Origin of the sequence: Fulvivirga sp. M361 (assembly GCF_007097395.1) — a bacterium.
Classification (GTDB): domain Bacteria; phylum Bacteroidota; class Bacteroidia; order Cytophagales; family Cyclobacteriaceae; genus Fulvivirga.
Map to the genome: position 1 here is coordinate 57,672 of NZ_VKDC01000022.1, position 48,517 is coordinate 106,188.

Sequence of the window (48,517 nt, forward strand, 5' to 3'; positions counted from 1 at the left end):
TTAGCCATCTCTGTTTTACCCACACCCGTAGGTCCAAGGAAGATGAATGAACCAATCGGCTTTTTAGGGTCTTTAAGCCCAACTCTTGTTCGCTGGATTGCCTTTGTCAATTTTACAATAGCTTCATCCTGCCCTATAACCTTGGTGCTCAGCTCTTCTTTCATACCGAGCAATTTATTACTTTCTTTTTGTGCTATACGCTTGGTAGGTATGCCAGTCATCATAGCGATAACATCTGCTACGTTGTCTTCTTCTACCGCATATCGCTTACTTTTTGTTTCTTCTTCCCAGTTTACTTTGGCTGCTTCAAGTTGTTCAAGTAGCTTCTTTTCCTTGTCTCTTAACTGGGCAGCTTCTTCGTATTTCTGACTTTTTACTACCAGATTTTTTTCTTCCTTAATATCTTCAATAGCAGCCTCTAGCTTCACAATCTCATCCGGGACATGGATATTATTAATATGTACCCGAGCCCCAGCCTCATCCAGTACGTCTATGGCCTTATCTGGTAAGAATCGATCGCTGATATACCTGTCGGAAAGCTTTACACAAGCTTCAATGGCTTCTTTCGTATAATTTACATGGTGATGCTCCTCGTATTTCTCTTTGATGTTATCGAGTATCTGTATGGTTTCTTCAGGTGTGGTAGCATCTACCATTACCATTTGGAACCTTCTGGCGAGTGCTCCGTCCTTTTCGATGTATTGACGGTATTCATCTAAGGTAGTAGCACCGATGCATTGTATTTCACCTCGCGCTAAGGCGGGTTTGAACATATTCGAAGCATCAAGAGAACCTGATGCCCCTCCTGCGCCTACTATAGTATGTAATTCGTCGATAAACAGAATCACTTCCGGTGATTTTTCAAGCTCATTCATGACCGCTTTCATGCGCTCTTCAAACTGGCCGCGGTATTTGGTACCAGCTACAAGAGAAGCCAGATCCAACGTTACTACTCGCTTACCAAAAAGTACACGCGACACTTTTTTCTGAACGATCCGAAGTGCGAGACCTTCAGCTATGGCCGTTTTACCTACACCGGGTTCTCCTATCAAAATAGGATTATTCTTCTTTCTTCTACTCAATATTTGAGCTACGCGCTCTATTTCTTTTTCTCTTCCAACAATAGGGTCAAGACGATTGTCTTCTGCCATTTTAGTCAGATCTCTTCCAAAATTGTCCAGAACAGGCGTCCTTGACTTTTCAGATCCCTTCTTTTCCTTTCCACCTCCGGAGCCTGAACCACCACTACCAAAGATCTTGGAGGAATCTTCATCCGGGTCATCCGTATCTGATGATGACATTGGATGCTCTGTTTGATATTCCAACAATTCCTTTACCACATCATAATTAACGTCAAATTTTTCCAATATCTGAGTGGCTATATTGTCTTCATCTCTCAGTATGGAAAGTAGCAGATGTTCGGTACCTATTAGTTGGCTTTTGAATATTTTGGCTTCTAAGTAAGTTATTTTCAGCACTTTCTCTGATTGCCGGGTGAGTGGTATATTCGCCAGGTTTTTCACATCATGAGAGGCTGTTCCTTTCGAAACTTTCTCTACAGCGCCTCTGAGCTCTTCCAGGGCAATGCCCAGTTTTTTTAATAAACTCACGGCTACTCCTTCCCCCTCTCTGATCATACCGAGTAACAGATGTTCTGTACCTATATAATCATGCCCCAATCTTAGCGCTTCTTCTCTACTCAGGGAAATTACTTCTTTTACTCTATTTGAAAATTTTGCTTCCATATTTAAGCAATTGTACGTGACTATTGTAAATCTAATGATTTCTTAAAAAGAATTACCATGATTGATGACGGTAATTGCCATTCTTTACAAAACGAAAAAACCTCTTCAAATGTTCATAATGCCAACGTCGAATTGCTGACAATAGTGTTAGAATTAGGTCCTTCACACAGTAATAAATCCAAGATGCTTAAAGCCGGTACAAAGTCTTTGCCAAAAAGTTGTGGGTAGGGTGAAGGTTGATAAAAAGTCCTGTTGGCAAAAGCTGTTTTTGGATGGATTAAAGATCGAAAGTCACTCCAGGAGCTGTCTGGGCACTTTTCATATTTTTCTGTGAACACTACTTTTTTTTTCAGACCAAGGAGATCAAGACATAATGTCAGTAGCTTGAAATTAAGATCTACCAGGTACTTTTCTCTTGTATGAAAAGCTTTTTCGAAATAATCTATATAAAATTCATAAAAAGGGGCTTTCCCATAAGCGGATTGAATGGCACGCCAGTGGTTGTTTAACCATTTTTGATCATGATCTATCTGTAAGTCCTTCATAATCACCTTGCGGCGTCCTCCCAGTACAGGTACGTACAGTGGTAAAATACCGTTTGCTCCAAGTATGTAACAACGGTTGCGGAAAGTTTGCTTGACGAAGTACTCATTCACTTCCAGGATGATGCAGTCAAACTGACGTATATTTACGATGTATTCGATTCCTGGCAGATAATGCAGGTCGATCAGAAGCGTATCCGATTCAGATGACTTCATGAATATTGCCGAGTCCTTCCCTGATTAGGTTAAATTCTGTGTCAGTATATTCTACCACCGTGGAAGGTATGTTGCCACCATAACCACCATCTATTACCGCATCCACCAGGTTTTTATATTCATCGTAAATAACTTCAGGATCGGTGGTATATTCAAGTATTTCATCTTCTGCCTTGATGGAAGTGGTCACAATGGGGTGGCCCAGCACTTCCACGATCATTTTTGGAATGTTATTGTCCGGTATCCTGACCCCAACGGTTTTTTTATTGGTATCCAACAATTTTGATACTTTGCTGCTGGACTCGAGAATAAAAGTGAATGGTCCGGGAAATGCTTTTTTCATTACTCTGAAGGTGGCGTTGTCAATACGTCTGACGTATTCGGCTATTTGGCTGATGTCTTCACAGAGAAAGGATAAATTGAAATTCTTGGGTTTGATCCCTTTGATCCTGCATACTTTGTCTATTGCTTTTTTATTAAAAAGATCGCAACCTAAGCCATAGATCGTATCCGTCGGGTAGATGATCACTCCACCGCGGCTTAATAACTGAACAATATGCTCGATTTTGATTTTTTGTGGGTTTTCTTCGTAAAGCTTGATGAATTCTGCAGGCATTGCTGCAAAGCTATTTAAAAAAGCCATTGCCTTAGCCTATTCAGCTTTAATTATGTTATGGACTAAGTCAGATACCCGCTTTTATTGGTTAATGTTTAACTTTGCTATTTATATTGAATGAAGGGATGAGAAATCGAAAACTGCTGATTATTTTTTTGCTGGTTTCTACCATGCTAATGTCTTCTTTTGCTTTCTATGGCTATCAAATGTTGTATTCTCCTAATTTACAGGTGGAAAAAGAAGATCGACTATTGAAAATCGATAAAAATGAAACTTTTAAATCACTCCAGGATAAGCTCTATGACGGATATTACGTCCAGGATTTAGTGGCTTTTAGCTTTCTGGCCAGGTTGATGGAGTATGACAAAGCCGTTAAACCTGGCAAATACGTGATCAAAAAAGACATGACTAATCTGGAAGCGATACGTCTGCTTAGATTAGGACAGCAACGCACTGTCAATGTCACATTTACACATGTCAGGCTAAAACAAGACCTGGCGGAGAAGGTGACGGCTAACCTCGATATGACCAAAGCTGAATTTGACAGTGCCTTAGTAGAATTCATTGTTAACAATGACTATGGATTTAATGATTACAATATCATCAGCATGTTCATACCTAATACCTATGAGGTTTATGCAGATATATCCGCTCCGGGGTTACTTGACAGATTATATTCAGAGTATAAGAAGTTTTGGAATGATGACCGCCAAGCCAAAGCAGAGAGCATCGGACTTTCTCTGTTAGAGGTTTCCGTTTTGGCCTCCATTGTCCAGGCAGAGAGTGTCAAAGCAGATGAGAGTAAACGTATAGCCGGGTTGTATATGAACCGTTTGAAGAAAGGTATCGCACTACAGGCTGATCCTACGTTAGTATTTGCCTCCGGGGATTTCGCTTTGAAACGTGTGTTGAATAAACATAAAGAGATCAGGTCACCTTATAACACTTATATGAACAGAGGGCTGCCTCCCGGGCCAATTAATATGCCTGCCATTCGATCTATTGATGCCGTTTTGAACTACGAGGACCATAAGTATTTATACATGTGTGCAAAAGAAGATTTTTCCGGCTACCATAACTTCGCTGAAAATCTCAGGGACCATACCAATAATGCCAGACGATATCAACGGCAACTGTCCATTGAACAACGAAAGGCAAGAGCGAATAGCAAATAATGTATCAGCACGAAGTTAAAATACGAGTAAGGTATGCCGATACAGACCAGATGGGATATGTCTATTATGGGAATTATGCTACCTACTATGAGGTGGCCCGTGTGGAGAGCCTGAGGTCCTTAGGACTTACTTATAAGCAACTGGAAGAAGGTGGGGTGATGATGCCCGTATTGGAGAATACATCCAAATTCATAGCCCCGGGGCGATATGATGAACTGTTAACTGTCAGGGTCACTATCAAAGAAATGCCAGGAGTCCGTATTACTTTTCACTATGAAATATATGATGAATCCGATAAGCTGATACACGAAGGGCATACGTTATTGGTGTTTGTAAAAATGGATACCGGACGCCCCTGCAGAATGCCGGAAAAGATGACCCAGCTTTTAGAACCCTTTTTTGAGAAATGAAGAAGCGGATACAGAACTATATTCTCAAAACAGAGGTGTACAAGAGCCTTGTGGTAGTGTTGAAAAGCATAAAGTTTACCAGGTACGAAGGACTGAGCCTTTATGAGATCATAGGTGTATTTATAGAGAAGATCACCCGTGACTCCATTATTGAAAGAGCGGAGGCAGTAGCCTACAATTTCACCCTGGCTATATTCCCGGCTATTATTTTCCTTTTTACCCTTACGCCGTACATCCATGAATTTATTCCCGATGTAAGCCGAACCACCATCCTGGAATTTATAGGAGAGTTTATGCCGGAAAACATGTACGAGGTAACGAGTACTACTATTGAAGATATTGTAGGTAATCAACGCGGAGGACTCCTGACATTTGGCGCTGTTTTTTCCCTTTTTTTAGCCACTAACGGCATGCTCTCACTTATGAAAGCTTTCAATGCCTGTTACAAGACCATGGACAAACGGGGCTTTATAAAAACCAGGCTGGTGGCCACGGGGCTGACTTTTATGTTAGCGCTGGTCTTGATCCTGGCTATTATCCTGCTGGTGATCGGTAACTTTCTTATCGACTTCATTAACCAGATCGAATGGTTGGATATAGAGGATTTTCTTATTTACCTTTTTTTGGTACTACGTTTTCTGGTCATTTTTATCGTTTTCTTTCTGGCCATATCCTTTATCTATTATTTCGGTCCGGCGGTACATTATAACTGGCGCTTTTTCTCCATAGGTTCGTTGATCTCTACGATCCTATGCCTGGCGGTTTCCTATGGTTTTTCTTACTATGTGGCCAATTTTGCCACCTACAATAAGCTTTATGGATCTATCGGGGTATTGATCGCACTCATGATCTGGCAATTCATCCTTACCATTGTACTTTTGGTAGGCTATGAAATTAATGCCAGTATTCACCAGGCCTACCGTATCAAAGCCTGAGATGACAGCAAAAAAATCAACATTGCACTTGCTGAAATTAAATTATACTTTAGATTTGCAGACCAATTAGTGATCTGACCCAGAGGAGTGGCAGAGTGGTCGAATGCACTGGTCTTGAAAACCAGCGTACCGCGAGGTACCGGGGGTTCGAATCCCTCCTCCTCTGCTTGATTAAATTAAAGAGCCTGTAAACAATGATTTGCAGGCTTTTTTTACTTTTGGGAGTTTCCAAAGTGGCACACATTCAAAGAATATAGGGAATCCGATCAACCTTATGACTATTTCGTAGAGGCATGGGTGCTTCAATAAGAAAATTGATCTTTTCAATAAGCTCTATCTCTTCTTTTATCAGGCTGATTTTAAACCAGGTTGGCTACTTTTTGATCATAATAAATATTCGGAAAAAATTCAGGACCTGAAGTAATGGTCAGGTCTGTGCGAATTAAATAAAGCAATATGATTTAGGTTCCTATCCGAGTAAGTAAAGGCAGGGAGGCATAGTGCAAAATTGTTAAGGCAAACCACCCGGTGAAAATCCCTTATTGGGAAGTACATGGTAGATTGACTCATTAGTCCAGCATCACAAGCTTTTAATGACGGTCTTTAAGTGTTACAGTGCATATTTCCAAAGCTGGGAGTAGAGTATCATAAAACGGTAGTCTCAAAAGACTAATGAAACAAGCCAATAACATTAACTATTCCTTCAGCAACCTCACTTCTCTGAATCGCTCATCCCGCATCCGGTAGGCATTCATGGCCGTTTTTCCGAGTTTATTGGTGAGCTTGTGATTCACAAATGCTCCGGCTATGGCACCTACTCCGGGTAACAGCTGTAGAAGTTTGGCAAGATCGATATAGTCACGATATTCCAACTGAAACGTACGCCAGTCGAAGGCATTGAGATCATCAGGCAATTGTTCTTTTTTTACCTCCCAGTTTTCCATTATTTTGAAGACCTCATTTCGGTGTTCCTGACTTGAGAAGGTCAACTGAAAGATATAGAGAATGTACACCCGCTCTTTGTAATCTTTCGTGTCATAACCATAACGAGAGGCTATCTCGAACAGCATTTTCATTTTCAAAGTCAGCCATAGCGGGAAGTCGGCAAGACTTAGTAAGAAACCGCCAAAACCGGTAGCGGCACCTTCCACCGCAGCAGAAGAGGAGTAAAAATTGATACGTTCTTTCACCTTGATCTCGGTTTCTTCGAGTGTCTTTATCTCCTTCCGATTGCGAGTGGTGAACTTTGATCCGAAAATCACCACACGAGTGATCTCTTTGATTGCTTTAGTAATTGCTTTGTGGATCTTCTCCGGAATGACACTATTGACTTTCCTCTGAACCTTTTTGGTGGTTCTGTTCCAGAAGTTAGGAGGCCTGCGCATGGCCGATTGCCATTGTTTCAGTTCCAGGGTGATGAGATCGTGATAGATCGAATTAGTATTTCTAGTGTGCATTCACAACCTTATACGGCTTTTCTCCTTTCAGGATTTCTTAGCCTGACTTCCTTTTAGTTACCTCACAAAAAGTTGGAAAAACGGTTGGTGCTTTTTACAGAACAATTGATACTGAAACCGGATCTGTCTCTGTTCCAAAGCTTTTGGTTGGAGGAAGGTACATTACAAATCAGAATTTTACGGTTGCTCCAAACAGCAAGAATATTGTTTTGATGACGACTAATCGATTAATGCTGGTTTCAAAGTATATTCTTAGATCTGTAATTCTTAACTAGAGTCAGGTAAACAATCCCGTCAACTGACCTGTTTCGAAAGCGTACATCATACACACCTATGCAATCCCGGTGAATTTATTTCCATTGAAGCGTTTGCATGGCATGTGCAGGTATTTTGACAGTGGTTTGATGACCTTCGATGAATAGATTGTAGCTGATGTTTTCAGCGCTCTGGTTCATCACCACCACTATCAGGCTGTTATCCATGTTTAAGAAGGAGGTGGTAAGCAAGTGGCTTCTGCTACTGACCGCACTTATCCTTTTCGCTCCTGGCCGGATAAACCGGGAGAAATGACCAATATAGTAATAGGCGGGAGTGTATATCAATTCTCCTTTCTCTGTATCAGCGTGAACAGGTGCGAAGCAAAAATTACCAACGTGATTAGGACCACCATTATGATCTAGTAATATGTTCCAGTCTGTCCATCCGACGGTTCCTTTGTTAAAGTCATTGATCATAGATCGCCCATACCTTTCTGCATTTGGCCAGTACTGGTATTTCTCAGGATCAAACTTTTCATTGCAACCTTCTGTGAACAGCAGTTTCTTGTCAGGATAGGCTTCTTGTACGTGCCCGAGGTTATCAAACATGGGTTCTCCTCCGGCCCAGGTCTCATACCAGTGAAAACCGGTCCCCCAGGCATATTTAGCCGCCTCTGGGTCGTCAAAAATAGTGTTGGCCCTGTTGTTGATCAGGTCCCGGTTGTGATCCCAGACTACAATCTTTTTATCTCCAAGCCCCTCCTGCTCCATGATGGGGCCAAGGTGGTTTTTCAGGAAGTCACGTTCCTCCTCAGCCGTAAAAATGCAGGATTCCCACCGTTGTGTGGCCATAGGCTCGTTTTGGATGCTTATCCCCCAAATAGGCATACCTTGATTTTCGTACGCTTTGATAAATTTAGTATAATACCTGGCCCATGAGTCGTAGTACTCAGGAAGTAACTTTCCGCCTCGCAGCATATTGTTATTGTCCTTCATAAAGGCAGGCGGGCTCCACGGGCTGGCGTATAGCAATAATTCTCCACCCGCTGCAGCAATGGCCCTTTGGATCATGGGGATTCTATATTCCAGGTCATGGCTTATATCAAAAGAGTTTAATGCCTTATCCTTGTCGCTCACATAAGTATAACTTTTGGTACTGAAATCGCAGCTATGGATGGTCGTTCGGGTTAGCGAGTAACCGATCCCTTCTTTCTCACTGTAATAGGCATTGAGCAATTCTTCTTGTTTGTCATCCGGAAGCCGGGCAAAAACCTCAGCTGAAGCATCAGTAATGGCGCCTCCTATTCCAATAAACTCCTGGAACGTTTTGTTTGGATTAACGAAAATAGACACTTCGGATTCGAGAGGCTGTCTGGCAGGTTTAAATTCCAGGTTCCCGGTGTTTTGTAGCCTGAGATCAGTTTGATTCGCTGTGGTGAATATAGTCAATTCCTTTTCACGGGCAGAAAATGAGACTTCCGTCGATGGTGGGGGAGTCTCATTTTCGTTGGTACATTGAAAGAAACTAATCGTGATGATCAAAAATATTTTGAGATAGTTCATTGTTCAAATTACTGTTTTACAAAACTGTAAGTCCCGGTCATAAAATCGGTGGATAATGTGATATTCACTTTGTAGGTACCATCTTCGTTGACATTCATGAAGTTGCTACCACCACCGGTAACCATAGTGCCTGTCAACTCTGTCGGGTTTTCTGAACCAAAATCATAATCCCAGGGAGATATGAACTTCGAATTATAACTGGCGGTCAGGGGTTCTGTTATCTCCCAGGTATAATTTCCCTGATAGGTCATTCTTAACTCACTTCTTGTATCCCAATCATTCCAATGAAAGAGTTTGAAGTTATAATAGTCCCAGGTTAGCGTGGCTGTGCTAAAGTCGAAGGAAAGTCGGTATGCCTGGTTTTCGTCAATGCCGATGGGTAAGCCTGATGTACTTATGCCTGCGGTTCCGATTACCCTGTCATTTTCTGAATCCGGCTGGCCGAGAGAACCAAGGATGGAAAATGTGTTTCCTGAGCCATCTTGTGCTTCGTTGAGCGTATAATTTACCTCGGGTTTCATATCCAGGAAACCATAAGAAAAAATATCCCCATCTTTCTGTAGTTCAGTGACAAGAGTGCCGTCGGCAAAGAGATATAGCGCTGAAGGTGTTTCTGTTGGCGCCGAATTATCTTCACTAATAATATAGGTAGGAGTGGGGGCTGAAAGGTCTAATGTTATATGCCACCTTCCCAGTTCAGCTACGGGGACATCTTCAAGACCATAGCCATTGTCATTACCAAACGACTCCGATATCAATTCATTCGTACTGCCCTGAATACGTTTGAGCACTACATCCCAATCGCCATTTGCGCGGAAAATAAAACGTTTGTCAGCCTCTCCCGGCTCTGCATCTACCAGGGTCACTGAAGAACTCCATACACTATTTCCCTGGTACTGCAATGGAACGTCACCACCCCAGCCTCCATCGATCACATTTCCTACTATACTCCACTTGTCAATTTTAAGGAATTCATACGTTGAGTTGTTAAAATCTGCTCTGATACGATATTCCCCCGTTTCAGGGGCAGCAATTGGATTGCCGGCGTTTAACAACTCTCCACTATTTCCTCCAAAGAAACGTGCTCCCGCATCCTGTTCGGTATAAAAGTTAAAACTCTCTCCTGACTCCAGTGAGGTATGTATTTCAAAAATGTTTGTTCTTGCTCCATCTGCCCCGCGTAATTCAATCATGGGGATGGCACTTGAAGGGGCATCACCGACTTCTGTAGCAGAACCTGAAATGAATAAGGCATCAGGTACTGTTTCGGTTTCGAAACGGGTAACTGTAAGAGATTGACTTGCTATTTCGGATTTGCTGAGTGCGTTGGCCTTTACAGCCCACTTCAAATGGATGGACTCACTTACCTGCAGTCCCAGGTCTGCCAAAAGCTGGTCCATGGTCAGGTGAGTGATACCGGCCTGAAGTCCGGTTCCTTCACTGTCAGATGCCTGGGACAGTAATGGGGCACTAAAATCACCTTCTGTCCGGTCCAGTATCAACTTATACGTTATTAAATAATCCTGGTCATTGCTGGCGGCATCCCAGCGGAAATTAATGAGTTCAGAGGGATTTTCGTCGTCCAGCACTACCGAGAAATTGTCAGCAGGTGCTGTAATGCTGGCGCCCTGGAGTTCCCAGTTTCCAGTAGCAGTCACATTCTCTTCTTCTTCACAAGAAAATGTTAGAAGTATCAAGAGAATTGAAAAGAGTTTATCAAAATTCTTCATGTTCTTAATTATCTATTAGCTTATTATCTTTTTTCATAGGGTGGTATCCCACCTCAAGGTGACCAGTGAATTTGCCGGTAGAGTATATCCAAAACTTCCGGAACCTATGTTTACCTGTATCTGCTTATCGTCCGCATTAGAAGTGTTGAGTAATACCAGGACCTTGGAGCCGTCTGAGTTTTCAAAAGCAATATTTTCGAATTGCCCTTTGAAATCGGCTGTTTTTAATCGCATTGCACCTGGCTTTACGAATCGCGAAAAATGGCCTAACAGATAGTATTCCGGGTTTTTAACAATGTTTTTGGTACTGGTTATTGTAATAACCCCTCTGCAGGTTTGGCAGCCATTATTTTTCGGGCCGTTATTTTCATCCAGGGCCAGATTCCATAGAAGGATTGATTTAGCTCCTCGCCGTAGCATCGGAGCAAATACATTTTCCATAAACCAGACGATTTCACCTTTAAAAGAGGTTTGTTCCCCGATAATGCCGGATTGTTCAGTAAAATGGATTTCCGCATCGGGAAATTGAGTAAGGAGCAGATCAATATCGGAAGCCGCTCCCCCGTACGCATGATATGCTACACCCTTGGCATATATACCTGCCTTAGTATCCTGAAGTACAGTTATGGGATAGTCGGGATCTTCTTCCACATAGAAATTATGATCGTAAGCTATAATATCAGTGGATAAGTTGGCGGCCTCAAGCTTTGGCCCCAGATGGTTCCCGATGAAATCAGCCTGCTCTAAAGCGCTCATTTTCATCCCGGGATAGGTCTTTGGCTCATGAAGGGGTTCATTTTGTACGGTGATAGCTCCCACCGGTATTCCTTCTGCTGCATAAGCTTGAAGGTATTTGATAAAGTAATCGGCATAAACGCCGTAGTAGGCTTTGAGCAGGCTACCCCCAATGTATGATTTGCTGGACTTCATCCACGGCGGGGGAGTCCATGGGGAAGCCATTATAGAAACCTCGCTATTTGCAGCCAAAATGGCCTGAGCCACGGGAATCATCGGATTATCACTTGCCTTATCCTCTGCTATAGAGAATTGAGACAAGCTCAGGTCTTCTGCCTCATTAATATCATTATACGAATAGCTTCCGTTTTTATTAAAGTCAGAGGCCCCCATTGTTAGCCTTAGGTAACTTAAACTAATACCCTCTTCACTGAACAGGTCTTTGATGGCTGCTTCATTGTTATGCATCAGGTAAGCAGAAGAACCTGTCAATGCAGCGCCAAAGCCGTCAATGGCAGGGCCTTGTTCTGTTTCGGATATTTCTACCAGTGTACCTGACAAAGCCTCTTTGGAAAAGTTGAGTTTTGTAGGCAGTTGCCTGAGAAGTGAAGAGCCATCTAGTGAAGTAATATGTACTTCCACCTCTCCATCGGTAGCTTTTTTGGTTCCTGCCTCTTCGTTATCCTCACAGCCCGACATAGAAGTGAGTGATAGTATTAGCCCTATTATGTATTCCATTTTCATATTTCTAAATGCGCTAGTTATCTAAATTGCTGTTCCTGTCTATTTCTTCCTGTGGAATTGAAAATTCCATTTGGTTTTCCGTGATGGTGATCCCCTTTGCCGCCAGAATAGCGTCTCTGGTAAACTGAAAACCTTTTCGCTTCAAATCAAACCAGCGATGGCCTTCATACATGAGTTCTACTCTTCGTTCCTGTAAAATGGCAGTATCCACTGCTTCTTTGGATTGATCTCCTGTATACGGAGTTAAGCCCGCACGATGGCGTATTTGATCCAATAGAATAATGGCTTCCGTTGTCCGGTCCTCTTGATTGAGCGCTTCTGCCCGCATGAGTAGCACATCAGCATAGCGCATAATGATATTATGATCTGCTGAGGCAAAGGCGTCCCCGTTTCTCCATTTGAAAAGGTAAGGAGTGCCACTTCGTTCCACAAAAGCGGTGGAAGCCCTTACATCTCCTGCTTCGAATTGAGCAAGGCTATTCGGCGTAGGTGTATGGAACTTTATAAATTCGAAGGAAGCCTCAGGAGTAGGTAATACCAATTCCGGGAACGGATTACCCTCAGCCGCTCCGATATATTGTACACTCAGTATCACTTCTGCATTGTTCTTATGTTCCTGGTCGAATAAATGGTCGTAGGTGGTCAGCAGTTCATAGCCTCTTCCCATTACGGCTTCTGTCCAGGTAATTACATCTGTGTAATTTGATTGTGTTAATGCCACTTTGGCTAAAAAGGCTTCAGCGGCACCTTTTGATAGTCGGCCACCGGCCGGTGCCTGGGTGGGGAGTAGTTCCCGGGCCAGTTCAAAATCATTGATTATTTGGGTATAAACTTCTGCTGCATCCGCTTTACTTACTTTTATGTTATCCGGGTCGAGTGATGTGGTTTCCGTAAGTACCAGCGGAACATTACCCCAAAGTCTGACGAGATTAAAATAGTGAAAGGCCCTCAAAAAGTAAGCTTCCCCCATAATTTGTTCTTTTTTAGCCTCTTCAAATAGATCGTCCTCCATTCCGTTTACGCGATTGAGCACGGTGTTGGTCCGTCCTATGGCAAAGTATAGCTGCCTCCAGCTTCGGGTAATATTGGCATTGGTAGGGTTTTCAGTGAAGTTGTCAATAGCGAAATTATTTGGGTTGTCACCGCCTGCAAAACAGTTGTCAGAACGTACCTCGCCGTAGGTGTAAAGATCAAATCCAAAGTAAGAGTCCGGTTGTAGGGCATCATAACACCCAATAATACCAGCCTCGGCATCTTCTTGTGTCTGCCAGTAGTTGGCTGAAGATATTTCTGTGACAGGTGAAAGGTCCAAAAAATCATTGCATGAAACCAAAAGGCCCCCTACGATGATATAATAAATCTTGCTGGATATATTTTTCATGAGAAATCGTTTAAAAACTAATGTTTAATCCTACTAAAAAAGACTGCACTTGCGGGTAGGTGCCATAGTCTATGTTGGGCGAGATGGTACTGCCACCATCTCTACTTACTTCAGGGTCATATCCACTGTAATCGGTGAGTGTGTAGAAATTCCTTCCCTGTACATAAACCTTGGCATTTTGCATTCCAAATTTTTCAGATAAGGACGAAGGCAGGTTATAGGCTAGCGTGAGTTCTCTTATTTTCAAGAAGGACCCATCCTCCACCCAACGTGTTGATATTCGGTCATTATCGCCGGGGTCTCCAAATACAGCTTGTGGCAGGCTTCCTTCCGTGTTTTCAGGGGTCCATCGGTCCAGCACTGCTGTGGATTGGTTTTTAAAAGAGGACATGGATTCCATTTCAAACCGTGTGGCATTATAGATGTCCTGGCCTTGTACTCCCTGCAAGAAAATGGTTAGCTCAATGCCACCATAAGCGAGTCTGTTGGTAATACCCCATGTAAAGTCTGGCAGTGCATTACCTATGATCTGACGATCTTCATCATTAATAATACCGTTTTCTATACGATCAAGGAATACGATATTGCCGGTCTCGTTGTCCACGCCCTGGGCCACCCAGCCATAGAAATTACCTATAGGTTGGCCTTCCTGGAGTATACTAACATTTCCCTGGTCAGGAATGCCACCACCAAAGATAGGGTCAGGCCCTATCTCCAATACTTTGGATCGGTTAAAGCTGATATTGGCATCTACATTCCAGGTGAAAAGACCGCTGGAGACAGGTTGCGCATTTAAACCAATTTCCAGCCCCTTATTCTCCAGGGAGCCTATGTTTTGTAGTGAACCGGGATATCCTGTAGTGTTTGGTAGTTGGTTAAACAACAGCATATCAGATGTTCTTTTGTGGTATACATCTATCTTGGCACTAATCCGTCCGCCGAAAAGATCCGCATCTACCCCAATATTATGCTGCGTGGTACTTTCCCACCTTAAATCCTCATTGTTTACCTGGTCTGGAAAAATGCCTGGCGATATTTCTCCGTCAAACGGGTAGTTAGCGCCTGAACCGTAGGTGCCGAAAGAGCTGTAATTACCAATGTTCTGATTTCCTGTAATACCGAAGCTATACCTTAGTTTTAGGTTGTTCAGCCATGAAATGTCGTCTAAAAAGTCTTCTTCCGAAATATTCCATCCTACGGAAGCAGATGGAAAATATCCGTATCTGTTACCATCACCAAATCGGGAAGAACCATCGGCCCTCATGGATGCTGACAACAGGTATTTGTTCTTATAGTTATAGGTACCTCTGATAAAATGTGAAACCAGTGACCATTCGGCTATCCGCGCATCGACGTCAATCGGCTCTGATGCTGCCGCAGCCGTTGGTATAGACCCATTGGCAAAACCCCGGGCAAGCAGATAGGTGCTTTCCCACTTAGACTGCTGAAAGGAGGTTCCCAGTAGTAAATCTATGTTGTGTCCCTCTCCGAAATCTCTGTGGTAGTTTAACGTGTTTTCCCAAACCCAAATCAGTTCATTGAAGGTTTCATTTGAAGCCTCCCCTTCCTGTGCACGTCCATTTCCCGTGGTGAATGGGTCTACAAAACGATCTGCTTTTGAATTGTTATAATCTACAGCAACAGAAGACTTAAAAAGGACATCCATGGGGAGTGTATATTCGGCATAAACATTGGCGAGTACTTTATTGGTAAAAGAAGTTTGCTGCTGGCCTCTGACCAAGGCAATTGGATTTTCCCAGGCTTGATAGGGATTTAAAGGATAGGTGCCGTCTGCATTTCGGACCGGGATAATAGGTGGGGTAGTCAATGCGCTAAGTACTACGCCTCCGTTGTTGACCCTTTGATTGTCGCTTATAGCATCAAACGTGGTATGACTTAAAGCTATACTATTACCTACCTTCAGGTTGGATAGTAGTTTCCTGTCCTGGTTGAACCTAACGGAAAATCGTTCGAAATCAGAAGGAGCGATGACACCTTCCTGATTCTGATATCCCGCAGATACGAAAAAAGTACCGTCTTCACTGCCACCGGAAAATGCTAACTGATAGTTTTGGATAGAGGCCGGGTCATATAATTCCTGCTGCCAGTCGGTATTAAATTCGAAGTCAAAAGGATTGTCCAATACGGATAGGCCCGCATTCAGACGCGCTGTATTAAGAAGGTCCATATACTGTTCGGAGTTCAGCACCGGAATGGTATTAGTTACGCTTTCGAATCCGACATAGCTGGAAAAATTCAAAGTTGGTTTGGTAGCATTACCCCTTTTGGTGGTGATGAGTACTACTCCATTGGCTGCCCGTGCTCCATAGATAGATGCGGAAGCCGCATCTTTCAATATATCAATGGATTCTACATCTGACGGGTTAATACCTTCGGTGTTTAAAACCGGTACTCCATCTACTACATAAAGAGGTTCATTCCCACCGGTAACGGATGTTGCTCCCCGGATTCTGATCGATATTCCTGCTCCGGGACGACCGGATGGTTGAATGACCTGAACGCCAGGCGCCTTGCCGTTAATGGATTGTTCAATATTCACAAAAGGTTTGTTTTCAATGATCTGTGCATCCAGCGAAGTGACCGCCGTGGTAAGCTTTTTTTCAGATGTTTCTCCGTAACCAATGACAACGACTTCCGACAGGGATACGATGTCCGGATCGAGGTTTACACTGAGTGAGGTTTGGTTGCCAACCTTTATTTCTACGGGGTTATAACCTACAAAAGAGAAAACCAGGATATCATCAGGGTTTGCCGGGATGCTGAAATTCCCGTCAAAATCAGATACCGTGCCTTGACTTGAATCCTTTATTAGAATATTTACTCCGGGCAAAGGACCGTCGTCATCAGAAGAATAAACCCTACCACTGATTATATTGGCTTGCCCAAAAGCCCAGATTGTGGTAGAAAAAAAAAGTAAAAACAGTAATTGTGTTTTCATAGGTGCTTAGTTTGCATTAAATAAAAAGGTGTGATGGTTCAGCTTTGCGGGGCTGTAAAATCAGTGACTGAATTCATCGCACAGTGAAGTTTTGATAAAGGGCAGACAAGATCAAAAAAACGATCGGAGAATCTCGCAATCGATTGCAAATAGTGGAGGATATGAGCCGGTTATATACGCATTACTATCAGTGAAATTCCATCGTATTGGCCTAAAAAGTGGTTTATCCCAAAATATGAATACGCATTATTATCAATAATCGAAAAAAACGATAATATCTTGGTTTTTGAGGGTTTCCTTGTGGTCATTTCCGCTCAACGCTTTTCTAAGTTTTTCACGAAAAGCCGAACAGGTGGCAACTCTAAGTTTCAATATTCTTGACAATTCTACTGTGGTAATTTTCGTTCCCGTAAGTTCAAGGTGGGAGATATAGAAAGCTTTCTGTAGAGGGAATTTAACATTATGAAATACGGTGTGCGAAGTGGCGGATTCAATGTATCCGCAGCGGGAGCACCTCCTGGAATGATGTTTTTGCTGATTCCCATTTGTATGACCACACTTTTTACATTCGAAACCCTGGCTCCATTTAACATCAGCCAGGTACTGATAGCATATCATATCATCCGGAAAGATCTTTATGAATTCAGCGTAATTAACCCCTCGTGAAAGCAATTTCTTTCGGATCTCTTGCTTCGATTCTTTTTTGATCTTCCAATTGTCAATGTCCAGCATGGCATTCATCTTATTGATCTCAGCGGCTTGTTCTGCCATTTGGTCATGGGTTTTTTTCAGCTCTTCGTTTTTAATGTTTAGCTCTAACGTACGTTCCCTGACTCTTTGCTCCAACTCCCTGTTTACTTTGGTCTGAAGCCTGCTATTGATTTCGTGTTGCTTAACTATTCGCCTCATAGCCCTGTCTTTTTTGTTTTTCAGGATCCTGACTTTGTCGCCAAGGGCAAAGGAAAGTGCAATTAATTGCAGGAGAAAAGCCATGTTTAGCGCATAGTAATTAATTACACCCGAGCCAATGTTACCGATCCCAGTCGCTAACAACAGCTTCGTAATGGAACCTATCAGTAAAAAGAAGAAAGCCAATGTAGCCAGTCGTGCAGGCTTATACCCTCGCCAAAGAAAGTAGGTACTAATCGCCAATACAAAAACAAGTGGTACGATATCTATGTATAAATGATCAAACCAGGTCTTATCGAAAAATAAGCAGCTGAAAAAATAAACGCTTCTCAGTGCCAGTACCCCATTTAACATTGTGTTCAGTTTGGGCGCTTTATACTTTAAGTGTAAAAAGTGTTTGGTAAAGAATATACCAAATACGGAAATGAAAAACATGAATACCCCGTAGGCTATCTCATTCCAAAACGGCCAGTGCGACCATAAATACTGGTAAGAAAACCCGTCTGAGCTACTGAAAAAAAGTGCTACGCTGTAGGCATACAATACAAAGTGGAGATAGGGCGTCTCCCTGATGGTGAAATAAAGCAACAGGTTATATAGTCCTATCAATATGATCAATCCATAGAAAATACCGAATAAGAAGTACTCATTAAGTGAGTAGAAGGAAAAGAAATCATAGGATCTCACTACTAAAATGATATCGATAGGATGGGATGCCTTCACTTTGAAATAGTAGGTGAGCTCCTTGTTATGATCATTTTCTATGGGGATTATAAAGTTTTTATGTTTGATACGCCTCATAGAAAATGGTGCAGCATCTCCTAATAAAATAGTATCATACCTGTTATTGGGTTTTGGAATAAAGGCAAAGATGCTATCGATGGTTTGATCAAAGAACTCTAAGAGCCATTGCTTTTGAGAATTACTGTGATGGTTGATCTTTATCCTGACCCAGTAAGCAGAATGAATGTTGTAGTTCTTAGGGGCAAAATCCGTATTTGGCTTAAAAGTATGATCATGATGACCATCCAGAATGTTTTTCAGGGTGATACTGTCTTTTGGGTCTTCCAGGTATTCGATAAAATCATAGACAAAAATGTGTTGGTCTGTAGAATCGGCGATATCGTAAGTGTGTTGACCATAGAGGCTGGTGGTAGCCACTAGCAACAAAGGAAGGGAATATTTTATCAGTTTTGTAATCAATTGAATATCAACAAGTTATTATAAATTATTGAATTGGACCTCGATTTTTTTATTGAAAAATCCATCAGCCGGCCGGGGGTTGAGAATAGAAGAGTTATTGTTTATTATAATTCAGGCTCACCAAATGGGTAATGAAGTTACTATAAAATCAGTTTATGACCATATGACCTTTGATCTGGTTTTTCAAAGCTTTTGAGAGAAGTCAGGCTCGGTAATGTTCTGAGAAAGCGGCGCCATCGTTGTGGCTAAAGTGTTATCTTAGCCTTGATGAACATAAGGATCTCGATTGTCCTGTTATTTTTTTCGGCTCAGCTGTAAGCTATAGTTTTTATACTTTCCTTACATTCAAATGGTTTCTCAAAAATAGATCTGTAACGTGGTGTCAAAAACGCTTAAACTTGAAAAAAAGAACTTTTGCCATGAAAAAAGGATTTAGATGGAGTTTTTTATTGGTGCTATTGCTCTGGAGTTGTGGAGATGATGACGAAGGTCAGTTGTTGGATGTACATAACCCACTGGAAAACCCGGCAGATGGCCCTGCTGCAGGTAATCCGGAGGGTAACAGTCCCATTCCTGCTGAAGCTGCTACAGAAGATGTGTCCTCTCCGGACCAGGTAGTTGGCACCGGAACTGCTGAAAGTTGTACCTGTGATGCTTTTGTGGATGCCGTAGCCAAAGGGGGTACGATCACCTTTGATTGTGGACCGGACCCAGTAGTGATCCGTATGGATAAGCCTGCTAAAGTATTCAATGATGCGGATCCGGATGTTGTCATAGATGGAGGAGGTCTCGTTACCTTAAGTGGTGACGGAAAAACACGTATTTTATATATGAATACCTGTGACCAGGATCAGAACTGGACTACCTCACACTGTCAGAACCAGGACCACCCGAGATTGACCGTTCAGAATATAACATTTGCCGATGGGAACTCTACTGCTGAATCGGAATATGATGGAGGCGGAGCAATTTGGGTGCGTGGAGGAAGGTTTAAGATGGTTAATTGCCGGTTTTTTAATAATGTATGTGCTGCTTTAGGCCCTGACGTGGGAGGTGGCGCTGTACGTGTATTCAGCCAATACAATAACCAGCCTGTCTATGTGGTCAACACCACTTTTGGAGGAGCTGAAGGGTATGGGAACACAGGTTCAAATGGTGGGGCAATTAGTAGTATAGGTGTGTCATGGACCATTATCAACAGTTTTTTTTCTCACAACAAAGCCATTGGGAATGGTGGTAATCCTGCTTCTGACAATACTCGGGGAGGGGGAAGTGGAGGAGCCATTTATAATGATGGGAATACCATGACGCTTACTGTGCTCGGTTCAAAAATTGAAGAGAATGAAGTCAATTCTTTTGGTTCGGCTATATTTTTTGTCTCTAATGACCATTCAGGAAATATCAGGATCGATAACTCTACCATACAAAACAATATAGGCGGTTCCTGGTATCCTGTTTATCCGTCTATTTCCATGCATAGTGATACTCCAATAGAAGTCAGTAATTCAATAATTCAATAGCTCTTTTCCTTATTGACTATTTTTTTTATAGAGTGGATAAGCTGAAGGTCAGTTCAGGTTTTGTAAGAAATAACTGAAATATAAAAACGAAGGCGTCTCAAATAGGACGCCTTTTGCACGGTTGCTGTTCCAGTTTATCTATCAGGCCTCTTCATTCAAACCGGTGAATGGATGGGGTGATGTAGTTTTTGTCAGTTATTAAAAAGGAATTCATGACAAATGTCTCTTAAAAGGTAATTTGGGGATTATTCTAATGTCAGGCGGAATGTTCATCGAAAAGTGTTAAGTAATTGATAAACAGATGTTTAATTTGTTTCAATACACCTATTTGACACTGGTAAAATACTTTTAGCAGTCAACGAAATGAAAAATCCTTTGCTTATGGCTAATGAAGAGCCATGGAAAGCAAGCAGATTTTGCCGAAAATTCAATAATTTAACAACTGATCGCTAGAATTTTAAGATATCAGAAATTCTAGCTCTTGTTTTTCCATGTATCCAATAGGTTTTGAGTCCATGTTTTGTCCGAAGTGTGGGGTTTCTGAACCTCCATATCGTCACCTAAAATGAAAGAAAAAGGAATTTCACGAAGAAACTTTTTATCGGCAGGAATGCTGTTAACAGGGGGAGTTGTGCTCTCTGACCCGGTAAGTATATTGAAATCATCTTATAACGATTCGCCCCTTGGGATCGGAATTATAGGCACGGGTAGTCGTGGAAAGGGATTGGCATCACTGCTGAAGGACGTACCTTCTATCAAGTTGGTAGCCTGCAGTGATATCTTACCGTTTCACTTGAAAGAAGCTATGCAGTATGGGGATGCCGATACCAGGGCATATGAGGATTATCATGCATTACTTGATGACAAGAAGGTAGACGCCGTAATTATTGCCACGCCATTTGGCACACATGCAGAAATAGCGTTAAAAGCCCTGGAGGCGGATAAGCATGTCTTTTGCGAAAAAACAATGAGCTATGGTTTTGGTCCTACCAAAGAACTTGTTCAAAAGTCCAGGTCATCCGGTAAAATTTTTCAAACAGGTCATCAATATCATAGTTCAAAATTGTACCATCATGTTCATAACCTCATTAAAAGTGGATACATTGGTGAAGTAGCCCATATTGAAAGTCAATGGAATAGAAACGGTGATTGGCGAAGGAAAGTGCCGGACCCTAAATGGGAAAAACTGGTCAACTGGCGCATGTATCGTGACATGTCCGGAGGGCTGACGGCAGAACTCTGTTCTCATCAGATTGATTTTGTGAATTGGATTACAGACGCTCACCCTGTAAAAGTAGCCGGTTTTGGTGGCATTGATTATTGGAAAGATGGCAGGGAAACTTACGATAACGTACATCTGGTCACTGAATATCCCAATGGTTTGAAGGCTACTTTTACTTCTCTAACTACGAACGCCAAAGATGATTATCTCATCACCGTCAGAGGTAATAAGGGTACCATCGTCCTGGATTATACGAAAGCCTGGCTCTATGCCGAACACAAACGACTATCGGAACTGGGGATAGTAGATGGAGTGAGCGGTGCCACACGGAAAGCATGGCAAAGCGGAGAAGGATCACCTATCAACGTGACCCACGCAGATCCCAGTTTACAGGCATTGCTGGATTTTGAAGAAAATATCCGCAAGAATAAAACACCCCTTTCCAATGCAGAAACAGGAGCAAAAGTATCTGTGGTAGTGCAAATGGCGCTGAATGCAATGGATAATAACACGGTTGAATACTGGAAAGAGGAATACAATTTTTAAAACGAACATCGTGAGAATTAACTGGATAATCATTCTACTTTTACTACCCGGCCTATCTGTTTTAGCACAGGAAAGGGAAAACTGGGAAATGCTCTTCAATGGTAAAAACCTCGACGGATGGGAGAGACTTAATGGCAAAGCTCCTTATACGATTGAAGGAGATATTGTCGTGGGCACTACGGTAAAGAATACGCCAAATACTTTCCTGGCAACTAAGAAAACGTATTCGGATTTTATATTGGAGTATGAGGTGCTGGCAGATAATCGATTAAATTCCGGTGTTCAGATCAGAAGTAATAGTTTTAAAGCATATAAAGACGGGCGTGCACATGGCTATCAGGTAGAAATTGATCCAAGCTCCCGGTCATACAGCGGAGGTATCTATGATGAGGCTAGAAGAGGTTGGTTATACCCACTGGCTGCCAACCCGAAGGGAAGACAGGCCTTTCGCAGAGGAGAATGGAACCGGTTTAGGGTCGAAGCGATTGGCAACCGGATAAGGACCTGGATCAATGGTACGATGTGTAGTAACCTGGTGGATGCGATGACGGCAGAAGGTTTTGTTGCTCTTCAGGTACACAGCATATACAAAGATGATCAGGCCAATACCCAGGTGAAATGGAGAAACATTAGGATCACTACGGAGAACCTGGAGGCTGTAAGCTGGCCGGCAGATCCTGAAGTGCAGGAAATTAGTTATCTGACCAATGAACTGACCGAAACGGAGAAACGTAAAGGGTACCGGCTGCTTTGGGATGGCAGATCTTCCAAGGGATGGAAAGGGGCTAAAATGGATGGGTTTCCAACATCAGGGTGGGAAATGAAAGACGGCATATTAACGGTGTTCGCAACTGACGGCGGAGAATCTACCGGGCCGGGAGATATTATTACTACAGAACAGTTTGGAGACTTTGAGTTAGAACTGGAATTTCAAATTACTGCAGGGGCCAATAGTGGCATCAAATATTTTGTGGACCCCGGACTGAATACAGGAGCAGGATCAGCCATAGGCTGTGAATTCCAGCTACTGGATGATGCAAAACACCCTGATGCTAAAAAAGGAGTGGCAGGCAATAGAACACTAGGTTCATTATATGACCTTATGACCGCCGAAAACCTCTCCATTCCGGACAGACGGAAGACCTTTAACGGTATAGGTACCTGGAATAAAGCCAGAATCATTTCTAAAGGTGGTAAAGTGGAGCATTGGCTTAATAATGAAAAGGTCATTGAATACGATCGATTTTCTCAAATGTTCCTGGCGCTGGTCAATTATAGCAAGTACAAGGACTGGCCCAATTTCGGTCGTTGGCCGGAAGGCCACATTCTGTTACAGGATCACGGTGATACGGTCCATTTCCGAAGCATTAAGATCAGAGAGTTTTAAAAAGATCCTCTCAGAAATTATATGCCAAAGGGAGATCATCTATCGGATCGACGGATTTATCATTCATAGGCATTCTCTGATCATCTTCTTGAAGCTTATCATCAAGGCTGGGTTATGGATACTGTGGTGCGAAGCCGGTACTATTAGCATGTTTGTGAGTTACTTTGCTCTGTGATTTATTAATCTCCATCTATTATTTACGCCTGTTAGCCGCAATTTTAAAAAACCATGAACGACAGAATTAACATAGTTAAAACAGAATTATTGTCTGATAACTGGTATACGCTGAATAAAGTGACCTACGAATACATAAATAAGACCGATCATAGGACGACGCAGTCAAGAGAGGTGTATGACAGAGGAAACGGAGCGACCATACTCCTCTATAATGCTAAGAGCAAAAAAGTAATACTGACCCGGCAATTCAGATTGCCGACTTTTATGAATGGAAATGAAAATGGTATGTTGATTGAAGCTTGTGCCGGACTATTGGATCAGGACGATCCTGAAAACTGCATAAGAAAAGAAACCGAGGAAGAAACAGGTTATAAAATTTCAAGAGTTAAAAAGATCTTTGAATCCTATATGTCGCCCGGCGCTGTTACTGAAATACTTCATTTTTTTGTAGCTGAATATGACAAGGCAATGAAGGTTGGTGAAGGAGGAGGGTTGGAAGAAGAACAGGAAAATATAGAAGTTTTGGAGTTGGACTTTGAGAAGGCCCTGAATATGATATATACAGGGGAAATTAAGGATGCAAAAACCATCATGTTGCTTCAGTACGCTAAGATCCATGATCTGGTATGAAAATGAGGCTGCATAGAGATTTTGAGGTCGAGCATTGAATAGCAAATGTTTAAAGTGTATGAAGACTATTTTACTGTTGTTATCAATTTTGATTACCTCTTGCAATACTATTGATTCCATTGACAAATGTGAAGATGTCAAAGAGGGTGAATTTGTTTACTTGAATGAGCCATATAAAAATTGGAGAATAACCAGGACAAGCGAATATCAAATTGAAAAGAGTGAAGTTATAGAATTTAAAGGAGCTATCAGATGGTTAGACAGCTGCAAATATGAATTAGAGTATATTGAATCTTCAGAAGAGGAAGGAGAATCCATGGTTGGTAAGAAGCTAACTACTGAAATCAATAAAATCAGCGGAGACACGATTTGGGTTGTTTCAAAAATGGATACTCTAATTTTAGATTTGGTAATGTTAAAGGCTGATTAAGAAAGCTTGTTTTAATTAGATTAAACCAAGAAAAAGAATTGCACTACCTCTCCTCATCAAAATAGATCTTATAAAATTTTCTTCCGGTTTGTTCATCCACCCCCTTTTCAATAAGTTCCCTGTTGCCATGAATGTAGACGTGGAAATTTTTGTCCAGCTTCAGCACACTTTTGAATACTCTGGCCTTTGATTTTACCGCATTTGCTGATATTTGAAATGAATCAGGGATCTCCATTTCTTCCTCTTCGAAATGTTGATTTGCATGTCTTTGGAAAGAATCTATCAGATCTTCATCTCCTAAAACTTCGTTTTCAAAATCAGTTTTTTGAAATTCTTCGTTGTTCTTAAAGAAATCCAGTGACCGGTTCAATAAGTCGGCCTGGTCAGGCCTTTCCACGTTAAATTCTTTTGGGAATTCATCCTGGATAAAGTCTTTCGTAAGCCCCAGAAATTTATTGGTCAAAGAGAAATCTGTGGAATTGACACCGATTTGAAGAAATTCCTTTATCCAGAATTTGGTGTCACTGCCATGGCGTGCATCCGATAGAAAGATCTTAAACCCTGTTTCCATTTCAGTATTAAGAATAAAACAGCTTTTGTCGATCTTATCATTGAGGTTCACTCCGTTAAGGAACTCTAACGTTACCAACTGTCCATTTTCTTCAAATGTCAGGAAATTAGCATTGTCTTCTAATTTGAAAATACCTAACCCCGATAGTTCATTACCTTCTTCGATGATACCCTCTACATAAAAAACCATGAGGTGTCCCTTTTTGATCTTAGGGTCAGTCTGTACACTGTAGAGCTGTTTGGCAATGTCTTGAGAATGCTTAAGAAAACCTTGCGGGTCGTTGAAAATGTTAGCTGTGAATTGAAATACTTCATTGAACCTCAGATCCGTTTCATGAAAGAAAGAATACACCTCTTTGGACTGACATATCGATTGAAGAAGAAAGGGGCGTAGCCTGTTGTCCATCAGAGAAGGATCGATAAAAAGCCCCTTTTCGGCAAGGATCAAAGGTTCTTCTTTTGTGGTGTTCCCAACAGTATGAAGTACTAGTTGGGATATTTTTGATTCACTAAAATTCATGGCCTGTTATTTTGAGTCTTTTGTTGCAAATTAAAAGGAACAGTTTAATCGTTGCTGTTCAAAAAGGGTTGGAGATGGGTTGAGTTCTTAAAATTTTGGATCGGTAAATTACGCTGAAATTATTATAACAGAATAGTAAAGTAATAGACGTTTGCATTTATTCGTTTTAGGGTCAGGACTTTAAAAAATGCACATTTAGTTCGTTGAAGAATCTTTATTTTATAATTTGAGCATTTTAGATAAACCTCATGGAGTACAGGGAATAAATGAAGGATACGGAAACTAAAAAAGTAGACAAAAGAACTTCTGAGATCTGGGCGATGAATCTTTTGGAAAGTAATCCCATTCTCTTCAAGAAGTTAAAGGATCTTCCGTTGGGGCAGGATGTTGATCCTCATGAATTATTGACGGAGGTAGTGAAGTTTATGTATTTGGTTTCAGCTTTTCATGTTAAGTTGACCCCATCCTTAATGGTTGACCTGGCCTGGCATGAGTTCATTCTTTTTACTAAAGCGTATGAAAGGTTTTGTCGAATTGAACTGGGAAGTTTTATTCACCACACTCCCGATGATAATAATGCCGCCAACAATAAAAACTATTTAAAAACAATTCAGCGTTATATTAGCCTGTTTGGAGAACCCCCGGTGAATATCTGGGGTGAATTATCTCGTAAAGAATGGAGAGATTCCCAATGCGGTTCGTGCAACTCAAACTAAAACAACCTTATGTATTTTGAAGGAATAATTACCATAGACCCCTCTGAGATAACAAAGATCGAAAGAATAAAACCAACGAAAGCTTTTAAAAGAATGCTCTACCACATGACGCTGGGCGGAGTGACTGACAAGCAGGAACAAGAAACTTTTACGGCGGTATCCATTCTTCAGCAACTTAACAAGGCATTAATTCAAAAAGGCATTACCAATATCATCCGATTGTCTCATGATGATATTGATTTTTACCTTGATGAAAAAGGCGCAAAGGATGACTTAAAAGAGGCCTTTGATCTTTACGATTTGAATGCAGGCACGGCCATGTCTTCCCATTTCAATACGTTGCTACTTGTTTTGGAACATGAAGACGATTCGTTCAAATATCTATTGGAAGTTGAAATATGTAGAAGTCATAGTGTAGGGGAGCACCCTATTGAAATTAAACTAACCGGGTTACTGAAAGAGTTTTCTGCTGTAAAAGGTGATGTGGATAATAAACTTGATAATGTATTTTCATCTCAGGAGAGCTATGACGAATACAAAAGAGAGAAGCTTCATGATTTTACCGCTTTTATAGATGATTTTGTTTTATGCATTAAGAAATCCATACGAGTGGATGATGTCCATTCCGAGGTGAAAACCAAAATTATTGTTCCAAAAAGGAAGCCAGAAAATGAAAGGGACCTCGTAAGAAACAGAGAGGAAGGGTATCATGGGTTACACTATGGGTACCACGGGTTTGACAGTTACTTATACTATAGTATGATCTGGTCCTCTGTTGGGCATGATCATTCGGTGATACATAATGATACATATTACGAGTCTGAGACGGGGGGTGATTTAGGTTATTTGCAAGAAGCGGATAGTTCTTCTGAGTACTTCGATGATACGACAGATTTTGATAACAGACAGGATATTTTTGGAGAGCCGGATACAGTGAGTTCTGATACCTCATCGTCTGACGGTGGGTGGTTTGATTTTGGGTCATCAGATAGTTCTGACTCATCATTCGGGAGTTCTTGCTCCAGTTGTAGTTCTTGTTCCTCTTGCGGAGGAGATTAAATAGTAAGCATCAATAATGTGACAATTCAGTTAATGGCCTGGAGGTTAGACAAGAAAAATAGTATCTCTCTTTCAACTCACATGTGGTGAGAAAAGAAGGAGGTGGGATGTCGTAACCATTACCGTACCAATCTAAAGTACGTTCAAACCCGGATATCGCCGACGTCTGACGGAAACCAGACAGTCGCCATAGTTCCGATGATTGGACAATTCAGCCCGGAATTAGTTACTTTTATATAACGCTCAACTTACGGTTCAATAAGCATGAACGATTTTGTCGAAATTCTAAAGAAATGGAATAAAACCGGTGCCCCCATTGCGCTGGCCAGGGTAATAAAGACATGGGGTTCTTCACCCAGGCCGGTGGGCTCGGTAATGATGATCAATGGAGATGGAAGCATGGTCGGGTCCGTAAGTGGAGGGTGTGTGGAAGGGGCCGTGGCAAAAAGCTCAAAAGAGGTTTTGACTGGAAATGCATCAAAGTTACTCAGTTACGGTATTTCGGATGAAGATGCCTGGTCGGTAGGGCTGTCTTGTGGAGGTAGTATTGAGGTATTTGTACAGCCTGTTAATTTTTCCGCCGGGGAGGTATGGCTGAAGCTATTGGAAAACACAGAGGCTAATAAGTCTTCAATCTTAATTTCAAGTGTTGAAAAAGGCACCGGTGTCAATGCATTGATCAATGAAAATGGTGATATGTTGGGGGACAGTATTCCGGAAAAAATAATGAATGCTGCACAAAAGGCATACGAAGAGCGTGCGAATAAGATCGTTGAGCATGAAGGGACGACTTACTTTATTCACATATTCCCAAGAAAAAACTTACTTCTGATCATCGGTGCGGCACATATTACAGTTGACCTGGTGGCCCTGGGTAATAAGTATGATTTTGAGACAGTGGTCATTGATCCCAGAGGGTACTTTGCACAAAATACGGTTTTTACTTCACCCCCCTCTCAATTACTGCAGTCTTACCCATCAGAAGTGCTGGACAAGTTTCCCCTTGATGCCTATACCTTTTGTGCCATTCTTTCGCATGATCCCAAAATAGATGATAATGCATTGGAAGTATTACTGCTGTCTGACGCAGGATATATCGGTGCGCTGGGAAGCAGAAAGACACATGCTAAACGGGTAGCAAGACTTCGGGAGAGGGGAGTGCCAGAAGCACTAATAGACCGGATACATGCTCCTATAGGTATGCCTATATATGCCAAATCAGCGAAGGAGATTGCATTGTCTGTAATGGGAGAGATCATACAAGCCAAAAATCAATTTTTATAGGTCCGGGAGTTTGAAGTCTTCAATGATAAAAAAATAGTGATGCATCAAGGATTAAATGGTGTGTCCGATGTAGATTATTCATTGTGTTTACTGAGCCATTGTGATTGGATGAGTTAGCAGTCTGGCAACCCGCAGTAAGTGATATTAAGTCATAGGCCACTCATGATAATTCATATAAAACTGTGCGGCTGGTGGTCCACGGGTAGTGCCATAGCCGTCAGCTTAGTAAGTCATAAAACGTTGATAATTATTAGGTTTTCTGTTTTTAGGTTCTAAAACAAGTTGTTCAATGGGTTTATCCAGTAATATGCTCAGGAATTCATTTATTTTTTTGTTATCTAGAGTAGTTCTTCTGAATACTTCTGATAGTTGAAAAGCAATGGTAAAATATTTCCATACACTCAGGATACGTGTTTTATTTTTACTTCTGTGTCTATTATCTAACCACCTAAAGAGTTTCCAGTGTAAAACCAAATAGATCATTTTCCCGAGCAACTGACATTCAAAGCGCTGTATTTGTACTTCTTTAATAGCAGTAATAGTAGCTTGAGATTTCCAAATTTTGAAAATGAGTTCAATTTGCCACCTAAGGCTATAAATAGATTGAACATCCCGAGAAGGTAAATCTTCTTCTGAGGCATTGGTTATAAATAGATTAAGTCTACACCTGATTCTAAAATCTTCTTTTATATTTTCGGTGCTTCTTGCTGCTTTGGCCGTGCTTTTGAGTCTTTTTTCATAGCTCCGCTGGTCAACTTGTGAGATAATGAGCCGTGAAGGAATTTTATCTTCACTACCTATTAATACCTCTAATGAGAGATAGGCAAGTTGGTACTTTTTAAGTTTTTGAAGGCAGGCTTTTAAATCGACTTCTTTATCTGGCTTTGCTTTATAATACACTTTCTTTTGGGGATGAAGCCTATTAAGAAAGAAAGCCCCTTTTGAAATGATCTTCGAAAAGTAGTTTAGAGTAGCATAACCTAAGTCTCTAATCAACAAATCGCCTTGTTCAATATCATTTGTGTATACGCTTGCGTCTCTCTGGTCATTATCAGTTCCTCTAGTGAGCCTTAAATCAAGGGTCTGGCCTGAAAGCAGATCATACTCATACTGAATGCTCATCATCGCCTTTGACAAGTTAGCTACACCGCCTATTCCTGTGTATTTTTCTTTAAATGAGGCGGGAAGATTAAATCGGGTGGAATCTTTTATACGAACACGATTGAATGCCCTTAATTTACCCATGGGTTGTCCAGTAGGTAGAATATGCTTATGGAGTAGCCAACTCAAGGCTTCTCCCATAAAACGAACTGCATATTTATTAAAACGCTTCTGTAAAGATTGTTTAGTGATTTTAATATCAAAACTGTTGTGGCAATCAACTGCATAACCGCGTAAACTCTGTTTGTTATCCGGCAGATGCATAAATACTAATATGTTCAGAAAATGATGGCCTAGCAGTTTGGCACTTTTACGTTTAATAAACCCTGTTTGTTTGGCAAGCTGATTTAAAGCTTTCTCATTAAAAAAGTCTGCAATTAAACGTTTTACGCAATTTGTACTCCTATTGGAATAAGGTTCTTTTGCCTATTTAGTCGTATTATTAAACTAATGAAAGGGCATTCAAAAAGTAGCCCTTTCTTTTATTCACTTACAAAATATAAAATGGGAAAAAAGAACAATATCCCTAATAGGGATACTATCCCGTATTTCAAAACACTCATAATCAATTCATTAAAAAGTTAAACTGATGGCTATGACGGGTAGTGCGGTCCGTTTGAGGGTGGTGTGTAGGCAGGCCTAAGGAGCTGGTTTTGTGCGTTTTGCGGGGAAAACGGACTTTAGCCGTGGCGCCCTTTTCTTTTGTTTCGTTTTCTTTTGGGCGTGCAAAAAAAATGAAAACCGAACTTAGAACTCCAAAAAGTCGCTAAATCACCGGATTTCGAGGTAAAAGATCATCTCCTGGTTTTGAAAAATGCTAATCAAAGGCAATAAGGATCACTTTTACACAGAAATTATTTTTCATGAGCAGCCGTCATAAAACTTTGCTGGCTGCTTGTTGCCGACCTTATTATCGGTTACCGTTATGTTCCTTGTAAAAGAGGCTCGAAAAATAATGACAATAAAAACGTGATATAAGACTAGTGTCGTGTCAAGCCTCAATTGACGTTTAGAGTTAGATTATAAACGCTATTTGCAGTGTTGGAAAGTTCTCGGCCAGTCAGCAATCTGCAAAGGGCAGTAGGCAAAAAAGTGGAAGTTGTCCCGTATTTTTTTGCCTACTGCCCTTTGCCTACTGCCGACTTTAAGAATGAGACCTAAAAAATAGTGTAACCGCCATTTGAGGTGTGACATGACACTAGTACCCCAGGTTGATTTTCAGACCTGCATAATAATTTCTATCCGCCGCCGGTTGGAAATAACGTTCGCCAAAGGCATTGAGATCATTGCCAAGGCTATACCGTTCATTAGTCAGGTTATTGACCCCACCAAATATATCCAATGTAATACCTGCCGGAAGGTCTATACGATAGCCGGCTTTAAGCAATAGCAAATGGAAATTATCGGCAAATACGGTATTATTATCATTTAGCGGGATACGAGCATTGTGATTGTACATAACACGAGTATACCAGCCTGATTTTCCTGATAAGGTTAGCGTTGTGGACAAAGTATGCGGAGCTACTCCGGTAAGGTCATTGCCTGAGAAATCCTCGCCATCGTTTATGTAATTGTCAAAACGGAAATCGTGATAAGTATACGCTATCTGCCATACCAGATTGCTTATCCGGGAATTAGCGTTTGAATAAACATACCATGTAGATTGTAATTCTACTCCCAGCTGATCTGTATTACCGGCATTATTAAACACTACAGTTCCTCGTTCGGTTTCTTCCTGTATGATGGTTTCATCCAGACGGAAATAAAACCCGGTAACGTCAATGTTGAGTTTGCCTTTCCAAATATTGCCTCTTATGCCTAATTCATAGTTAGCTCCTGTTTCCGGTTGGAGGTCCGTGTTCAGACTACCCTCGTTAGTCCGTATTTCCTCTACCACCGGAGGGGAGAACCCTTTGCTAAAACTGGCATGAATGGATAAGTTGCGGTCAATTTCCTTGACAATACCCAGTCTTGGGATCCATTGAGGTTCAAAAGAACGCAACAAACGGAAGGAGCTATCCAGCGCTACGTCTGTCAACCGGAATACATCATACTCCAGTTTATTCCTGCTTAGTCCCAGGGTGACATGAATATCTCCTGGCAGGTCTATTGCTGACTTGGCAAAAAAGAAATACTGAGTTGTCCTTATCTCGTCATCAAAGTTCAGTGCCCCCGGTTGCCCCTGGTTATTTTCGAAGTTACGGGCTATGTCTGTACCTCTTTGAAATTCACCCCCCAGGATAAACATCCATTTCGTACGTCCCCATTTAGTCGTATATAAAAAACGTGTACGTCCGCCTCCGTTTTGCCGGCTTTCTCTTCGAAAATCAATGAATGTATTTTCAAAGGACTCCAGGTTCCCATACACAGTAGTAGTGTTCCTGAACTTCTCATTCCATTGGTAGGCATTAGTGAATCCTATTAATAGGTTTTGAGAGGCAAGACCAGTAGCCCTTCCAGCCAGATTTGGCCGTAGTTGTCTTGGATTTTCTTTGAATTGTTCTTCGGTGAGTCCACCGGGTATTCCATAGTTAATGTCTGAATAAAGTAAACTGGCAGAAAAGGAATGGTGCTCGTCCAATTCAAATTTACCCTGAAGCTGAAGGTTGTCACGTTTGAGATCGCTGTTTTCCCGGTAGCCATCTGCCTGCTGACGTACATAACTGGCAGATAAAACTCCTTTTTCCAGTTTTTTGTCGACGTTAGTCACGTAACGTTGCAATCCATAAGACCCCCATGTACTTGAAAAGCCCATGCTGCTACGTTCCGGTTTGGGAAAGCTTTTAATGTTTAATACCCCGCCCGTACCGGCGCCAAAAACACTGCCTGCCGGACCTTTTATGATTTCCAGGCTTGCATAATTGACCGGGTCCAACAAATTCAGAGGAGTTTCCCCTGTAGGCCGTGTAAATGGGATATCATTCCAATATACTTTAACATTTCGCACTCCAAAAGGGGCACGAAGAGAGCTGCCACGAATAGCTACTCTGTAACTGCCCGGGGACCTTTCTTCAAAACGGATACCGGGTAAGGTATTCACCGGAAATACTACAGATGTTTGATCAAAGGCATTTATTTGTTTTGTATCTAGTGTGCTTATGGCCCCGGGAGTTTCGAGAAGCCGTTTGTTGCCATCAAAACCTACTACCACTACCTGACTTAGCAACTGACTGCTGATAGTATCCTGTTCCTGTGCTATTACCAAATGATTTATGAAGGAAAGGAGAATATAAAATACAACAGGAAGTCTATTCATTTATTTTCAAAGGTTTGGCAAGCGATGTAATAATACCCATGCAGGCCTGACCTGGTTTTGTTTTGGTATTACGTAACCAGGGTAACGAGCCGGGTGGCAATGTAACAAGCATAATTGAAATACCAGCTCATGTCAACAATAAGCTTGTTTAAAATCATGATTATAACAATCATTTGCGGCATAGAGCACCAAAAATGAAATAAAAAAGGATTGCCCCGATCTTCGAGACAATCCAATTTTAGGTTTTGGTTGTTTACTGCTAAATGGCTTTTTTGATCGCAGATTCTTTAAGGGGTTCTTTGGCTTCCAGGTTAGTTTTTAGCTCGATTTTGCTCAGTCCCTGGCCCATTTTGCATTTTCCTTCGAATTTTGCTCCGGACTCTACAACTAACTTATCCGTGACAATATTCCCAAGAATTTTACACTGAGGTTTTAATGTAAGCAAGTCAGTCACCTCTATGGACCCCTTCACTTCCCCTTCCACTTCAGATACCTGGGCCAGTACATTGCCTTCTATGACAGCGGACGGACCGATAGCTACTTTTGATTTGGAGACGACATCTCCGATAATTCTTCCTTCCACACGGATATTGCCGTAAGTTTGAATATTTCCGGAGAAGGTGCTGCCTTTGCCTATGATATTATTAGAACTCAGTGCATCTTGCGTTACTTTCTCCTCGTGGGAATTATTTTTGAACATTATGGTTATTTTAAGGTGGTATTTAAGTTCAAATTAAAGACTATTATTCACAGTGTAAGATATGAACTCTTTTAGGTGCAATATTAGCAGTTAAACCAACAAAATAAAGGGTAGCCGAAATAAACATTTGTATAAGATATGACAGAATTTTCTCCTTTGATCATTGGCGCTATGCGTTTAGGTAATTGGGGGGCTGGTTTTTCCCAAAAAGCACTTCAGCAGTTTGTAGAAGGGTGTATAGAGCTGGGTTTAAATACATTCGATCATGCGGATATTTATGGAGATTATACTACTGAAGGGGATTTCGGGCAGCTCCTTAAAGAAACCCCTTCTTTAAGGACTAAGATGAAACTTATTACCAAATGTGGTATAAGAATGGTGTGTAATAACCGGCCGGAAAATTTAATTAAATCCTACGATACGAGTAAAGACTATATTATAGGTTCGGTTGAGAAGTCATTGGTACAACTGGGTACTGATCATATAGACCTTTTACTACTTCATCGTCCGGACTTTTTATTGGATCCGCATGAAGTGGCGGGTTGTTTTGATTCACTTCAACGTTCTGGGAAAGTACTGGCTTTTGGGGTCTCCAACTTTTCACCAGCCAAATATGAATTGTTAAATAGCTTTTTCCCGTTGGTGACGAATCAGGTAGAGATTTCACTTTTGAAAAGAAATGCGTTTACAGATGGTACGCTGGATCAATGTATTCGTCATAAAATAAGGCCTATGGCGTGGTCACCGGTTGGAGGAGGAGCTCTTTTCAAAGATTCGGAAGATCCGGTTATGAAAAGGATACATAAGGCAGGAAAAGAGCTATGCGAAAAATACAATTGTGAATTGGACCAATTACTTTATGCGTGGTTACTTTTACACCCGGCGCAAATAATCCCTGTGCTGGGTACATCTAATGTAGAACGGGTTAGGTCCGCCCATGAGGCCCTTTCATTACGCCTCGCACGAGAAGATTGGTATTTACTTTGGACAGCCGCTACTGGTCAGGAGGTAGAATAAAACTATGAAAAAGGACAAAACATCATTTTTTGAAGATGTATACGAAGTGGTAAAACTTGTGCCAAGAGGACGTGTAACCAGTTACGGTGCAATAGCACACTACCTGGGCACTAAAGGAAGTGCAAGAATGGTAGGCTGGGCGATGAATGCGGCTCATGGCCTTGATGACGTGCCGGCTCACAGAGTAGTCAACCGACAAGGTCTGCTCACCGGTAAAAACCATTTTGCCACACCTACGGCTATGCAGGAACGGCTGGAGAGCGAAGGAATATGTGTTTCTAACGATAAGATAGAAAACTTCAAAGACCTTTTTTGGGACCCGTCCATAGCATTAGGTTTGTGATAAAGGAGCCTTACTAAGGCTTGATGAAACTCCGCTACCTGAACTGACAGTCAGGGCAAATAGTTTTACTTGATAATTATCTGACTGAAAGGCGAATGGGCATAGCGTAATTACGCTTAATTGTTAAACCCAATACGAATGGCGGATCATTATAGGATAGCTTTTCCCAAAAAGGGAAATAGTGCCATCATGAATGCATCTAAAACCATGATTTTGGCCTTCTTTCCACAGGTAAGTGTTTTGGCACTCAGCTTGTAATACATCCAATAATTTTAGGTTAAGGTTTAGTTAAGAATTGCGCTGTACCGTTGTTTAAGTTGGTTTTAATGGTGTACAGCTTGGCCGTTTCAAATATGGAACGGCCATTCTTTTTTAAAGTCGTCCTTAAACATATCTTGTGATATCCATTCATTTTCCGACTATTCCTTAAAGCTCAAATTTTTTGACAGGTATTTGACTGACTTGCTTCAGGAGTTGCGAAATAGCTTATGCTAAACTCTTGTCAATCAGTTCTTAATGGGAATTTATTCCCAAATCAAGACATCGGTCTGTTGGAAAAACGCTCATAAATAGCTTAAAACCAATGTTTTGCTTTTGGTATACACCTTGTACACTAAAAAATAATTTAGGTTAGATAATGATAATGATGCTGTGCTCATTGTTTAGTTGGTTTTAATGTGTGCAGCTCGGCCGCTTCTTTAATTAGAGCGGCCTTTTTTTATCAGCATCAATCCCAGGAAGGTCAAAAATCCATTTACGATCAATATCTCAAAACCAAACTGATATCCTGCCAGTAACTCTTCACTGAATTCACTTAATAAATAGGCGACGATTGGTGAAACGATACAGACAAGTGGTACCCATGCATCCCGCACTTTCCAGGTGGAAAAAAGTCCGAATGTATACAGGCCCAGCAATGGTCCGTAAGTATAGCCTGCTGCTTTAAAGACGGAACTAATGACTGCTTCATCATTGATCATTTGAAAGAACATGATCACTCCAAAAAGTAGTGCAGAGAAGCCAAGATGAACCATCAGCCGTGTTTTTCTTTGCTTACTTCGCATGGCGATGGTATCCTCCGGAAGAAAATTCAGGAAGTCTACACAAAATGACGTTGTCAGTGCGGTGAGGGCCGAATCGGCGCTGCTGTAAGCTGCTGCGGTAATGCCTAACAAAAAGAGTATACCTGCCACTAATGGGAAGTGGTTGAGCGCCAGCATAGGAAACAGGTCATCGGTTTTTTCGGGTAGTGTAATGCCATTTTTTGTGGCGTAAATGTATAATAACGCGCCTAAAGAAAGAAAAAGTAGATTAACCACCACCAATGTGATGGAAAACCAGAACATGTTTTTCTGAGCGTCTCCCAGGGTTTTGCAGGTGAGGTTCTTTTGCATCATGTCCTGATCCAACCCGGTCATTACGATAGCTATAAAGGCCCCTGAAAAGAACTGTTTGAAGAAATTAATTTTTGGCTTCCAGTCCCAAAAAAATATTTGTGAGTATTCACTGTCCTGGATAATGGAGGTTAGTGTACTGAAAGAAAGCCCGAGGTCGGTACGTATAAGATCAATCACTACGACTACAGCCAGTAGCATGAACAGGGTTTGTAGTGTATCTGTCCAAACTATCGTCTTGATACCACCTCTGAAAGTATATAGCCAGATCAGAGAGATGGTGATCAGGACAGTCAGACTGAACGGTATCCCCCAGCTGTCAAAAATGGCAATTTGTAATACTCCGGCGACAAGAAACAGTCGGAATGCAGCTCCTATAGTTCTTGAAAGCAGAAAATAAAAAGCGCCTGTTTTGTATGACCAAAAGCCAAACCTGTCTTCTAGGTAACCGTAGATGGAGATTAGTTTGAGACGATAATATAGTGGCATCAGGACTGTTCCTATGACCAGATAGCCTACTAAGTAGCCCAGTACCATCTGCATGTAGGAGAACTGTGTACTGGATACCCAGCCTGGAACAGAAATAAAAGTTACCCCGGACAGGGAGGCCCCGATCATGCCAAAAGCTACTAAAAACCATGGTGACTGCCGGTTTCCTGTAAAAAAGGTATTGGAATCTGTTTTCCGCGAGGTGAGCAGAGAAATCAAAATTAGAAGCAGGAAGTAGGAAGAGATTATTGTGACAACAAGATTTGCACTCATAAGATGTAAAGTATCTTTTAAATTTGTAATAATTTTTTATTTTTGACAAAATAATGCGGTTACTATGATGTCATTCGGATACGAAGAACAGGAACTTGTTGAATTGCTTGAAGAAGCAGATGTGACCGACGTTAAAGATCTTATGGTTTTTAACGATGATGTAAACACTTTCGATCACGTGATCAATACACTGATCAGGGTGTGCAATCATTCTGCTGAACAAGCGGAACAATGTGCTATGATCATCCATTACAGAGGTAAATGCTCCGTTAAAAAAGGGGAGTTCAAGTTCCTCAAGCCTATGCAGGAGGCTATTTGTGACGCTGGTATCGATGCCCGGGTAGTTTAAGCAAAGCCATACCTGGTAACAGCCTTTCCACTTACAAAATTTTCAAATTATGCACTAAAAGAATTGTGTACAGTGTTTTGCATGCTACTTTAATTATCTTTAAACGTATATGGAGTATCCTTCTAAGTTGGTAGAAAGTGCTGTTGGTGAAATTTCAAAACTTCCCGGTATTGGTAAGAAAACGGCGCTAAGACTGGTGTTGCATCTATTGAAGTCAGGAGAAATTACTACTTACGCATTGACGGAAGCATTGAATGACCTGAGGTCAAAAATCAAATATTGCCAGGAGTGTCAAAATATTTCTGATGACGACATTTGCCGAATTTGTGCTTCACATCGCAGGGACCGTACTACTTTGTGTATAGTAGAAGATACCCGGGATGTGCTTGCCATAGAAAATACGGCACAATATCAAGGTTTGTATCATGTGTTAGGAGGAGTTATATCACCCATAGATGGCATTGGCCCGGGAGAGTTGAACATTGAAAAATTAATGGAGCGAATTTCAAGTTCCGAAAGCGAATGCAAAGAGATCATTTTTGCACTTAGCCCTACGATGGAGGGGGATACCACCGCCTTTTATCTTACTAAAAAACTGAAAGCCTTTGACCTTAAAATCAGTACCATAGCTCGTGGTATTCCTATTGGAGGTGAATTGGAATATGCAGATGAAGTTACCCTTGGGAGAAGCATCCTGAGCCGCACTAATTATCAGCAATAGATCAGGGAAAGTGCTGTTTACATGTTGTTATGACCATGGCATGAAAATGACAATAAAAAGGTCTTATTGAATGACAAAACATCGATGGTTGTACCTCAGCACTATTTGAAAAATCATTAACATACATCAACAAACTCAGTCTATTGGCAGAATAGGCCCATGTTATGCTCTTCATATATAGTATGTGTGACACTGCGGTGACAAAGCTGGTAAAGTAGATTATATCCACTCTCCCGTTATTCAAGTTACACGAAGTTTAAACTCTCTGATCTGTTGTGTATTAGAGCAAAAAATGACCAACCTTGGTCATTTTTTTTTGATTTAATTTTCAACTGTTTTGCTCCCCTAAAACTTTTGTAAAGGATTTATTTTTTATGTCTTAACGGATTCATTATGACTTGATCTGCGCTGTAGACTGGCTTTATAAGAATCATATTTTTTCAATTAAAAAAGTGTAAATGAGATTTATTCAAAATGGTCTTTTTACCATCATGTTGTTTTCCACCCTGTTTTTGTTCTCTTGTGGAGATGATGATGAGACCTTAGTTAAAGTAGAAACTGATTTTACGGTGACTAATCGTACCATAGTTCAGGGAGAGGAATTGACTTTTACTGACGTTACAACCGGGGATCCAACAAGTTGGAAGTGGAGTTTTGTGGGAGGATCTCCACGTACGTCCAACTTGCAAAACCCGGTTGTAATGTATTCGACGCCTGGAACCTATCGGGTCAGTCTGACCACTTCCAATGGCAATGAACCGGATACCGAAGAGAAAACTGAATTTATTACAGTTACTGAGAAATTACAAGCAAAATTTTTAGCTGATTTTCAGTTTGGAGAAGCTGCTATTCCGGGAGAAAGGGTAAGATTTATCAGTACCTCTACCGGTGAGACGGACAATTTAAAGTGGACTTTTGAAAATGGGACGCCCTCTACTTCCACCGAGATTAGCCCAACGGTTACCTACGCCACAACAGGGACCTTTAATGTTACTTTAGAAGTAAATGATGGTTCCAATTCCTCCACTGAATTGAAAGAAGAATTCATTCGTGTTATTGATCCGGTTAATGTCCAGTTTGATGCGAATAATACCACCATAATTGAAGGGGAAATAGTGACTTTCTCAAATAATTCTTCGGGCAATCCCGGCTCTTTTTTTTGGCGCTTTGAGGGAGGCTCTCCTTCGGTTTCGCGATCTAGGAATCCTCAGGTCTTTTATCCAACGGCGGGTACATACGATGTAAGTCTTTCAGCTACCAACGATGCAGACAATGATTTTGATGCTGAGAGGGACTTCATAACGGTATTACCGAGGTTGGTCGCTGCTTTTGATGTAAGTACAACCTTGATCAATGTAGGTGATGAGGTAGAATTTACGGATAGGTCATCAGGCAATCCTGATAGCTGGCAGTGGACGTTCGAAGGAGGAAGCCCGGCGACATCAACAAACGCTGATCCGCAAGTTACTTACAATTCGCCAGGCGTGTTCAAAGTTTCTTTAGAAGTGACCACCGATGAACAAGACAGCGATATCATTTTTGAAGAATATATTGCCGTACGTACAAATTCCGGGCTTGTAGCCAGCTATGATCTGGATGGTGATGCGGTAAACGGAAGCGACATTGGCGATATTGATGGTGTACTGGTTAATGAGCCTGTGGCAGCACCTGACCGTAATGGAATAGAAGATAGTGCTTTGGAGTTTGATCTCTTCGATAATCAGCATGTAGAATTGTCCACTAAGCTGGATAATCTTTTTGCTACCGGAGTTACTTTCAGTGCGTGGATCTATCCGACAAGATCGAACAGGAATATGATCATTGCCTCTAACTTTAATGCGACAGGGCAGCAAAATAGCGACTGTTCATCTACTGACGGAAGAGTTGGTTTTACATTTGCTATTGAAAGTGACAATGCTTTACGATTTACCTATCATGTTGGCGATAATGATTTTATTGGTAAGAGAACTAATTTCACCTTACCCGAAACTAATGTATGGTATCATGTAGCCGGCACCTGGGATGGAACGCTGGATCCGAATGGCTTCAAGCTTTACATCAATGGTGTCGAACGAGCCACTTCCGACAGATCCAGAGGTACCGTCTGTACCGAATACAAAGAATCAAACAGTTTGTTACGGATAGGCACCAGCCTTTGCTCATTTGGAGGGTTCTGCGGTTCGTTTGATGGGCGTATCGATGATGTGCAAATATATGATAGTGATCTGACCAAAAATGAGATCCAAAACCTTGCGGGACTCTGATCTCCTGATCAATTTATAGTTTATATTAAACAATATCGCTTAGTGATATGTTACTGCTGGGTGTTTTAATAACCAAGATAGGTGTTTCAACAACTAATTGATATTGAGGATGTAACAGTAAAAAAAGTGAAAAACACTTTTGATATATACACTAAGCATGTTATTATTACAACTGGTTGGCTAAGTAATTATTATACTATTTTTTATTAAATTTTAACTTTTTAAATTTTTTGCCAAAAAATGAAAAGATTACTTGTATTTTTATTCATTATCCCCATTATCGGGTTTGCGCAGCAGACCGATGTTGGCACTAGCACAGGGGGCAGCGGTATGCTCTCTAAAAAGGGCTTTCCCATATTGCCCCAGGCAGGAGATTTTGGAATAGGTTTTGATGCTGTTCCATTTCTTGAATATGCCGGAAACATTTTTAATGGGAGTAATAGCAATTCTGTAGAAGCAAATTTTCAAAACAGTACGCAGCAATTGGTGGGTAAGTATTTTCTGGATGAAAGTACGGCCATCAGAGCGCGTGTTCGTTTTAGACTGGCCAGTGATGTAGACAGGAACAGGGTTATTTTGGACAATCAAGCCGCTCCGGATCCTAATGTCCAGGTAGTCGATGAAAGAAAATTCAACACGAATTTTATTCAAATAGGCGCCGGTCTGGAAAAAAGAAGAGGTCAGGGTAGATTGTATGGAATCTATGGTGGAGAGGTTTCTTTTTTCTCTGAAAAAGATAAAACCACTTATGATTATGGAAACCCAATGAGTTTAAATAACCAGACACCAACTACGACGACAAATTTTGGCAATGGAAACTCTGGAGCGGTTACGAACAGGGAAGTTGAGGAACTATCAGGGAGAACATTGAGTTTTGGATTAAATGGTTTTGCGGGAGTGGAGTACTTTTTTGCTCCTAAAATGGGCATCAGTGCCGAGTTTACCTATGGTTTTGAGCTAAGCCGTACACTCAGAGGAAGAGTGACCGAAGAATTTTGGGATGTCAACACAGAATCGGTGCGGGAGGACGAATCAGTAACCGAAGGAGGTTCGAATTTCACGCTGGACACCGGTAATTTTGGTGGAGCGATCAATCTGTTTTTCTATTTCTAAATCATTAAGCATTAATCTTTTTAAACTTTCAATACAATGAAAAATTTTATTTATACTTTCTTTATAGCAGGCATTGTTACTTTAGCTATGTCATGTGAAACGGTAGATAATCCGGGTGCAATCAATACGATTGATGAAACACGTACAGCAAAAATTACCGGGATAGTATTCGCTAATATCAATGAACGTAACGATACCACTTCCACTGGAGCCGGTCAAACTAAATATGAGTTCCCTCCGGAAGGGACGACTGTATTTGTGGAAGTTAATTCAGCAGACTATGCTACAGTTGCCCTTGATGATGACGATGATGGTTTCGAGTACCAAACATTGGTCTTTCAAACTACTACCGATGCTAATGGAGAGTTCGAAATCGACATCCCTGCTTTAGCTAAATTTATAGACGCTGATATTCGGTCAGATAATTTCTTGGCGGACCAGACCATTGAGGATCCTGACAATCCTGGTTCAGGAACAACAAGAAGAGCTCTTTTTGACTCGGCTAACGATGGTCTCAGATTTATTGAAGGAGCAAATTATTTCATCCGTATATTTTACCGTGATCAGCCTTACAATAACGAAAATGACGATTAAGCTCTAATCAACATTTTATAATTTTATGGTCTGACTATCTGGTTTTAACAAAGAATAGTTATGCATATCGGGCTCAAAGCAAATGGATCATTGCTTTGAGCCCGATTTTGGTTTATGACCATTTGTTTTAACTTTTATTGGTCAAATATTAAAGTTTTCTTATTTCGCTTTAACCATACATACGATTCAAATACACATCTCGGAATGATCCTTTTTTAGAAGTATCGATGCTACACTCATTTCTGCTCTGCGGATCACATTTTGTCTCCTGACAATGGTTTGTCATGGGCTAAATACCTAATTTTGAAGTTTACAATTTTAAAGACAATGAGTGAAACATTAACTTCTCCATTATCAGACCGGATCAATAACATGGCCGAGTCTGCTACATTGGCGATGGCTGCTAAAGCCAGAGAATTTAAATCAAAAGGGATTGATGTCATCAGTTTAAGCCTTGGCGAGCCTGATTTCAAAACACCTAAACACATTCAGGAAGGTGCCAAAAGCGCTATTGATGAAGGTAAATATTTTGCTTACCCTCCTGTACCGGGCTATCAGGACCTGAGAGAAGCTATTGCCAATAAGTTGAGAGAAGAAAATAATATTCCTTATGAAGCTAAGCATATTGTGGTTTCCAATGGTGCTAAGCAGTCCATTGCAAATGTGATGCATGCACTGGTAAACCCCGGAGATGAAGTGGTTGTTTTTGCTCCATTTTGGGTAAGTTATACAGCGCTGATTGAGCTTGCAGGTGGTGTGCCGGTGCTTATTGAAGGCTCTCTGGAAAATGACTTTAAAGCTACTGCGGAACAACTACGGAAGGCAATTACTTCCAAAACCAAAGCGGTCATATTCTCTTCACCCTGTAACCCTACCGGGTCAGTATTCCTTCAGGAAGAATTAGAGGCTATCGCGGAAGTGATTAAAAGTCATGAAGATGTCCTGATCATAGCGGATGAAATATATGAACATATTAACTATACCGGTAAGCGTGTAAGCATCGGATCACTACCGGGAATGTTTGACAGAACAGTCACCGTTAATGGTTTTGCCAAAGGTTTTGCAATGACGGGCTGGCGGGTAGGCTATATTGGCGCTCCTGAGTGGTTGGCAAAGGGGTGTACCAAGATACAGGGACAATTCACCTCAGCCAATTGTTCTATTGCGCAGAGAGCAGCGCTTACCGCCCTGACCTCAGACCTTGGTCCTACAAGGGAAATGGCAGCAGCTTATTTAAAGAGGAGAGACATGGTACATGAGTTACTCAAAGAGATACCAGGAGTTAATCTGAATATACCACAGGGGGCTTTCTATTTCTTCCCTGATGTAAGCAGTTATTTTGGTAAGTCTAATGGCGATGTAACAATATCGAATGCTACCGATTTATGTATGTACATTCTTGAGAAAGCACATGTATCTATAGTCACTGGTGAGGCCTTTGGTGATCCCAGATGCGTACGGATCTCTTATGCTGCTTCTGAGGAGAACTTACGCGAAGCAGTAAAAAGAATAAAGGCAGTTTTGTCGGAGCTATCATAAAGTGCACATAGAAAAGATTTTTGAAGCTTTTAATAAGCTGCGTGTTCTCATTATAGGTGATGTAATGGTGGACGCATATATATGGGGAGGGGTAGAGCGTATCTCACCGGAAGCCCCTGTTCCCATTGTACGTGCTACCAGGCGGGACTATCGACTGGGTGGCGCAGCTAATGTTGCACTGAATGTGCAGGCAATGGGAGCCATGCCTGTTTTATGTGCCGTAGTAGGAGAAGACGAGGGAGGGATACGCTTTAAACAGAGGATTGAGGAAAGAGGTATCCCTGATATCGGTTTGGTGACAAGTAAAAAAAGGCCTACTACCGTTAAGACAAGGATACTCAGCGGAAATCATCATGTTGTAAGAGTAGATGAGGAAGTAGATAGTTTGCTGAGCGCTGAAGAGGAGGCAGACCTGTGGCATAAGATATCCGGATTACTTCCGGATGCTGATGTCATTATTTTTGAAGATTACGATAAAGGGGTGATCTCAGAAAATTTAATCAACAGGACCGTTGATATGGCGTCTGACCGTGGTATACCCACGGTAGTTGATCCTAAAAAGCGTAATTTTTTAAATTACAAAAAAGTCACGCTATTTAAGCCTAACTTAAAAGAGCTTCGTGAAGGACTCAAAATAGAGTTGCCGACAATTGATAAAGATAGTATCTCCGAAGCGGTACAGCTCTTAACACAGCAACTCGAGCATGAAGGCTCAATGATCACACTATCCGAAAAAGGGGTATTCATTCAGTTTAAAGGAGAAACACACGCTCTGCCGTCGCATGTCAGAGAAGTTTCTGATGTATCAGGTGCCGGCGATACAGTCATAAGCATAACGGCACTCTGTGTGGCTCTTGACTTGTCTCCATTTTTGATTGCAGCCCTTTCTAACCTGGGTGGAGGGCTCGTATGTGGTCATGTTGGCGTAGTTCCTATTGATAAAGGCGACCTGTTGAAAGAGGCTTTGAACCAGAACTGGTAGTAAAAAAGAGGTTTTCTGAAGGAACCGAGGATGACCATGTATCGGTGGTCAGATTCGCTTTGAGCTTCTAAACAACAATTTGTCTCGATGAACTGAAGTTGAGATCTTAATTGTTTTCAAACGGTTTTCCGGTTTGATCACCAGAGAAGGTTAATATTTTTCGAATTGTTCGTTGAGTGTACCTAACTTCTCAAGATCGGACACAATTTCCTTATCAAGAGGTGTGTCTTTAATCACATTATAGCTTTCCCAGAATTCTTTATTGTATTCATCATCCTGGTATTGTAAGCCATATCTTTTCATTTTTCGAGTACTACCGATCCTTTCAGTGGTATTTGGATATACCTTATTGATGAGTAACTCCTGGTGCATTTCAGTTTCAAAGTTCAACTCATTGGTTTTAGCATCGTACCAGTTGAACTGTGAAATAACTTTGATGTAATTGAGATACATTTTGTCCCCGTATTGCTTGAACCCTATGACTTTGGAGTCAGAAATATACCTGCTGACAGAGCCTACCTTTTTTCTTAATGTATTGTTCTCATAGATCACCTGATATTGCATGCGTATAATGGCGTACGTATCACGGTCAATAAACATTTTTAACGTATATGAATCGGAATTAATACTGACTACAAACACCTTATGGCCGTTGTAGTAAGTGTTGCTTAATCTCTGAAAACCATTGAAAAATGCATCTTCTTCAGGGAAGTTTCTGTATTTAATATTGTTATGGAGGAGCAAATCTTCCAAAAGGTTGTTTTGTTGGAAGTATCGACTGAATTTGTGTGTCTCGTAACTTAGGCTTTTTCTTACTTCCATCAAAGCCACCTTTTCTCTTAGACGGTCCTTATTTCTTGGCTCCATGTAGTCTTCATCGTAAATTTTTACGGCAGCCTCCAGCAAAGAGAAGTACGTTCCGCCAAGTTTTTTAAGATCACGATAAAACCCGTCCATCAAATAGGGTTGCATCGGATAGTTTTGCTCTATTCTGGACAGGGCTATTCGCACGATTTCCCCTCCATTCAATGAGTCTTTAATCACCACTTCATCAAGTACCTGAACAGCTTTATTTAATCGTAGAACAACGGTGTCTTTACCTATGAAATTACTTACCGGGGCCTGAAAGTTTTCATAGCCGAGCATGCTTATTATTAAATAGTCATTTTTGGCCGTGGCAGGGATATGGAAATCAAACTCACCTACAGAGTTTGAAACCGTGCTTATAGGTTTGTCTTTGATGCCAATGGAAGCAAAAACAAGAGGTTCGCCGGTTTCTCTGTCCTGTAGGGCACCAGAAATGGTAAAATAGGATTGAGCCTGCGAAAATAAGGGCAATACTATTACCAAAGCCAATATGATCAGCCGCATATAGTTGGTTTTAACTTTGAGATCGAATTTTCGAAAATCAAAGATGTAAAGCTACACCTGTTTTGCAAAAGAAGACAAGATGTTTACCCTGTTAACCTCATAGATGCAAGATTTCAGGTATTATGACACCTTTTTCGCGAACAGTTTTACATCTAAGACAACGTAAACCCGATGTTTAAAGCTATTTATACTGAATTCTGTAATTTAGTAAACAAAAAACTTGAGGATAATTGAAAGCATACCAAGGATTTGGAAGACAACTTACCTGATTATTTGTTCGTGGTATGCACTGAATTACATCATTAGTTCTATTGTAGAGTATAGTGTAGATCAGCCCTTTTCTTTTGTCCTTTGGAATGGTTTTTACATGCTGGAAGCGGTATGTATTTTTATTCTTCTTACCTTTTTGTATGCCAACTGGCTTTTTCAATTCAAAATACTTTACCAGATCATAGGTCATGTAGCGGGGTTGTTTGTTCACTTCATGGGAATTACCTATCTGCGCTATTATTTTGATTACTATTTGGATGGACGCGTTTTTTTCGATGACTGGAAAGAGTATATGCTGGATTTACTCAGTTGGGATGCTATGAGATTTTATGATCAATATATAATCGCGGTGGCGGTATACTATATCATAAGATACTTTCAGTACATTCAAAATAAGGAACAGGAAAAAAGTCGTCTGGCTATAAAAAATAAAGAAATGCAGATTTCGTTATTAAAGTCACAGATAAACCCACATTTTTTATTTAATACACTAAATTCTATTAGCACACTTGTAGGTACCAATAAAGTACAGGCCAGGAAAGTAATTACACAGCTTTCCGATGTATTCCGCTATGCACTGGATTCACATGAGGCGGGGAAGGTTAAATTGCAGCATGAATTAAACTTTATTGAGAATTATATAAAAATACAGCAGGTTCGGTTCGGTGAACGCCTGAATTACCTTGTGGATGCCGACCCAGGCTGTATGAGCATAGAAATTCCTCCTATGATACTGCAACCCCTGGTAGAAAATTCAGTGAAATACGGCATTGCCCCGAAAGATGATGGAGGCACTATAAGTTTGGTAGTCAAAAAAATAAGAGGAGGGGTCTATTTTGAAGTAAAAGATGATGGACTGGGATTGAATGCTAAAAAAGTACTTGACGGTAAAATTAAGGGTACAGGTGTAGGCCTTAAAAACACGGATAAGCGATTAAAAAGTATTTATGGGAATAATGCGGGGTTACACATCAACGCTAAAATGGATGGATATATGGTAAGTTTCACCATTCCATATAAGGAAGGTCTCCTGATGCAGGAAATTCCTGAGAAAGAAATGGTGGCACAACAGTTGGAAGAAAGTTAAAACCAATAGTGATGACTGTTAAAGAGCAGTCGCAAATTCAAATTTAAGTAACATATGAAGTTAGATTGCATCATTGTGGATGATGAAAAGTTGGCTAGGGATTTGTTAATGGAATTTTTAGAGCCTTATCCTGAGATAGAGGTGCTGGCGCAATGCTCAAAAGGCAATGAGGCCGTTGACAAGATAGAAGAATTGAAGCCAAAGCTAATTTTTCTTGATGTGCAAATGCCTGGAATGGACGGTTTTGATGTATTAGAGGCTCTTGAATATAAACCGTATGTAATATTTACTACGGCATACGATCAATATGCTATTCAAGCTTTCGATAATAATGCTATCGATTACTTGCTTAAACCATTGGACGAAGAACGGTTTAAGCGTGCTATAGAAAGAGCTACCGAACGTATTGATACCGAAAAGGGTAACGTTGAAGAGCTGCTTCAAAGTTTGAAAATGGCGGAAGGAGAGGTCACCAAATATTCTACTCATCTTTTCGTTCAAAAATCAGAGAAACTCCTTAACCTGGAAGTGAAGGATATCATGCATTTGGAAGCGTCAGGGGATTATACGGTTTTAACCACTAAGACAGACCAATTCTTAAGTTCTTCGGGTATTGGAAAGTTAGAAGGTAAATTGGACCCTGAAACATTCATAAGAATACACCGCTCCACTATTATCAACCTGAACTATCTTAAGGAGATTGAAAAACACTTTAATGGAGGGCTAATTGTAAAGATGGAAAATGGTAAAAGTTTCCCGGTCAGTCGTACCTATGCTAAGCAAATCAGAAAAAAGGTAGTTTAAGATTTAAGTGCTTTTTAAATGCTAATGGATGAGGGTGTCTCAAAAGTCACCTTCTTTTTATGGTAAAGAAAGTAAAGGCCGATAGCGAGAAGCTGTCGGCCTTTTTGATGACTAAGGGTTAACTTAGTGTTGTGTGTACTACTTCAAATCTA

The 48,517-nt window shown here is 41.1% G+C and carries 38 protein-coding genes and 1 tRNA gene (1 of these 39 running past the window's edge); 23 read left to right on the top strand and 16 right to left on the bottom strand.

Annotation, left to right across the window (positions count from 1 at the left end):
• The 3 genes from FNH22_RS21280 to FNH22_RS21290 form a co-directional block, all read right to left on the bottom strand.
• Positions 1-1,745, bottom strand: the 5' portion of a protein-coding gene (locus FNH22_RS21280) for an ATP-dependent Clp protease ATP-binding subunit (protein ID WP_143400467.1). 811 nt of this gene lie to the left of the window's left edge; only the first 1,745 of its 2,556 coding nucleotides appear in the window; the start codon lies at positions 1,743-1,745; its stop codon lies beyond the left edge, outside the window.
• A gap of 113 nt (positions 1,746-1,858) precedes the next feature.
• Positions 1,859-2,503: a WbqC family protein gene (locus FNH22_RS21285; protein WP_143400468.1), complete on the bottom strand. Its 645-nt coding sequence runs from the start codon at positions 2,501-2,503 to the stop codon at positions 1,859-1,861.
• On the bottom strand, positions 2,490-3,119 hold the full coding sequence (locus FNH22_RS21290) for an L-threonylcarbamoyladenylate synthase (RefSeq protein ID WP_143400505.1): 630 nt from the start codon (positions 3,117-3,119) through the stop codon (positions 2,490-2,492). Before FNH22_RS21290 ends, FNH22_RS21285 begins: the two co-directional genes overlap by 14 nt.
• A 125-nt stretch (positions 3,120-3,244) precedes the next feature.
• Here FNH22_RS21290 and mltG point away from each other — a divergent pair, with 125 nt between their 5' ends.
• From mltG to FNH22_RS21310, 4 genes are all read left to right on the top strand, one after another.
• Positions 3,245-4,294 carry an endolytic transglycosylase MltG gene (gene mltG / locus FNH22_RS21295; protein ID WP_143400469.1) on the top strand — a complete coding sequence of 350 codons (1,050 nt, stop codon included), beginning with the start codon at positions 3,245-3,247 and terminating at the stop codon, positions 4,292-4,294.
• Complete coding sequence (locus FNH22_RS21300) at positions 4,294-4,704, top strand: thioesterase family protein (protein ID WP_143400470.1); 411 nt, start codon at positions 4,294-4,296, stop codon at positions 4,702-4,704. The genes mltG and FNH22_RS21300 overlap by 1 nt, the downstream gene beginning before the upstream one ends.
• Positions 4,701-5,639, top strand: coding sequence for a YihY/virulence factor BrkB family protein (locus FNH22_RS21305; RefSeq protein ID WP_143400471.1), 939 nt, complete (start codon positions 4,701-4,703; stop codon positions 5,637-5,639). The genes FNH22_RS21300 and FNH22_RS21305 overlap by 4 nt, the downstream gene beginning before the upstream one ends.
• Positions 5,640-5,720: 81 nt before the next feature.
• Positions 5,721-5,805: transfer RNA gene (locus tag FNH22_RS21310), tRNA-Ser, on the top strand.
• A 529-nt stretch (positions 5,806-6,334) separates the two neighbouring features.
• On the opposite strand, the gene FNH22_RS21315 is transcribed toward FNH22_RS21310, so the two are convergent.
• The 7 genes from FNH22_RS21315 to FNH22_RS21345 form a co-directional block, all read right to left on the bottom strand.
• On the bottom strand, positions 6,335-7,096 hold the full coding sequence (locus tag FNH22_RS21315; protein WP_143400472.1) for an EcsC family protein: 762 nt from the start codon (positions 7,094-7,096) through the stop codon (positions 6,335-6,337).
• 350 nt (positions 7,097-7,446) lie between these two features.
• Positions 7,447-8,916, bottom strand: a complete 1,470-nt coding sequence (locus tag FNH22_RS21320; RefSeq protein ID WP_143400473.1) for a glycoside hydrolase family 30 beta sandwich domain-containing protein — start codon at positions 8,914-8,916, stop codon at positions 7,447-7,449.
• Between the two features lie 8 nt (positions 8,917-8,924).
• Entirely contained in the window at positions 8,925-10,646 is a 1,722-nt protein-coding gene (locus FNH22_RS21325) for a SusE domain-containing protein (RefSeq protein ID WP_143400474.1), read from the bottom strand.
• Positions 10,647-10,679: 33 nt separating this feature from the next.
• Positions 10,680-12,119 (bottom strand): glycoside hydrolase family 30 beta sandwich domain-containing protein, encoded by a 1,440-nt coding sequence (locus FNH22_RS21330; protein ID WP_185154338.1) that lies wholly within the window; start codon positions 12,117-12,119, stop codon positions 10,680-10,682.
• A 19-nt stretch (positions 12,120-12,138) separates the two neighbouring features.
• Positions 12,139-13,506, bottom strand: a complete 1,368-nt coding sequence (locus FNH22_RS21335) for a RagB/SusD family nutrient uptake outer membrane protein (protein WP_143400476.1) — start codon at positions 13,504-13,506, stop codon at positions 12,139-12,141.
• Positions 13,507-13,516: 10 nt separating this feature from the next.
• Positions 13,517-16,465 (bottom strand): TonB-dependent receptor, encoded by a 2,949-nt coding sequence (locus tag FNH22_RS21340; RefSeq protein ID WP_143400477.1) that lies wholly within the window; start codon positions 16,463-16,465, stop codon positions 13,517-13,519.
• A gap of 252 nt (positions 16,466-16,717) precedes the next feature.
• The gene (locus FNH22_RS21345; protein WP_255518125.1) at positions 16,718-18,535 is read right to left on the bottom strand and encodes a 7TM diverse intracellular signaling domain-containing protein; all 1,818 of its coding nucleotides are present in this window, start codon (positions 18,533-18,535) and stop codon (positions 16,718-16,720) included.
• Positions 18,536-18,996: 461 nt separating this feature from the next.
• Between FNH22_RS21345 and FNH22_RS21350 the strand changes: the two genes are divergently transcribed.
• From FNH22_RS21350 to FNH22_RS21370, 5 genes are all read left to right on the top strand, one after another.
• Entirely contained in the window at positions 18,997-20,097 is a 1,101-nt protein-coding gene (locus FNH22_RS21350; RefSeq protein WP_143400479.1) for a hypothetical protein, read from the top strand.
• Positions 20,098-20,662: 565 nt separating this feature from the next.
• Positions 20,663-21,865: a Gfo/Idh/MocA family protein gene (locus tag FNH22_RS21355; protein WP_143400480.1), complete on the top strand. Its 1,203-nt coding sequence runs from the start codon at positions 20,663-20,665 to the stop codon at positions 21,863-21,865.
• Positions 21,866-21,875: 10 nt separating this feature from the next.
• Positions 21,876-23,252 (top strand): DUF1080 domain-containing protein, encoded by a 1,377-nt coding sequence (locus FNH22_RS21360; protein ID WP_143400481.1) that lies wholly within the window; start codon positions 21,876-21,878, stop codon positions 23,250-23,252.
• A 228-nt stretch (positions 23,253-23,480) separates the two neighbouring features.
• The gene (gene nudK, locus FNH22_RS21365) at positions 23,481-24,059 is read left to right on the top strand and encodes a GDP-mannose pyrophosphatase NudK (RefSeq protein ID WP_143400482.1); all 579 of its coding nucleotides are present in this window, start codon (positions 23,481-23,483) and stop codon (positions 24,057-24,059) included.
• A 58-nt stretch (positions 24,060-24,117) separates the two neighbouring features.
• Positions 24,118-24,489 (top strand): hypothetical protein, encoded by a 372-nt coding sequence (locus FNH22_RS21370; protein ID WP_143400483.1) that lies wholly within the window; start codon positions 24,118-24,120, stop codon positions 24,487-24,489.
• 43 nt (positions 24,490-24,532) lie between these two features.
• On the opposite strand, the gene FNH22_RS21375 is transcribed toward FNH22_RS21370, so the two are convergent.
• The gene (locus FNH22_RS21375; RefSeq protein WP_143400484.1) at positions 24,533-25,579 is read right to left on the bottom strand and encodes a nucleoid-associated protein; all 1,047 of its coding nucleotides are present in this window, start codon (positions 25,577-25,579) and stop codon (positions 24,533-24,535) included.
• A 266-nt stretch (positions 25,580-25,845) separates the two neighbouring features.
• Between FNH22_RS21375 and FNH22_RS21380 the strand changes: the two genes are divergently transcribed.
• From FNH22_RS21380 to FNH22_RS21390, 3 genes are all read left to right on the top strand, one after another.
• The gene (locus tag FNH22_RS21380; protein WP_143400485.1) at positions 25,846-26,295 is read left to right on the top strand and encodes a hypothetical protein; all 450 of its coding nucleotides are present in this window, start codon (positions 25,846-25,848) and stop codon (positions 26,293-26,295) included.
• A gap of 9 nt (positions 26,296-26,304) precedes the next feature.
• Positions 26,305-27,354 carry a hypothetical protein gene (locus tag FNH22_RS21385; RefSeq protein WP_143400486.1) on the top strand — a complete coding sequence of 350 codons (1,050 nt, stop codon included), beginning with the start codon at positions 26,305-26,307 and terminating at the stop codon, positions 27,352-27,354.
• A 264-nt stretch (positions 27,355-27,618) separates the two neighbouring features.
• Positions 27,619-28,638 (top strand): XdhC family protein, encoded by a 1,020-nt coding sequence (locus tag FNH22_RS21390; protein WP_143400487.1) that lies wholly within the window; start codon positions 27,619-27,621, stop codon positions 28,636-28,638.
• A gap of 222 nt (positions 28,639-28,860) precedes the next feature.
• Here FNH22_RS21390 and FNH22_RS21395 read toward each other — a convergent pair whose 3' ends face one another.
• From FNH22_RS21395 to FNH22_RS21405, 3 genes are all read right to left on the bottom strand, one after another.
• The gene (locus FNH22_RS21395; RefSeq protein ID WP_143400488.1) at positions 28,861-30,177 is read right to left on the bottom strand and encodes an IS4 family transposase; all 1,317 of its coding nucleotides are present in this window, start codon (positions 30,175-30,177) and stop codon (positions 28,861-28,863) included.
• An 820-nt stretch (positions 30,178-30,997) separates the two neighbouring features.
• Positions 30,998-33,055, bottom strand: a complete 2,058-nt coding sequence (locus FNH22_RS21400; protein ID WP_143400489.1) for a TonB-dependent receptor domain-containing protein — start codon at positions 33,053-33,055, stop codon at positions 30,998-31,000.
• Between the two features lie 259 nt (positions 33,056-33,314).
• On the bottom strand, positions 33,315-33,755 hold the full coding sequence (locus tag FNH22_RS21405; protein ID WP_143400490.1) for a polymer-forming cytoskeletal protein: 441 nt from the start codon (positions 33,753-33,755) through the stop codon (positions 33,315-33,317).
• A 138-nt stretch (positions 33,756-33,893) separates the two neighbouring features.
• On the opposite strand from FNH22_RS21405, the gene FNH22_RS21410 reads away from it, so the two are divergent.
• Both FNH22_RS21410 and FNH22_RS21415 read left to right on the top strand, forming a co-directional pair.
• Complete coding sequence (locus tag FNH22_RS21410) at positions 33,894-34,772, top strand: aldo/keto reductase family oxidoreductase (protein WP_143400491.1); 879 nt, start codon at positions 33,894-33,896, stop codon at positions 34,770-34,772.
• 4 nt (positions 34,773-34,776) lie between these two features.
• A complete protein-coding gene (locus FNH22_RS21415) occupies positions 34,777-35,115 on the top strand; it encodes an MGMT family protein (RefSeq protein ID WP_143400492.1) in 339 nt (112 codons plus the stop codon).
• A gap of 698 nt (positions 35,116-35,813) precedes the next feature.
• Here FNH22_RS21415 and FNH22_RS21420 read toward each other — a convergent pair.
• Positions 35,814-37,271 (bottom strand): sodium:solute symporter, encoded by a 1,458-nt coding sequence (locus tag FNH22_RS21420; RefSeq protein ID WP_143400493.1) that lies wholly within the window; start codon positions 37,269-37,271, stop codon positions 35,814-35,816.
• 67 nt (positions 37,272-37,338) lie between these two features.
• Here FNH22_RS21420 and FNH22_RS21425 point away from each other — a divergent pair, with 67 nt between their 5' ends.
• The 7 genes from FNH22_RS21425 to FNH22_RS21455 all read left to right on the top strand — a co-directional run bounded on the left by FNH22_RS21425 (position 37,339) and on the right by FNH22_RS21455 (position 44,833).
• Complete coding sequence (locus tag FNH22_RS21425) at positions 37,339-37,620, top strand: ATP-dependent Clp protease adaptor ClpS (protein ID WP_143400506.1); 282 nt, start codon at positions 37,339-37,341, stop codon at positions 37,618-37,620.
• 109 nt (positions 37,621-37,729) lie between these two features.
• Positions 37,730-38,341, top strand: a complete 612-nt coding sequence (recR, locus tag FNH22_RS21430; RefSeq protein WP_143400494.1) for a recombination mediator RecR — start codon at positions 37,730-37,732, stop codon at positions 38,339-38,341.
• 458 nt (positions 38,342-38,799) lie between these two features.
• Positions 38,800-40,605 (top strand): LamG domain-containing protein, encoded by a 1,806-nt coding sequence (locus FNH22_RS21435; RefSeq protein ID WP_143400495.1) that lies wholly within the window; start codon positions 38,800-38,802, stop codon positions 40,603-40,605.
• Positions 40,606-40,845: 240 nt separating this feature from the next.
• A complete protein-coding gene (locus tag FNH22_RS21440; RefSeq protein ID WP_143400496.1) occupies positions 40,846-41,718 on the top strand; it encodes a hypothetical protein in 873 nt (290 codons plus the stop codon).
• Positions 41,719-41,754: 36 nt separating this feature from the next.
• Positions 41,755-42,312, top strand: coding sequence for a hypothetical protein (locus FNH22_RS21445; protein ID WP_143400497.1), 558 nt, complete (start codon positions 41,755-41,757; stop codon positions 42,310-42,312).
• A gap of 327 nt (positions 42,313-42,639) precedes the next feature.
• Positions 42,640-43,851 (top strand): pyridoxal phosphate-dependent aminotransferase, encoded by a 1,212-nt coding sequence (locus FNH22_RS21450; RefSeq protein ID WP_143400498.1) that lies wholly within the window; start codon positions 42,640-42,642, stop codon positions 43,849-43,851.
• A 1-nt stretch (position 43,852) separates the two neighbouring features.
• Complete coding sequence (locus FNH22_RS21455; protein ID WP_143400499.1) at positions 43,853-44,833, top strand: bifunctional heptose 7-phosphate kinase/heptose 1-phosphate adenyltransferase; 981 nt, start codon at positions 43,853-43,855, stop codon at positions 44,831-44,833.
• Positions 44,834-44,983: 150 nt separating this feature from the next.
• On the opposite strand, the gene FNH22_RS21460 is transcribed toward FNH22_RS21455, so the two are convergent.
• On the bottom strand, positions 44,984-46,204 hold the full coding sequence (locus tag FNH22_RS21460) for a carboxypeptidase-like regulatory domain-containing protein (protein WP_143400500.1): 1,221 nt from the start codon (positions 46,202-46,204) through the stop codon (positions 44,984-44,986).
• A 220-nt stretch (positions 46,205-46,424) separates the two neighbouring features.
• On the opposite strand from FNH22_RS21460, the gene FNH22_RS21465 reads away from it, so the two are divergent.
• On the top strand, positions 46,425-47,561 hold the full coding sequence (locus tag FNH22_RS21465) for a sensor histidine kinase (protein WP_143400501.1): 1,137 nt from the start codon (positions 46,425-46,427) through the stop codon (positions 47,559-47,561).
• 54 nt (positions 47,562-47,615) lie between these two features.
• Positions 47,616-48,365, top strand: a complete 750-nt coding sequence (locus FNH22_RS21470; protein WP_143400502.1) for a LytTR family DNA-binding domain-containing protein — start codon at positions 47,616-47,618, stop codon at positions 48,363-48,365.
• Positions 48,366-48,517 lie beyond the last annotated feature (152 nt).

What these genes read in the sequence shown, in the direction of transcription:
- FNH22_RS21285 (WP_143400468.1), bottom strand. Translation starts at nt 2,503, where the DNA reads ATGAAGTCATCTGAATCGGATACGCTTCTGATCGACCTGCATTATCTG.
- FNH22_RS21290 (WP_143400505.1), bottom strand. Translation starts at nt 3,119, where the DNA reads ATGCCTGCAGAATTCATCAAGCTTTACGAAGAAAACCCACAAAAAATC.
- mltG (WP_143400469.1), top strand. Translation starts at nt 3,245, where the DNA reads ATGAGAAATCGAAAACTGCTGATTATTTTTTTGCTGGTTTCTACCATG.
- FNH22_RS21300 (WP_143400470.1), top strand. Translation starts at nt 4,294, where the DNA reads ATGTATCAGCACGAAGTTAAAATACGAGTAAGGTATGCCGATACAGAC.
- FNH22_RS21305 (WP_143400471.1), top strand. Translation starts at nt 4,701, where the DNA reads ATGAAGAAGCGGATACAGAACTATATTCTCAAAACAGAGGTGTACAAG.
- FNH22_RS21315 (WP_143400472.1), bottom strand. Translation starts at nt 7,096, where the DNA reads ATGCACACTAGAAATACTAATTCGATCTATCACGATCTCATCACCCTG.
- FNH22_RS21320 (WP_143400473.1), bottom strand. Translation starts at nt 8,916, where the DNA reads ATGAACTATCTCAAAATATTTTTGATCATCACGATTAGTTTCTTTCAA.
- FNH22_RS21325 (WP_143400474.1), bottom strand. Translation starts at nt 10,646, where the DNA reads ATGAAGAATTTTGATAAACTCTTTTCAATTCTCTTGATACTTCTAACA.
- FNH22_RS21330 (WP_185154338.1), bottom strand. Translation starts at nt 12,119, where the DNA reads ATGGAATACATAATAGGGCTAATACTATCACTCACTTCTATGTCGGGC.
- FNH22_RS21335 (WP_143400476.1), bottom strand. Translation starts at nt 13,506, where the DNA reads ATGAAAAATATATCCAGCAAGATTTATTATATCATCGTAGGGGGCCTT.
- FNH22_RS21340 (WP_143400477.1), bottom strand. Translation starts at nt 16,465, where the DNA reads ATGAAAACACAATTACTGTTTTTACTTTTTTTTTCTACCACAATCTGG.
- FNH22_RS21350 (WP_143400479.1), top strand. Translation starts at nt 18,997, where the DNA reads ATGAAAAAAGGATTTAGATGGAGTTTTTTATTGGTGCTATTGCTCTGG.
- FNH22_RS21355 (WP_143400480.1), top strand. Translation starts at nt 20,663, where the DNA reads ATGAAAGAAAAAGGAATTTCACGAAGAAACTTTTTATCGGCAGGAATG.
- nudK (WP_143400482.1), top strand. Translation starts at nt 23,481, where the DNA reads ATGAACGACAGAATTAACATAGTTAAAACAGAATTATTGTCTGATAAC.
- FNH22_RS21370 (WP_143400483.1), top strand. Translation starts at nt 24,118, where the DNA reads ATGAAGACTATTTTACTGTTGTTATCAATTTTGATTACCTCTTGCAAT.
- FNH22_RS21375 (WP_143400484.1), bottom strand. Translation starts at nt 25,579, where the DNA reads ATGAATTTTAGTGAATCAAAAATATCCCAACTAGTACTTCATACTGTT.
- FNH22_RS21380 (WP_143400485.1), top strand. Translation starts at nt 25,846, where the DNA reads ATGAAGGATACGGAAACTAAAAAAGTAGACAAAAGAACTTCTGAGATC.
- FNH22_RS21385 (WP_143400486.1), top strand. Translation starts at nt 26,305, where the DNA reads ATGTATTTTGAAGGAATAATTACCATAGACCCCTCTGAGATAACAAAG.
- FNH22_RS21390 (WP_143400487.1), top strand. Translation starts at nt 27,619, where the DNA reads ATGAACGATTTTGTCGAAATTCTAAAGAAATGGAATAAAACCGGTGCC.
- FNH22_RS21400 (WP_143400489.1), bottom strand. Translation starts at nt 33,055, where the DNA reads ATGAATAGACTTCCTGTTGTATTTTATATTCTCCTTTCCTTCATAAAT.
- FNH22_RS21405 (WP_143400490.1), bottom strand. Translation starts at nt 33,755, where the DNA reads ATGTTCAAAAATAATTCCCACGAGGAGAAAGTAACGCAAGATGCACTG.
- FNH22_RS21410 (WP_143400491.1), top strand. Translation starts at nt 33,894, where the DNA reads ATGACAGAATTTTCTCCTTTGATCATTGGCGCTATGCGTTTAGGTAAT.
- FNH22_RS21415 (WP_143400492.1), top strand. Translation starts at nt 34,777, where the DNA reads ATGAAAAAGGACAAAACATCATTTTTTGAAGATGTATACGAAGTGGTA.
- FNH22_RS21420 (WP_143400493.1), bottom strand. Translation starts at nt 37,271, where the DNA reads ATGAGTGCAAATCTTGTTGTCACAATAATCTCTTCCTACTTCCTGCTT.
- FNH22_RS21425 (WP_143400506.1), top strand. Translation starts at nt 37,339, where the DNA reads ATGTCATTCGGATACGAAGAACAGGAACTTGTTGAATTGCTTGAAGAA.
- recR (WP_143400494.1), top strand. Translation starts at nt 37,730, where the DNA reads ATGGAGTATCCTTCTAAGTTGGTAGAAAGTGCTGTTGGTGAAATTTCA.
- FNH22_RS21435 (WP_143400495.1), top strand. Translation starts at nt 38,800, where the DNA reads ATGAGATTTATTCAAAATGGTCTTTTTACCATCATGTTGTTTTCCACC.
- FNH22_RS21440 (WP_143400496.1), top strand. Translation starts at nt 40,846, where the DNA reads ATGAAAAGATTACTTGTATTTTTATTCATTATCCCCATTATCGGGTTT.
- FNH22_RS21445 (WP_143400497.1), top strand. Translation starts at nt 41,755, where the DNA reads ATGAAAAATTTTATTTATACTTTCTTTATAGCAGGCATTGTTACTTTA.
- FNH22_RS21450 (WP_143400498.1), top strand. Translation starts at nt 42,640, where the DNA reads ATGAGTGAAACATTAACTTCTCCATTATCAGACCGGATCAATAACATG.
- FNH22_RS21460 (WP_143400500.1), bottom strand. Translation starts at nt 46,204, where the DNA reads ATGCGGCTGATCATATTGGCTTTGGTAATAGTATTGCCCTTATTTTCG.
- FNH22_RS21470 (WP_143400502.1), top strand. Translation starts at nt 47,616, where the DNA reads ATGAAGTTAGATTGCATCATTGTGGATGATGAAAAGTTGGCTAGGGAT.